Origin of the sequence: Ectothiorhodospira shaposhnikovii, assembly GCF_022227765.1 — a bacterium.
GTDB lineage: Bacteria > Pseudomonadota > Gammaproteobacteria > Ectothiorhodospirales > Ectothiorhodospiraceae > Ectothiorhodospira.
On record NZ_JAJMLZ010000004.1, the window covers coordinates 57,672 to 112,853 of the forward strand.

Here is a 55,182-nt window from a genome sequence, read left to right on the forward strand (position 1 = left end):
CTCGGTGTGATAGGCTCCGCTTGCTCATCCTTGCGGGTGGGCAAGCGGAGCAGGTCATGACTTGCTCCATCTCCGTTTGTGTGTGTTTGAGCCTCCGTTCGGAGGCTCTTTTTTTTGCTGAAAAATAAGTAATTGGTGAGTGACTTTCCTGCATCCGGCGCTTAACATTGCAGCGTGATCAAGAGAAAGAAGGAGGTACTTGTGAGACTGTTCAGCCTGCGCCATTTTGAAAACGCTTCCCTCAGAAGAAAACTCACCACTGACTTTCCTGCGCTTGCCGGAAGCCCGATTGGGCGTGGTCACTTTTCCGCCGTGTGGGACAACGGTGACACGGTGCTGAAGCTGACCTGCGACCCTGGCCAGTGGGACTTGTGGGAGAAGGTGACTGGCGAGTTCATGGAGCCAAAGCACATCCCCAACATTATCCGCGAGCCTCTGCGGGTTGGCATGTTGCAGACAAGGGTTCCCGGCCTCAAGGCGCCGGCCTATCTCATTGAGATGGAGAAGCTGCAAAAGCCCACCGGGACTGCTGCCAAGCATAAGAGAGTCATTTTGAAGGCGATAAACGAATTTGGCTTTCAAAGCGCAACCACGGCTTTGTCGAAAGCCTCGGAGAAACTGGAGGGTCTATTGCCAGACAGCATCATCCAAACCATGCAACTGATTGATGAAATTTTGGTAGATCAGAGCGTGAGGCATGATTTGCATGGTGAAAATTTCATGCAGCGGGGTGAGGACTTGGTGTTTTGCGATCCTTTTGTATCTTTGAAGGCTGATCACCTGAAACCTTACTCGCTTGCAAACCTTGCATGGCAACGTAATGTCGGGTTTATGAGATAGGAGTCTTTCTGTCGGAGGCCATAGCCATAGCTGCCTTCAACAATAGCAGTCCTTCATTTTCAGGCATGGGAGATAGTTATGAAGTATTACACCAAAGACAGAGCAAGAATCACAAAGGAAATCTGGCTGAAGTTGAGGTTTGATAAAAAATACTCAACCATTAAGGAATTTGAAAACGAAAAGATCAGGGTTGTTGCAGAGTGGTACGGCGCCATTGATGACAATCAATCTGTCACGATTGGGTTTGGGGCGCCTCTGTTTCGCGTCGTTGTGATGAATGCCACCGATATTGGCGCCGGGATTCAGTGGGTAGAGGATCATTCTCTGTCAAAGGGCTTTGAGATTGAAAAGGAAGCCATTGCCCACTACGAAAGCGTTGTGGCGAAGTGGACCGAAAGCTACCTGGAAGAAGTTGAGTTGGACAATGGCAATGTCGTCGAGGTGCTGGTCGAAATTGGGAACAAGGTAGCGCCCGAAGTGCCGCCGGACCCACGCTCGGTCAACGTCGAAGCCTACTCCGGTAACGACGCGGCCGGATCGTGGTGACGGCGTGACTCAAGGGGTCTGGCGGCAAATCTGCCTACGGATACAGACCTCTGGCTTTTGAGGTATGGCGGCAAATCTGCCTACGGGTACGGGCCTTCTGGCCCGTGCCTTTTCCCAGATATAGACCCATGGGGAAGGCGGTGGATTGCCATGGTTGCCCTGCGCTGCCCAACAGGAACGCCTCCAGTCCCAACAACCTCCAGTCCCAAGGAAAAATGCGCCAATCCCAACAGCCTCCAGTCCCAAGGAAAAATGCGCCAATCCCAACAGCCTCCAGTCCCAAGGTCTTCCCACCCTTTTTCCTGGTCGCTTCCTAAGCCACTTTGTTGCGAATCCTGCAGCTTTATTTTATCGCGTGTGCGCGCTCATTGAATAAAGCGAAAAGCGAGAGGATTGGAAGCATCACACCTCCAGTTCTAAGCCCTAAAGAATCGCGGGATTCTATATTCAAGCCGGGAAGCCCGGCGAGGGACGGAACGAAGATTGTTCCAGTTCTAACACCATAAAGTCGAACGTAGTATTCGACACATAACACACAAACGAGAGGTTCTGTCATGACCAAGAAAGCCGCTTCTACCAGCACCCGCAAGCCCAGCACCCGCAAGCCCAGCCGCAAGCCTAAGCTGGCCCAGAACATGACCACCGAAGTGCAGATGGATCTGCCCGAAGTTGATACCGGCGTGGTCGGTATCGAAGACCTGCTCGCGGCCGAGTTTGCCGATCTTGAAAAGGAGCTGGGCGTCGAGCCTGAAGCCGAGCAGATCACCATTGTCGATGACCTGCCGGAAGCCGCCATCGCTGAAGTCGAAATGGCCCCGGTTGAGGCTCAGGGCAGTCTGGATGACCTCGAACTGCTGAAGGATCTGGAGTCCGACCCGGCCCCGGAAGAGGTTGTCGCCATTGCCGAAGTCGAGATGGCCGCCGCCATCGCAGAAATCGAAATGGAGGAAGTGAAGGCGGAAGCCTACGCCGAACAGGAATCGGAGAGCGACATCATCTCCACGGAGCCTGTCGAGTCCACCGCCGGCGAGAAGGTTGTGGAGGCCCGCGAGCCGCGCAAGACCATGACCGGCCACCGGAAGTCCGAGGTGGTCAAGGACAAGCTCGGTGCCAAGCTCGGGGAGGTTGTGATCCTCGAAGTCACCGACGCCATGCTGCCGCCTGCAGTCCTGAAGGAAAGACAGGACGAACTGCTCGCCAACATCGACAAGATGGCGAAGAAAGTGGGCGAGAAGGCGGTGAACCTGCTTTCCCATATCAACGGCACGGCCAAGCTCTCTGCCTACACCGACATCGCCATCGCCTACCTGGCCAAGCACGGCAGCATGACCACGAACGACCTCATCAGTCACCTGACGAGCGGGGATCACTCCTACCGCAAGCCGTACTCCATCGGCACTGCCAGAAGCCAGACGCACCAGATGTTCGCCTTGCTGCCCCAGTTCAAGATCGGGGTGATGGAGGGCAAGACGATGAAGGTCAACCCCAACAGCGTGATTTTCGCTCACCTGGCCGAAAAGCCCGCTTCCTGATCCACAACAGACGGGGCCGGAAAAGTCCGGCCCCACCACCAAGCTCACTTGAAGGAGAAAACCAATGACCTCTCTCGCTATCGCCATCACCCGCGCCCCTGACGATGCCGTGATGATGAACTACCAGTTCCGGATTGATCATGGTCTGCTTGCCGTGACCCGGTGCTGGGATCTCGAAGTGGCAACCCGGCGGATGCAGCAGATGTGGCCCCGCTCCAAGATCGAGTTCGTCAAAGCAGTGTCCGACGAGGAAGCTGGTAGCCGGGTCTACGGCCTGACGCCGGCCAAGCCCAGACCCATCAGTGTTCTGCCCAGGGAAGAAGTGGCCGAAGACGATGCCATCGAAGAGATGGAGAGTTCGATTCTCGAAGCCTATCACGGGCGTCGGTAGGAAAAGCGGGGGCAGGGATGCCCCCTTTTCTGTCTCCCGGCGTATTCCATGGAACCCGGAGGTAGCTTACCAGTGACTGACCAACAGCGCCCCCAAAGCCCGAACGAGAGCCGTTTTGAGCGCAGGTAAGAGTCGGGCCGCTACGTCGGCATACCCCGTGTCTGGAGGCGGGCTTGTACGCGCTCACAGACGCTCACAGACCGCAGGGATAAGCCCGGAAGTACCGCATTTTAAGACTTTCCCGATGCGGATCTTTTTGCCATGGGCCGCTTGTTTTCCAGTTCCGATCCCATACAATTCGGCACAAGATTTCCCCGAGTGCGAAGACAAGCCGAGGCTTAGATTTTCGTGGTCCTGGTTGATCCAAAAAATCAGTAACCACATACTAAATCCAAGCCAAAAATTTAGCCTAGCATGGGGAAGTCCAATGAAGTCCAAACGATTCCTGAAAAGCGCGTTGGCTGCGGCCGTGCTTGCGATCACACCCACCCAGGCGCCGGCCATCGACCTTCAAACCCTCTGTCTCGCCACGAACATCTACCACGAGGCCCGTGGTGAATCCGGGTGGGGGCAGGCGGCGGTGGGCATGGTCACGCTGAACAGGGTGGACGATCCACGTTGGCCGGACACCGTTTGCGAGGTGGTGTTTCAGGACCGGCAGTTCAGTTGGGTGGGCGTCATGTACCGGATGGAAGAGCCGCTGGCTTGGGACCGGGCATTGATGATCGCCAATACGCTTATGGCGTACCCAGAAGCTCGTCAGTCGTTTCCGGCGACCCACTACGTCCACCGGCGTCTTGATCAGCGAGTCGTTTGGACCAGGGATCTTGAAAGGCTCTACACCATCGGGAACCACGTTTTCTACAGATAGGGGGATACATGAGTGACGCATCCACTGCGGCCATTGAATTTGCATTGAAACTTGGCGCTGGAGACTGCGGCCTGGAATTTCTTAGATGCTGGCGTGATGGGGAGTTTGGCAGCATCCGAGAAGAGTGGCCGGAGGCGCCGGAAGAGGTGTTTGTTGGGGCGGACCCACTTCACCCATCGACCAAAAAAAGGGAGTTGACCATGTTGGATCTGAATAAAGAAATCGAGCGAATCATGGAGCGTCTTGTGGACTCCGAGGAACACGCCACCGATAGCGCCATACCCCAGGTGGCTCTGGATGCCAATGACCTGCTCGCCAAAATCCAGAACGAACTGAACTGATCAAGAGGGAAGTGCCATGAAAAAGACCGCAATCGCAGCAGCAATCGCCCTGGCGCTGACCGCCTGCGGCTCGGACAACCCGCCCAAGGGCAAAGTCTGGTTTGACCCCTTCGACCCGGACCACGTTGAGATCGTGGAGGACTTTGCCTCCGAATCATGGATGAACCGCTGCCCGGTGGTAGAAACCGTCAAGCTGGTTATGGACAAACAGAAAAACATTCTGGTTCACCCCGACCAGACCAACGACTTCCTGAGCATCATCAGGAACGAACTGCAAAATTGGGACACCAGCTACATCATTGGCGATGGAACCGACTGCCCGCAAGCGTTCCCCTCATTTGAAGCGTGGCAAAAGGAAATTGACCGGCGGAATCAGGAATACCTGAACTCCCTTTGACCCATCAACAATCCAAGCGACACCCCTTCACGGGGGTGTCATTCTGTCTATGTCTTCAAAAACAAAGTAAGGGGTGACTTATGGAAAGCGCATTCAACGCCTGGCTCGACACGTTCCTGCAGGAGAAGGGAATCGACCTTGAGGAATATATCACGGTTCTTGGGCACTCCGGAGAGAACCACATGCCCCTTCTGGCCGTCGTCAACGCCATCAAGAAAGCACCAAAGCACGAGCAAAGCGCCATCAAGGATACGATGGTCAAGCTCGATTTCAACAACGCGCCCATCAAGCCGTATCTGGCTTGGCTGGCCAAAGCCATCGCTCAATAAGGAGGTCAAACATGGCTTACGCAACCAAAGAAGAGCGCGAGTTGGCCGAGTCCCTGGGTTTTGAGCGGGAAACCAACGTGCAGTTTGGGGATAGGTTCAAAAAGAACGAAAGGCACGTTTGGTTTGCCACTTACGCCTACGTTGGTTGGCAGACTGCCGATCTGATCGACGGCAGATTCTGCAACCATCAAAAGTTCCGGACCCTGACCGAAGCGTTGAACCGTCCTTTGAGGGGTGAACCGTGAGCGACACCGAAGCCTACGCCCTTTGGCCTGATGGATTCTACTGCCACATAGAAGAGCTTATGGAGCAGACCCACCGTTCCGACGACTACCGGATCATTCAGGTCAGCGACATCGACGACCAGGGCCGCATCCACGCGGTAGACCCTAAAACCGGACAGCTTTACATCGTCAACGAGGAATGACCATAAGCACCTACGAACAATTCTTAACACGGAGCAACGAAATGACCAAGACCGATGAGGCCGTTCATGCCGCAGTCCAGGCCATGATCAACGAGATAGGTGAGCTGAGAATGCTTGTTGCCATCGACAGTATGCCCGAGAAGCTCCAAAAGGCGCGCCAACTGCTTCGTGAGCTTGATGAGGAGCTGCATCAGCGCGCCAACCAGTCCCGGTTAATGCGGGAAGAAGACAGCTTGCGCCAATAACTAGCCACCACAACACACAGAGCGCCAGACATGAGCACCTACGAACAATTCTTGAGCGACGTAAAAGACCACGAAATCACAGTCTTTCAGAACGATGGACCGTACAGGACCGTGCGGTTCGCCATCCGCGACAAGTCCCAATACCATTTCTATCTGACCACCTGGCCGGGGCATCTGGTGATTTCCGGCGACATGGGGACTTATGCCTTCAGAAGACTTACGGATATGTTCCAGTTCTTCCGTGGGAAGCCCGGCAAAATCAACCCCGGCTATTGGCACGAAAAACTCATCAGCCAAGACGTAAGGACGCCGGCCGAAAGTTTTTCCCGCGAGCAGTTCAAGGCCGCAGTGGTCAAAGAGTGGCGCAAATACTGGAGAAATTCTTTCAGGGATAGATGGGCCAACCTCGATACATTCTTTGATGACAGACGTGATGATTGGAGAGAAATTCGACGCAGCATACTGGAGAATGAAGACCTCGAATCGGCTGATCTGGCCTTCAGGGAGACTCAGGAGTTTGATTCCCTGGCAAATCTGTATCTGCATGGATACGACCTGAACGAGTACACCTATCACTTCATTTGGTGCTTGCACGCAATCGTCTGGGGCATCGGCCAATACGACGCCCACATGGCAGCAAAAGAAGAGGAAAAGCGCAGTGCCAGTTAAAGCAACAGGAAAAGACTACAAGGACTTTGCCAATTCCCTCGCAGAAACCGACTTCATCCCCACCGAGATCCTTGTCGTCAATGGTGCAGAGTGGAGCACGGAACAAGAGGAAGACTTCGACCGCAACCAAATACCGGACGATGCCAAAGTCACCATCGTCGAAGGGACCATCTTCTGCTCCAAGACGGATGAGAGCAGGGATTTGCTCAAGGAATACAGAAGCTGGAGCAAAGCCCAAAGCACCGCCCGGATCATCGTGGAGTGCGACAAAACCATCAAGGAAGCCGTAGAAAAAGCCATCAAGGAAGCAGGCGGAAAAGTTCTCTAACCTTCAAGAAATGCACAAAGGAGGGCCAGCAGAATCTTCAAAAGGTTCAACGCTGGCCCTCCTTTTTTACGCGCAGAGTTCACGCCCGGCAGGCCCCAAAACTCCAAAAACCAACCAGGAAAACCAAACCGACCATGCACGCCGTCGAGGGAAAGACCACCGCCCAACGCCTCTTCTCCCCAGGAAAAACAAGCCTACTCACCCGAGGATCAACGCCAAGCCCACCCCGGCAACCCCGACGAAAGCACCACGCACACCGATGGCCCAAGAGAGATCGAGCATCACCACCGACACTGCACACCAAAAGGCAAAGTTAAAGCAACCATCCAGATGTCATCCAGATGGTTTAACAACAAAATCAAATAGATAGGATATTCAAGTACATGGAAGCGCCAGTTAAAGTTAGCTCTCAAGACCGTAAGAGACGACAGAAGCAACCCCAAGACCCGACCCGCTACCGGGACAAGACCCGACCCGCCCAAGACGCTCAGAAGCGGTCACAATAACGCACAGACACAAGCCCAAAGCCCCGACAAGACACGCACAGCCGGGGAGAAGGGAAGCAAGCAGGAGCAGAGCAGATGCAGAAGAGACACCAATTCCACTTCATCAGCGAACACGCCAACGGCTATCAAGTCCGGGTATGGGTCAGCGAAGAAGGGATACCAGAGTCCGGAAGAGAGAACGAATGGTCCGGGGAACCAAGAAGAATCGGGAAGGGAGAGCGAGCAGAGAGGGCGTTGAGGGTGGGAGAGCCAAGAAGAATCGGGAAGGTGGAAGAGCCAAGAAGAATCGGGAGGGTGGAAGAGCCAAGAAGAATCGGGAGAGTAGAGGGGGCGTTTCATGTGGGTAAGGGCCGCCACTCTCTCCAAGCCGCCTTACAGGAAAGGAACTCCATTCTCTACCTGGCTCCCCACTTCACTGTCCGGTCCATCAGTCTCAGGCAAGAAGGCTTCTTCGACCACCAGGCCAGGAGCAATACAGGCTACGACCGCATCACCATTGCCTCTTGTGGCAAATCCAACGGCAGGAAGTACCTGTGCGTCAGCCTGAAGGTGCGCTCCCTGCTGACCGGGAGATGGAGTCAGATTGCCTTTTCCTTCGGGGCGGAGAAGGGCGGTCGGACCTACGAAGAGGCGCTGGCCAGGGCACTTGAGTGCCGGCGCCTACATGCGGACATCCACAACGTCATCGTGGATCACTACAACGAGCTTGCCAAAGCCGCGATGTTGGCTCTGGCAGAAAGGGAGAAGGAGACGCTGGAGCCGGAAATCTGGAGGGCTTATGGCTTCTGCAGAGGGAGATGGGAAAAGGCGCTGGAGGGGCTGGACCGCAGTCTGTTGAAGGAGTTTGAGCGGACGAAGGAGAGCGAGCGGATGCTGGAGTGTTATGGGGAATTGCGGGAGCAGTTGGGTTTGGTGTCAGTGGCTTGTGAGAAGGGATAAGCCTTCCCGGCGCTTTCTGGGACCGTGGGCATGGGTGGCCATAGGGATCTGGCCCCCTTTCTGCCTACAGGTATGGCCATGGGTTTGCGTATGGGTGTGGGGAGCCATGGTTCCGGGGATGGTTTTCCATGGGGTTCCATGGGTGGAGCATGGGGTTCCATGGTTCCGGGTGTATGGGTTCCCTTGGGTCCGGAGCATGGGGTTCCATGGGTTCCCTTGGGGCGGCGTATGGGTTCCGGGGGTGGTTTTCCATGGTTCCGGAGCGCCTACGGGGGCAAACCCGCACTCTGTCCCCGCTTCCCAAGCGCCGGGGGCACTTTGAACGCGCTCCCTAAGCCCCGGAGAAGCCCGTAGGGAGACGATCTCACCCGGACCCTAGTCACCGTAGCGGGGTAAAGCGTTGGAGAGCTGATTCTGGGGCTTCTTGGGTCCGGGGATGTTCCTGGGGGGTTCCTGGTTCCGGAGGTGGTTTTCCACGGGGAACCATGGTTCCGGGGATGTTCTTTGGGTTCCCTTGGGTCCGGGGATGTTCTTTGGGTTCCCTTGGGTCCGGGGATCTGCATCTGGGTACCCATATGGGGCGTTTCGGGGGTTTGTAGTTTTTTGGTTTTTTGGTTTTTTGGTTTTTTGGTTTTTGTTTTTAAATTAAATAAATAAATTACCTTAATCGCCTGCGCGCACGCACACATGCACGCACGCATACGCGAATAAGTCATCGAAACAGGTCTGTCAAGCCCCACCAGACAAGAGCCAAAAAAATCGCCGCGCCGCGCCCCAAACAGCTTCCACTTCTGCTCCCTACGGGTGCCGGCGATAATGCGCAACATCAAACAACAACACGCAAGGAGATCAGCATGAAATTCGCTTTCATCAGCCGCCACAGCCCGACCCCGGAACAGCACGCCCTCGCCGCCGAGCAAGGTGTGGAGCTGGTTCACGTTGGGGACGCCGATGCGTTCTCGGTGGACTCCGGGTTCGTCCATGACCACGGGCCGTTCGAGGGCGTGGTGGTGCATCCGGCCGCAGCATTGCGGCTGGCAAACAACTTCCTGGTGGGAGTGTTCGAGAACGCCAACCGGGCGCCGGAAGGTGCCCGCCCCGAGTTCTACGCTCGGGCCTTCCACCTTTACGACTTGAGGGGCTAAAAATGGAACAAGCACTGAACTATCTGCACCACGTTCTCGACATGGAAAACACCAACGGGCTGCATGGAGGCCGCCCACCGACCCGCGAAGAGGCCCAGCAGTACCTGGAGCGCCTTCTCGCTCTTCTCCCCACCAACCAAACCCAGGAAGGGTGAGGGTTACGCCAAGGATGGCGTGCGGGCAAGGCCATGGATGACCATGGCCCGCCAGTAGAACCCTCCGGCTTGCCTCTCCAACGCTTTTCCTCAAGACTCCCCTGAAAAATCCGCCGACAATGAATCATCGACGGAAAACACCGGGCTGGGGACGCTCCCTAAGCCCCGGAGAAGCCCTGAGAGCCGCGATCTCGCCCTGACCCTAGTCACCGTAGCGGGTGGGTGCTTTGAGATGCCCAAAACGGCTTAGAATTGACTTACCACTGACTTACCTGCGGAGACAGAACATGACGGCCAAGCGCGAGTACCTGGTGATCGATCTGAGTGGGGAGAAGGAAGACAAGAGGATCAGAGCCACAGGCCCGGATGTGGCGGTGCTGACGGCCTGGGCCGAAGAGGTGCCGGGTGGCTCTGAAGTCATGCGGGCCACGTCCCTGCGGCATCCGCCCCTGACGTGGGGGAGGAAGTCGGTGGCGTGTGGGAATTGGGGGGTCGTGCTGGAAGAGGGCGACCTGGTGGATGCCGATGAACACTGGGACCAGGTGCGGCGCCGGAACTTGGCGAGTGCCTAAGCCATTTTGGTGAATGTTAGGCTGGTTTCCAGCCTAACATTAACTAAGTGGTGATTTCTATACCCTAACTTTTATGCTGCGAGGTTTTTTCCATGAAAATGATCGTTGATGGTTGCAATGGCATCTACATCCCCAAGCTCTTTGCCGAGAGAGTGGAAAGCACCTGCACGGGTTGGCGGCTTGGGGATCTGACCATCACCGGGTTGGATGATGAGCGCATGGAAGAGAACCTGGTGGCGCTCAGACAGGGGCCGAGAGCGCCGGACTACTGGGAAGCCTGGGATGAGATGGTCAACGCCCTGTCGTTCCACAACGTCGCCGGCTGCAGGATGACCCTGTACCCAGATGGCGACTTGTTCCTGATGTCTGAGGACGATGTGCTCATGGAGCTGGACGGGTGAGGTCTTTTCTGGCCAGGCCAAAGGTCTTTGTGGGTCAGGCCAGAACATTCCCTTCGTCTTTCCACTTCAGTAACCACTGACTTATCTGCAAAATAGAATCATCGAAACACACACAAGAGGGTAAGCAGATGAGCACCACGACTGTTAAGGGTTTCACCAGCGTCAGCGAGCAGATCGAGCGCGCCAGAAACGCCAAAGACCGCATCAGGGTGTCGGACTTTGTAGGCGCTATCCCCTTGCTGACCACCTCGGTGGCCAACGCCAAGATTATTCTCTACCGGCGACCGGCAGGGGGCTTTTTCACCCATGTCGAGCGCCGGGTTGATGGGATCTACCGGCACATGGACTTCAACCTGTCCCGGCGCTATGCCGAGTATCAGCAGGGGGAGAAGGCGTTTTACAAAGCCGTCAGGAAGTGTGCCAGTGACTCTCCCTACTACCCGAATCTGCATCATCCCAAGATGCCCGTGCCGGCATCCAACTGATTTTCTCCGTGGTGTGTTGTCTTGGGGGAGCTTCGGCTCCCTCCTTTTTGCACCTTCAAGGGCCATGGCTGTATGGCGGCATAGGTATATGGCGGCAATGTGGCATAGGTGTGGGAGGCGCCATGGAGAACCATGGGAAGGCGTGACCCCATGGAGAACCATGGGCTGCCAGAACCTGCTGCGGAAACCACAACATCTCCAGTTCGCTTACCTGTGTTTCGTCCGCATCATGAAGACTCACACAACAACCCGGAGCAGGACAATGAAAAAGACGCCTGAAACCAACGCAGAGTTTGCCGCCAATCTTTTTGAGGAACGCAGAAGTGGGAAAAACTGCTTCTTCCGCATCTTGGGCGGAAATTGGCACCGTATTCCCGATCTGGACGATGCGGAGCAGATGGAAAGGTTCCTGGCTGCACTAAAGAGGTCTGGTCCATTGAGGGTCAAGGTGGAGAACGGGCCTGAAGTGAAGATGTGGCGTTGGGTCTGGGAAGAGGGTTGGAAGGCTTACAACTGATCCACCGGGGCGCAGGGAAGCGCCCTGTTTTTTTCTCACAAGCAAACCATGGAGAACCATGGCTTTCGGCCTTTGCGGCCCATAAGAAGATCCCAAACAAACGCCACAACGCCTCCAGTTCGCTTCCCAACAACCCGGCGTCACAATCAAGACTCACACAACAACCCGGAGCAGTACAATGACCAACGAAGAACTTGTCAATTTCGCCAATAAAATCCGTGAGCGGAGCCATTATGCCACCTACAGAAATCCAGAAGCGGTGAAAGCAATTCTTGATGCCGCCAAGAAAACGACCACGGAAAACGGGAAACTCAAGACAGACATAAACGATGCCCTTTGGGTTTCTCCCTGGGAATTTGAAGCAGAAACCCCAGAAGAATTTGTCATGTACATGATCGGATTCGATCTGGAAACCGGGGATCGTGAAATCTTTTTCGATGACGACCGTTTTCCAAAAGAACTGATTGCCGACAACATCCAAGTCTACGTCCAAACGATGTTGAGCGTCGGCGTCACCAAAGAGCTGATCAACAAGCACTTGCATAACCTGATCGGCTGTGACCGGGAAGAAAATCCGGAAGTGTATGACCTGTTCGAGCAGGCACTGAACCAAGTATGATCCATCGGGGCACCTACGGGTGCCCTGTCTTAGCAGTCTTTCTTCCCATGGCAATCCATGGTCTTCCATTCCCAGGCAGGGCTTGTCCAATCCAAGGCCAACAGGTTATCCAGCTTCAGGCCAAGGTTTTCCAGATAAAGCCAAAACCAAGCTCAATCCAAAACCAAAACAAAGACCAGCTCAAATTTCCCTATACACAACCTGAACACTCCCATTAGTAACGCCTATCTCCGTTTCGGATAATTAAATCGTAGCAAGAACGCTACACACAAAAACGGAGATAAGACCATGAGCAACGAACTGAGCGCCCTCCTGAGCGACGGCAACGACGAAACCCAAGAGCTGCGGGCCAAGTACGGCAGCCGGGGCGCCCTGAGCCAAGCGTTCGCGGAATACGCGGACGGCCTCCAAGACCTCTTTGACGAGCTTGCCCAGGAGGAGCGGACCATCGCCGCCGACTTCAGGCAAGCCCGGTACGCTGATTGACGTACCACTAGCGGGGCACCTTCGGGTGCCCTGTCTCTCACCTGCAGCAAGCCATGACAAACCATGGCCTGTGAGCCAAGGAGAAGCCCTATGGGACGCCATGGATACCCGGCCCTATGGTGGCATAGGAATCTGGCGCCCCATGGCCGTGTGTGGTTGGGGAGCCTTGGGAAACCATGGGAAGGCATGACTGGAAAACCATGGTCCCGGTTGGCGCGGCCCACGCCGACCAAGCCCACAACACCTCCAATTCTCGCTCCAACATCCCGGCGTCACAATCAAAGCTCACACAACAACACAAGCGGAGCAAGCCAAGATGAGCGCATTCACGGTCAAGACCAACGAAGAGTTCGAAGTTCGTTTCGTTCTCAATGTAATGGGCGGCCGTCAATTCTTTATGCTTGACAGCAGCGGAGTTTGGCACGAGATACCCGATAGTATTAGTGCAAAAGAAATGAGGGGGTTTTTTCTCTCTCTCATAAAAGGAAACTACAACAAAGTTTTTGTCAAAGAGATGGTCGAGGAGTCGGTAGAGACTGTGTGGGAGTTCTGTTCGCCCGATATGTGGAGGTTGATTGCGTAAACTGCGGGGCACCTACGGGTGCCCTGTTTTTCCAGTCAATCAAAACCATGAGAAAAACCCAAAAGCTCCCAACTAAACTCGCAAAATTCCCTATTCTGTTTCCTGTACGATGTCGATACTATTAAGACTCACACAACACAACACGGAGTAAAACAAGATGAACACTATTGAACAAATCAAAAATTCACCCGTCTTTCGCTCCTTCATGAGTGAAGAAATGCCGGTCGCAGGGAGCGTCTTCCGGCACTGGGACAATCAGTGCCCCGCCGACCTTCTGGCGGCGATGTCCGCCGTTCTCGATCACGGGGCAAACCCGTGGTGCTTTGTGGCGGACCGGAGCCACTTCGAGCAATTCAGCGGGGCGGAAGATATCGCCGCCATGAACGCGCTCACGGACGAGCAGGCAAGCGCACTGCTCACATGGGACAGAGCTGATCTTTGGTGGTGAGTCCTCCCTTTACAAGCCCTTCCTCGCATCCGTGAGGAGGGGCTTGTATGCCCTTAAAAGAGAAATGTAGTGATGAAAAAGGTGAACATTTAGCAAGGCCCGAACCCATGGAAACACCAACAGCAAACCATGGTCCTCCATTCTCAGGCACCTTGGGCTTATTAGGGCTTAGGCCAACTCAGGCCATTGGGCTTATTAGGGCTTAGGCCAACTCAGGCCATCGTGGTCCATGGATTTCAGGCCACAAGAGAACCTGAAAACCTCCAATATCAAGCCCAACATCCCGGCGATAGTATGAAAGCTCATACAACAACACACGCTGGAGATCAAAAACATGACCACGCAAATCACCGACCAGGAAATCAACAAGCTGATGACCCTGCCTGTCATTTCCCACATTGACGACATCTCCAATGTGGAGGGGCGCACGTTCCTTGAGGAACGTGATGGATTTGAAAGGTGGTCAGTGGGTGAGGAAGAGTCCTACTGGTTCTGCCTGGAGTGCGGGGAAGAGGGACACCCTGATGACGGGTGTCTGAGCTGTGGAGACGGCTGGGAGCCGGAGGAAGATTGCTGCTGATAGGGCAGAGCAGGGCGCAGGGAAGCGCCCTTTTCTGTCATGGATACCCGCCCATGGAGAGCGTCATGGAGGACCATGGTGAGCCATAGGTATCTGGCTTGGGGGGAACCATAGGGCCTATAGGGATCTGGCCCTGGAGGACCATGGCGGGCCATAGGGATCTGGCGCCGTCCCACCATCGCCCCAACCCCAACCCCACCGGCGCCCAACGCCAACGCCGTCCCAACGGTCAAAATGACGGGCAAAACATACTATTATATCACGGAACTAGCATCGCCGTCAATAGACCCAGATCAAAAAAAAGTGAATTTTTTGAAAATATTTTTTTCGCTTTCAAATCAGATACTTACGACAAAAAAAGAAAATATTTTTTCAATTTCCGTAAGTGTCTGTTTTTCAATGAAAAATAATTCGTCACGGATGTTTACACTAAGTAACGAATGAGTTACTATTAACTCACGTCGGAAGTGAACGACGGAACAAAACAACATAAGCGGAGATTAAAAAATGAACACTGAAATCAACGTCAAGAATGCCGAAAACAACGCAATCGTTCTTCGCGCTATTGAGCGCGCTAAGTCTTCCGGCACTACCGAGAAAGCCGGCAAGATCTTGATGTCTTTTGCAGCACAAGCTGCAAACTATGAGCACAAGATAATGATTCCCGACTATGACGGCGACAATGTTTATAGTCTTGAGAAGTTTGTAAAGTTTACTCAAGCGGTCGGCATGAACAGCTTACATTTTCTTGATAATTACACTGTTTCTATTTTGTATAATCTTCTGAATCAGAAAGACAAGAAAATAAGTAATAAAGACACAAACGCTATTTGTTGTGTCGACTTAGAAACGGAAAAGACATATAAATTCCGTTTGATTTACGGGGCATCGACTGCAACAACGCAGTCAAGCAGCACTCGCAATCTACTTGCGGCAGTCGGCATCTTGAAAGACTATCAGCCGAAAAAGTCAACATTTATTCAATTGTCGGATGAACCGAGACATGCTGATTTTCTCAAATTATTTACACTCGCAAACGTCCGCGAACGATTCAAACATGAATCAAAATGCACTAAGTCATAACTGACTTAGTGACTCGGGAATCACGGAAGATTCCCGAGTAATTCATGCGGATATTAGACTGAGCGCGACAGTCGGGATAATTCCCGACTGTTTCGGGGGGTCTTAGAGCGCAGCGAAACCCCGGATGGTATAGCCCCCTACTTCTCCCACCCCCGCCCCGACTATCTCCATACCCAGGCCCGGTCCTTCTGGTTATCTCCATACCCAGGCCCGGTCCTTCTGGTTATCTCCATACCCCCGGCCGACCAGTCTCCTTATTATCTCCATACCCCGATCAGGGCAAAAGAAAGGCCCGCTTGCGCGGGCCTCTTGGTGCGTTGGGTGGAGGTCTATGCAGCCTCTTTCATGCGGCTCATTGTGGCTCTGATGCGGTTCTCGATGGCCGCTCTGGCCGCTTCCGGGGTGTTCGCTTGGGTCCAACCGAAGGTATTGATGGCCGGGCAACTCCAGGCCCACCCAAGGCGCCGATCCTTGCGCCTCATCTTCATGGAGTAGGGCGGCACTGGGGTCAGGGTGTCCACGATAAAGGATTTCACTTGGCCACCTCTTTCATGACCTTGCCGAGCGCATCAATGATGGAGTCGGCATCGAAAACCTCCGCTTTTTCCTTCAGGACTATTTCGGTCACGACTGTCACGCCATCCACGACCTTGGTCTTGAATGCCAGCCTGCCCAGGTTGTTCAGCAAGAACCAGAACATCTGTGCCTCGCGCTCAAGCTCCACCGTGCGCGAGACGATCCTTGCGGCGTTCGCCACTTTTGTCGCCGTTTGGACGCTGCAAACGAGATCCGCGATGTCCTCGGCCAAACGAATTTCACGCTCTTCCTCGACAATCTCGACGGTTGGAGACTTGAACAGATTAAGCATTTTCTCGAAAAAACCCATGTTATTCACCCGTTACTTATTTATGAAAAAATGAAGAGAGCCTTTTGAGGCTTGCTCATGACCGGAAGACCATCGACTTTTTCAAGGGCGATGCGCGGGTAAAGGTTGACCCGAACCAGTCTTACCGAGCCGGAATGAATGCTGTCCATCCTGCGCTCCTGCTTCTGAATTTCCAGCCCGTTTTCCCGGCAATACCGGCCAGCGCGATGACCCAGGGAGATTTTGTCGCCATGCGCCATGTACCGACCTGTCATGGCGACGTACTGATCAACGGTCATGTAGTCCAGTCTGCGCTTGTAGGGGACCAGCTTCTTGATGGCCTCGCCCTGTTTTTCGATCTTTGCGTCTTTCTTCTCGATGGCGGCCCTCATGTTCTCCACCTTCCGGTTGAGGATGGTCATGGCCTTGAGAATGAACTCGGCCTCTTCCAGCTCGCCGGAGGCGACCTCTTCCTCGCCCATCACATAGCCACCATCCTTGCGGATAGCCGGGAGGACTACGCCGTGAATCCAGCGGTTGAGGCGTTTGCCGGCCTCGGTGTTGGAGCGGGACACCAAGAAGGTGACGGCAGGCTCCGAAATGACGGTGACGTTTTGGGTTCCGCCTGCGGTCTGGAAGGGGGTAATCATCGTATACCCCCCTCCCAAGCCTTCTTCGATGGCGGTTTTGGCGATGGCGGGCCGGGTGCTGCTGCCCATCGCTGCAAGCACATCGCGCAGGACGAACCACGGCTGGCCGCTCTCGTTCGTAATCACGCGCACGTCATTGGATTCAAACTCAAAAGAAACGATGTTGCTCATGAAAGTCCCTCTGGAACTGATTGTGTTTCGGCGGTACTGCTTACGGGGTGAAGTATAGTCATGAATTACTTATTTTCGGGCGCCCAGATGAAAAAAAATTAGAGCAAGAAGGGGGCGCCGCACTGACCCCCTTCTCGTTGCCAAAGCATCAGCCGCCAAACACGCTCTGACCGTCGATCTCTTCCAGCACAGCCCTTGGGTACTCGTTGACCTGGATCTCACGAACCATCCCGTCACGCTGAATCTGGCGCCGCTGTACCTGGATCGGTATTTCTCTCTCCTTGCAGATCCTGGCCGCACGGCTGCCCAGCGAAGCCTTCTGGCTCTTGGTCATGTAGCGGTGGGTGAGGGCGCGGTATTCGTCCACGGTCAGGTAGTTCAGATGCTGTCCCATGGTTGAGATGGTCTTTTGCTGATGACGAACCATGACCTCGGCCCTTTCTGCGCGCTCGCATTGGTCGGCTGCCAGCCGAAGCGCCTCCGGCAGTGTCTTGGGGATGTCGAAGGCGTTTTCTGGTTGGGCACGGTATTCCCCGGTTCTGCGGATGGCCGGGAGAACTTCGCCGGCGATCCACTTCTGGAAGGGGAGCGATTTGGGCTTGTTACTGCGAGCCAAAAAGAAGTACAGTCCAGGCTCGGAAAGGCAAGTCAAGTCTTGAGTACCGGATGGGGTACGAATCGGATTCGTACCCCTCCATTCTTCAGGTACATGCTTGACCAGATTGCTGTCGAACTTGGTGTACCCCAGCGCCTCGGCAATGTCCTTGGCCACAAACCAAAGCTCCCCGCCAACCTCCGTCACCCTGACATCCATCCCCTCGAACATGAAGGGAACCTCTCTTGGCTGCGTCTGAGCCACCGGCTCGGGCACGCCAGCGATCTCCGGTTCCGTCTCCGGCGTCGGTTCGACTTCCGGCAGGTTTGAAAGCGCCGGAATGACCGTATCGTTCAGCCACTGACTGACCCGCACGCTGTTTGCCGTGCTGCTTCTGGACAGCATCATGACCGCCGCGCTGTGGGTGATGATCTTGACGGCGATGATGCCGCTGGACACGCGGATGCTCTGCTCGTCCACCATGCCCTTGCCAAGTTTCTTCTCGATCAGAGCCTCTGCTCTGGTCACTGGGATGGTGGTCCCCATGGCGTTGAGCAAGTCCTTGGCGACCATCCAAAGTTGACCATCACGAAGGACAAAGCGGATTTCGTGGTTTTGAAAGGCAAAGGTGATGATCTCGGTATTCATTTTTGCTCCTGGCAACGACCTCAATCGGCCTCACCATAGTTATAGAAGGAAGGCTCGGAAGGTTGCCGGTTCCAGTGGCCAAATCAATATAGTGTGCTTGATATAATTCCAAGCCCCCAAATATTGATTTCCACGGAAAGAATCGTCCATGCAGCAACCTCATTTTCCCTCCGCAGAATCCGGCCAGAAGCCCAAAGTTGACGTTGGTTCGTCCATCGAAGAGTACCTGGACCGTTCCGACTGGCGGGTGAATGCCAACGCCAACCAGGGTTACTCTCTGGGCGGCCTGATCCTCAACACCTCCGGCAAGGTGGTTGCAAATTACTGGCTGAGCCACGTCTATCCCGAAGCCGTGGGTCAGGCCCACCGCGACGGCGACTATCACATTCACGATCTCGACCTCCTGGCCGGTTACTGCGCTGGCTGGTCCCTGCGCACCCTGCTGGTGGAAGGTTTCAACGGCGTGCCGGGTAAGGTGGAGTCGGCGCCGCCCCGCCACTTCTCCTCCGCCGTGGGCCAGATCGTCAATTTCCTGGGCACGATGCAGAACGAGTGGGCCGGCGCTCAGGCGTTCTCCAGCTTTGATACCTACATGGCTCCGTTTGTCCGTATCGACAACCTGACCTACGAGCAGGTCAAGCAGCACATGCAGGAACTGATCTACAACCTGAACGTGCCGTCCCGGTGGGGCTGTCAGGCTCCGTTCGTCAATCTGACCTTCGATTGGGTCTGCCCGGAAGACCTGCGGGAGCAGGTGCCCGTCATCGGCGGCCGGGAGCAGGATTTCTGCTACGGCGACCTGCAGGCGGAGATGGACATGATCAACCGGGCCTACATCGAGGTCATGACCGAGGGCGATGACAAGGGTCGCGTGTTCACGTTCCCCATTCCCACCTACAACATCACCCAAGACTTTCCCTGGGAAAGCGAAAATGCCCAGCGCCTGTTTGAAATGACCGCCAAGTACGGCCTGCCGTATTTCCAGAATTTCGTCAATTCGGAGCTGTCGCCCAACATGGTGCGTTCCATGTGCTGCCGGCTGCAGCTTGACCTGCGGGAACTGCTCAAGCGTGGCAACGGCTTGTTTGGCTCGGCGGAACAGACCGGCTCCCTGGGCGTCGTGACCATCAACTGCGCCCGCCTTGGGTATCTTTTCCGTGGAGACGAAGCCGGCCTGATGCAGCGCCTGGATCATCTTCTGGATCTGGCCAAGGAAAGCCTGGAGATCAAGCGCAAGTTCATTACCGACCACATGCAAACCGGCCTGTTCCCCTACAGCAAGCGGTATCTGGGTACCCTGCGCAACCACTTCTCCACCATCGGCGTGAATGGCATCAATGAAATGATCCGCAACTTCACCCACGATGCCGAGGACATCACCACGGAGTTTGGTCATGCCATGGCCCTGCGTCTGCTGGATCATGTCCGCGCCAGGATGCTGGAGTTCCAAGAGGAAACGGGGAATATGTACAACCTGGAGGCAACGCCGGCCGAAGGAACCACCTACCGCTTTGCCCGCGAGGACAAGAAGCGGTATTCGGACATCATCCAGGCCGGCACCGACGAGGCGCCTTACTACACCAACAGCTCCCAGCTCCCGGTGGGCTTTACCGACGATCCCTTCGAGGCGCTGGCCCGCCAGGAGGCTCTGCAGACCCGTTACACCGGCGGGACCGTGCTGCACCTGTACATGAACGAACGGGTGTCCTCTGCGGAAGCCTGTAAGCGTCTGGTACGCCGGTCGCTGGAGAATTTCCGGCTGCCCTACATCACCGTGACGCCAGTGTTCTCGATTTGCCCCAAGCATGGGTACATCGCCGGTGAACACACCTTCTGCCCCAAATGCGACGAGGAAATCATCGCTCGCAAGAAGGCCAAACTCAAAGCTGCCTGAAACCATTACCTCTCAAGGAGACAATCATGCAAGATCAAATCGAACTGAAGGATGAAGAGCGTACCCGCTGCGAAGTCTGGACCCGAGTGATGGGCTACCATCGCCCCGTATCGGCCTTCAACAAGGGCAAGCAGTCCGAACACAAGGATCGGGTCTGCTTCAAAGAGCCGCAGTGAAGCCTGCCGGCCCAACCCAAGCCAGTGTCCTGCCGGTCCTGCCGGCAGGCGCTCGTCCTGACATTCGCGTGGGCGGTCTGACGCCCATGACATCCATCGACTATCCGGGCGAGCTTGCCGCCGTGGTATTTCTGCAAGGGTGCCCCTGGCGCTGTAGCTATTGTCAAAACGCCCATCTGCTTTCTGCCAGGCCGGACGGTGAAATGACCTGGCGCCAGACGCTCGACTTTTTGACCTCACGCAAGGGACTTCTGGATGCGGTGGTGTTCAGTGGCGGCGAGCCGACCCTGCAGGCCGGTCTGCCAGATGCGATAGGGGCTGTAAAAGCACTTGGACTCAAGGTGGGTCTGCACACGGCAGGTATCTACCCTAAGCGCCTTGCAGGTGTTCTCCCGCTGATCGACTGGCTGGGACTGGACATCAAGACGCTGCCGGAACACTACGAGGCTATCACTGGGATTCCCGGCTCCGGAGAGGCCGCCTGGGAAAGCCTTGAGCTGGCGATTGATTCCGGAGTGTGTCTTCAGGTCAGAACGACCGTTGCGCCGCCCGTAGAGCCTTACATTGAGGCCCTGACCCTCAAACTGAAACAGGCGGGAGTCAGTGACCACCGCCTGCAACAGTACAGACCGCCTGCAATGCCGATAAAGCCCTAAATCCTGGCCGGGGTGAAGTGATGCTCCGGCTTTTTCGCGCTCATGGGGGCGCGATTTTTCAGAAAGGTCAGCTCGTGCTTCTTGGGTACCCAAACGATGCCGTAATACTTGAGGACGGTATTCAGCTTATATCGACTGTCCAGCCCCAGCAGCTTCATCCCGTCCTCCTTGGTGTGATCGCGGGAGGCGGCCATGTCGCGTAGGCGCGTGAGAGTTGCTTCGCTCAGCCTGGGATCAATCGGGTTGGGTCCGGACTTCTTCGACACCCAATCAACCCCGTGGTCAATCAGAATGTCCTCCATGGCGCCTTGCTGGTAATAGCCCAGCTCATCCTTCAGATCCAGCCAGGATTTGTTTGGGTCTTTTGCATAGTTCAGAATCAGGTTGATCTCTTCCTGGGTGAACTGCTTTGGTTTACGTCCGCGCTTCTTCATGGTGATTCCTTTGGAACGAAATTGGTACAGGGAGAATGGTCAGGCATTGCGATGGTCCAGGCGTCATAGCGTTCGTTGAGCTTTCCTGGGCTGCGCCATACGATGTGTCGCAGACATTCATCGCGTCTGTCGCAGTGGACGGTCCCGTGCGCCCGGCTGCCGGTACATGCGGTGTTGTCCCTGAGCATCACGCCGTCATCCTGAAAACGGAGACTTCGATGTTTGCTTGCCTGAAAGTGTCAAGCGCCCACTCAATGTCTTGTCGCCAACGCTGAATGAAGTCTTCCGTAGGCTCCATGAAGCAAACACGGCTGATACCGACCTGCGCGATTTTGCTGGCACACGAAGAGCAGGGCGGGGCGGTGATGTAAATCGTGTGGCCGGCAAGGTCACGACGGGCAAAAAGAATGGCATTCTCTTCCGCATGAATGGTTCTTCGAATGCGCTCTTCGCGGGGCATGTTCACGTCCTTGACGCCCCTGGGAAGACCATTGAATCCGGAACTCACATGCTCACGACTTGGGCTGACGATGACCGCGCCAACCTTGGTTGAGGGATCTTTCGACTTTCTGGAGGCGACCATTGCCAGCGACAGAAAATAGTCGTCCCAACCGATTTCACTGACCAACTCCTGCTCTGCTGCGCTCATTCTGCGACCCCCATCCACTCGTCAGTCATGGGGCCATCCAGAGGCGTAACGCAAAGAGTGACCGCGCCTTTGTCCACCAGGTCACGCTCAACTTTGGCAAGCTCTTCCGGCGTCTCGACCTCGAACTCTTCCACAAACGATTCCTTGTCGATATTTTCCCACTTGACTTCAATTTTCATTAAGTAATCACTCACTTATTTACCAGTTTACGCCAAACCAAATCCCGATGCCGTGGATGATGCCCACGGGAAAAGCGATCACGCCGATAATCAAAAGCAGGTATTTTTCATTCAGAAGGCAGTTGATGATGTGCGTGACCAAAGATGCCGGTGGCACCACGAAGATCATCAGAAATGTCAAAGTCACCAGAGTGATCTTGACCAATTCGGTGGCTTTTTCGTTGATTTTCTTCATTGCTCTGTACCTTTGCAGTCTCATTTTTTGCTTCCTATAACATTAACGCCAAGGTGCTCAATGGCTGCGATCACCAATGGCACTTTATCAATGGGGCACTTGGCAGTAACCATTCGGAACTTTGACATTTCGTAGCGCCAAGTACGAATGGCTCTGGTCAGTTTCAGGTTTTTTGTTCCTGTCTTTTCGACAATCCGGCCGCGTCGAATTTGCACCTTGTCCAACGGCTTTACGATTGAAAGATTCAGCGGATCGCTGACCAGGCTTCCATTCACCAGAACATAAGGGTTTTCGAGGCGCATTTGAGGTTTCCAGTATTCGATGACGAATGCTCGCCACTCGTCCCCGTACATCCTGACCCACGATGCCGGAGGGTCGAGATCACCAAGTTCCGGCGAACTCTCCCTTGGTCTGACATGACTCGATCTTTTTCTCGTCACGACTGCATTTTCCCCCATTGTTGTAATCTTCGATCAGATCAAGGAGATAGGAAAGATCCCCAGCCGTACTGATCAACTTGCCAAGGGCAATAATTTGTTTCGTGGAGCCGTAAAAGGTGACATTCAGAGTGAGCTTGCCGGCATGGCCAGGCCCCTCAATTCTCCCGGCCGTGATGTTTTTCGCGGAGATCATGCGCTTCTCCTGTCGATGCGGGCCGAGGCGCAGATGAACCTCATGGCCTCGGTGGCCTCTTCCATCAGGGTAGGGCGGCGGCCGCAGACGATTTTGCAGCGTGCCAGGGCCAAAAAGCGCAAGGTCACCTTGCGCTGCTCTTCGGTCTGGCAACTGTCCCATACTCTCTGGCACTTCTCTTCGAGCGTCAGTGACTGGCGCTCCAGACGGTCATGTTCTTCTTGGGTGGTCAACACGGTCCTTCCTCCGATGCTCTTCCCGTGCCACGAGTATAGTCAGTGATGAATTAACTTTCTACTCGTCCTGCACAAATCCTATGGAGCGCATTCCACTCTGACCGTCGGCATCGGCCCCGGCGTGGTAGCCCTGCTCGGAGGGCTGCCTGAGCAGAATCAAGGCCATAAGGGCAAGCGGTTCTCGGAGGAAGAAGAGGGCGGAGAGGATGGAGGCGAGGATGATGAGGTTGAAGATGTTGACTTCGGTAAGGATCAGGTAGCGAAACATTGGCGGGCCTCATTTTTGGACCCGCCAATTATATCACCAGTTACTTATGCCGCCTTCCTTCCAAGCAACCCCATCCCGGCCAGATCAAAGTCGGCGCCAGGGGGCAAGATGTTCTCGACAAAGCCCTCGGTGGCCTCGACAATGGCGCGTCTCGTTGCGCCGTGCTCCTTCAGGTGCGCGTTGTGACTGTCGCTAAAGTCCACCACCAGAGCCACGTTGGGACCGCACTTCTTGCGTCTCAGACCACGGCCAATACGCTGTCTCAGGGCAACCTCAGCCTTGCCGCCGCCGGCCAGAACTACAAGGCCCACTGCCGGCACGTCCACGCCCACATCGAGAATGGTGGACCCGATCAGCACCTGCAGCGAGCCATCTCCAAGGGCGCCCAAAGCGGCCCGCCGCTGCTCCTGCTCGTGCTTGCCGTAGATGAATTGAGCGCGGATTCCGGCCCTCTCCATCATGTCCTGCAGGATTTCACCGTGGCGCTGATGCTGAACCAGGACCATGGATGGCATGTTCAGCTTCGAGGCTCTGAGGCATTCCTTGACGATAGCAAGGTTTCGCTCCTTGTTTTCCACGATGCCGATACGATAGGCGCGCTGCCACGGCGTTGTCCGATAGAGCTTGTCAGGTTTTGGCAGGTCCACATACTTGAAGAAGGGCTTTGCCAGGATGCCACGGTCAATCAGCATTTTTTCGCTGATCCTGATGCCGACCTGACCGGCCACCGCCATCAGGCGCATATTGGCTTCTTCGTCCTGGCGCATGAAGGGTGTCGCGGTCAGGGCGAGTCGGTAATGCGCGTTCTTGCAGGCGTTGAGGATGTCGTAATAGCCAGAGGCCGATGCTTCGTGGGCCTCTTCCAGAATCACAAACTCAAAGTAGGCCAAAATCCGCTTGACCAGTGCGCGTCTATCCTCGTGCGCCTTCATCTTGGCCTGAATCTGCCGCTTCATCGCCTCAACTGGCATCTCCTTGTACGCAACACCTTCCTTGAGTGCCTTGGCCTGAGCCTTGAGATTTTCACCCTTCATTCGTTCAAGCTCTGCCTTGGGGTCAAAGGGCAGGAGCCGGGCGATCAGCGTCTGAACCATAGCCACATTGAACCCCTTTCTCGGGGACCACTCGCTGTCGCCCATGACGCCGGCCTTGATTTTGAAAGCCTCTTCAAAGGCATCCTTCATTTGGTACATCAGCACCGAACGGGTGGTGAGAAACAGGGCAGGGCGCTTGATTCTTGCGTAAGCGAGGCGACAAATCCGACTCTTGCCCCCTCCGGTGGCGACCTGGGCAATTATCCGCCCGTGTCTCTCCAGACGCCTCACCGTTTCCATCTGATAGTCGTACTTGGGATCGTCGCCAAAGGTGTCGATGACCGGATTCTCCGGCCCCAGTGGCTCCGGCAGCGGCTTTCTGACGATCTGCACGACATAGCCGCGCCCTGACAGCTTCTCTTGCACATACCCAACGAAACCTGCTGGGAAAGTGCCCTGACGGAAGTCGAAGAAGGTGCTGCGACCATCCCAGTTGCCGCTTTTGAAGGCTCCAGAATGCTCGGCACCATTGACTCGATAGGAAAGCAGGGTTGACACCTCCAGCTTGATCTCCCTTGATGGGTTTACCAATTTGGCGGTGACTGCGTTATGCGCAATTTGAAGGACTTGACTCATCGCTGGTTTGCCTGTAGGAATCTTGTCGTATAAGATAAGTCACCAGTAGGTTATCTGTCACCCATTATGATGGAACGAAAATCCTTGCAGATCGCAAATATGCAACTGTCGCAAGCTGATCCCAAAACCTTGCTTCCAAACCCGTTCAACCCCAACGTGGTGACGCCGGAAAACGAAGAAAAACTCTCTGCCAGCGTTGACCGGCTGAGCATGTTCAAGCCGATTCTGGTTCGCACCCTTGAGAGCGGTCGCCTTGAAATTCTGGGCGGACACCATCGCAATGTGATTGCCATTCGCAAGGGCTTTGAAAGCGTGCCGATTCTGAACCTTGGCAAGATTTCTGACGACAAGGCCAAGGAAATCGCCCTGATTGACAACAGTCGATATGGCGCGGACGACTCCCAGAAGCTCTCCGAAATCCTTTCTGAACTTGGCAGTCCGGAAGAGTTGGCCACCTTTATGCCTTTCAGCCAGGTCGATTTTGAGTCGATCTTCTCAAGCACAAGTATAGAGCTGGAAGACTTAGGCATCGAAGACGACGAAGAGCCTACCCATATCGAATTTCCGACCCTGCCGAAGATTCAGACCCACCAAGTCATGCGCTTCAAGGTGCCATCCGAAGATGCCGCGAGGGTGTCCGAGGTGCTGGAGCGCATCATGAAAACTCAAGGCTTCACCGAACAGGACTCGCTGACCAATGCCGGCGATGCCCTGGTGTGGCTGATTACCAACGCCGTAGAGACTGAAGATGGACAAGTTTGACGAGTGCCACGACTGCGATAACCGACACACCGACCTTTGCGAAGAGTGTCACGCTGGCGAGTTTTTCGAGGAGCGCGAAGAAGAGAGTCCCTTTGACTGCTTGGAGGCCGCATGAGCCAGCAGCTTGAGTCGTGGGACATTGGCAGGCTGATCCCTTACGAGAAGAACGCCAAAAAGCACACGCCGGAGAAGATCAACAAGCTGGCCAATGCCATTCGTGAGTTTGGCTGGGACCAGCCCATCGTCGTTGATAAGGACGGCGTGATCATCAAGGGCCACGGCCGGCGCCTGGCCGCCCTGCAGCTTGGCATGACCAAGGTGCCGGTACTGGTTCGGCGCGATCTGACGCCGGAGCAGGTCAAAGCTGCCCGTCTGTCGGACAACCGGGTGGCTTACGGTGAAATCGACGCCGATCTGCTGCAGGAGGAATTGCGCAGCCTGCAGAGCGCCGCCTTTGATCTTGGCGTGATTGGCTTCGACGAAAAAGAGCTGTCCTTCCTGACCGAAGAATTGACCGAAATGGATCTGGATTCCCTGGTGGAAGACCTGAATGCCGAGGTCAATGAGCAGGCTCAGGCCGGTGATCGTCACGTCAAGGATGCCAAGGAGCGCACAGTCAAGCTGCAAGAGGCGTTCGGATTCTCCGGCTTCACCATCGAACAGGCCCGCGTCGTTACCCGCTTCATGAGCCAACTGGAGAGCGAGTCCGGAAAGAGCGGCGCCGAGGCGCTGGTTGAGTTTGTTCAGGGGCTGGTGGAGGCGTCATGGAACTGACCATCACCAAGAAGTTCAGCTCCACGGCGGAACGCTCGCCAAGAGTGCTTGAGGTGGCCGAAGCCTTTGGTCTGGGCCTGGCTGAAAAGGAATTTGTGATCTACGACGACCTGAAGCTGGAGATTCGCCAGGGCGACGTGGTGTATGTCACCGGCCAGTCAGGGTCCGGCAAGTCGATCATCCTGCGCGAGATCGAGCAGGAGATGGTCAAGCACGGTGCCAAGGTGGCCAACATCGACATGGTGCCCATGGAAAGCCGCGCCTTGATTGATCAGGTGGGCACCGACATGGCCGATGCCATCCGTCTGCTGTCTCTGGCCGGCCTCAATGACGCCTACCTGTTCATCCGCAAGCCAGAAGAACTCTCCGACGGCCAAAAGTACCGATTCCGGCTGGCCAAGCTGATCGAGTCTGGATCAACCGTGTGGGTGGCCGACGAGTTTACTGCCACTCTGGATCGGATCACCGCAGCCGTGGTCGCCTTCAATCTGCAGAAGATCGCCCGCAAGGTCGGGGCCACGGTCATCGTTGCCACCACCCACATGGACCTTCGGGAAAGTCTCCAGCCCTCCCTGTACATCGAGAAGTATTACCGGGACCGCCTGCATGTCGAGCGGCCCGTGGAGCAAAAGTGATGAACGACAACCAAATTGAGCAGGAAATCCAGGCCAAAGGGCTTAACGCCCCCCGCGTGACGCCCGAGGATATCGAGGCGAACATCGTGGCCGAGCACTTCTTCACTGCGCTCGACGGTCGGGCCGGCGCCATTCATGCAGAAACTTACGTTGGACGCGAAGCGCCTTGCGCTGACGACAGTGATCTGGCTTCGCTGGGCTTGCTGACCTTCTGCGTTTTGGTTTTGCGCAATGGATTCACCGTTACCGGAGAGTCGGCCTGCGCCTCGCCGGAGAACTTCGATGCCGACCTGGGCCGAAAGCGTGCCCGGATGAACGCTGTTCAGAAGGTGTGGCCTCTGATGGGGTATGCGCTGAAGGAGAAGTTGGCATGAAATTTCAGGCAGCCTACAGCTATTTGAAGCGCGGCCATGCGATTGCCCTGCCGGAGTGGGGTGGGTTTTGGAGGTGGAACAACGAAACCAAATCCATCGACATGCACAGGCGCAATGGTCAGGTGATGGACCTTCGTAGCACGGAGGATCTGGATTACACCCTGTCCTTTATGTTCCGAGACGACTGGGTGCTGGTGAAGTGCGCTGGCGAGACGGAGCACGTCAAAAACCGAGAGGCCGTGGATGCGGATACGGACAACTTCCCGGCAGGGTGGGAATCCGCATGATCAGCGTCGAAGACGTTGCCAAGGTCGCCCATGAGGTCAACCGGGCCTACTGTCTGGCTGCGACCAACGACGACACTCAAAAGCCATGGGAAGAGACGCCGCAGTGGCTGCGCGAGTCGGTCATTGCCGGAGTAAGGTTTCATCTGACCAACCCACAGGCCGGCCCCGAGGCCAGCCACGAAAACTGGCTTGAGTACAAAAGAGCCGAAGGCTGGCGGTACGGCCACCGCAAGGACGAGGCCAAGAAGCTGCATCCTTGCATGATTCCCTTTGTCGATCTGCCACGCTCCCAGCAGACCAAGGATCACCTGTTCCGGGCCGTTGTTCATGCCCTGATGGACAAGATCAACGAGAAGCCCGTAGAGGCGCGAAACTGACATGATCTTGACCGAGACAGCAGACATTCTTGTGGAGCGCCCCGAGACGTTCTCAGGGGCTTTCCCGTTGCTTTCCGGCATGTATGTTGAGCGCGGAACGAACGATGACTGGAAGGCGCTGCAGGAACTGCACTACAAGGGCGAAGGCCGGGTGCTGGGCCGGGTGTATCGCTGCATGTTGGATGGCCAACTGGTCGGCGTGGCCATGATGTCTTCCCCGCGCCTGCTGCTGTCTGGCCGCCATGATGTCTTCCCCAAGCTCAGAAATGGCCAGGACACCCACCTGGTCAACGTCCACCGGGCAAAGTTCGTCAACCGGCACTTTGTTCTCAACTCGCGGATCGTGGTGGACACCATGTTCCGGGCCGCCGGTGTGTCCTATCGGTTTCTCAACCTGGTAGCCAGAATGGAAGGCAAGTCCTTCGTTGAAATCCAGTCCTCAATGAGCCGGTTCAATCCCTTTGCCATTCGGGCCGGATTTCAATTCGCCAAGCCAAAGCACTCCAACGCCTACGAGAAGGGCCTGACCTTGATCACGCGGCACTTCGACAGCCACCCGGCGGATGCGCTGGGCATCCTGGCCGAGATCGAGGCGATGCCCGAGGCGTACCGGGAGCGTGTGCTTGATGAGCTGCGCCTGTTCTACCTGAAGAACTCGGCCCGAGAGCAAACCGGGACCAACCTGCATGGACCGAACCTTGAGCGCATCAAGACCTACAGCAACACCCGTCTAATCAAGAGTCTCGTTCAGCTTGTGTTCTCCACCCCCATGTACGGCGTCTATCGCAATCCGGACGCTGGCAAGGCACTGCCGGAGCGCCTGCCGCTGCTGGCATTTGACAACCAAAAACCCAGCGAGCCGCTGGATCTTCAGCGAATCAAAGCATGACCAAGAAACAGCGGGCCATTCTGATGGTGGTGAACCGTGGCAATCCGGACGGTTCGTTTGTGGACGTGGACCAGATCATCGAGCGGGTGCCTTATCCCGCGAGAAAGGATGCCATCAAGCTCTCTCTGCGGATTCTGGAGGGGCACGGCTGCATCCGGAGACTTCCTCTGGAAAAGCGCCGTGGTCAGAAGAGGCGGGTTATTGCCCCAACCCCGAAGGGTATGCAGGTGACGGCGCCGGCCCTCTCCGCGTCAGAGATCGGCGTGTCCCTGTAGCGCCGGCATCTGGGTGCCCCATATGGGGCGTTTGCGCTCGACGTAGTTTATTGTTTTCTTTGTTTTAAGAAGTAAGAAGATATTAAATAAAATACAAACCCCCGAAACGCCCCATATGGGTCGCCCCAGACGAAGAGGAAGGATGCGGACCCAAGTTATCGCCGGAAAGGTAAGTAATGAGTGACGATATTTTCAGAAAAAGCAGGTATAATCACCCCAGACGCGGCGCCTTCCCCCCTTCTTCGTCGCGTCTGACTCTTGACACATACCCTCTGCTTACTGGGCGGGCACATCTCCCCCCGCCCATTTTTTTCTTCCTTGAGGTTCCCAGTTAATGCGAGCGCCCGCGCCACGAAAGCCAGGCAGCTCTTCGCGTCGCCTTGGCGAAGCTGACTGGATTGAAGCTGCGACTCTATGGGAGTCCGGCAATTACACGCTGGAAGACCTCTCCAACCGCTTTGGTATCAGCAAGGAGGCTCTGTCAAAAGGCTTCAAGAAGCGCGGTTCGGAGAAGGGCGCAAAGTCCAAGGAGTATGCCGAGAAGGTGAAGGCGGCAATCGGCCGCGCAGCCGAGGAAGAGGCTCTGATTCACGCTCAGCGCGTCATGGAGACGCGGGAAAAGAGCTACGAGTGGATCATGGCCCTGACCAAGATGGCCATGAGTGAGGCTGTCAGCGCCGCCAAGGCCCGCGTTCCCATCGCCACCAAGCTCGACAACCTCAAGGCCATCGAGAAGGCCATGAACGTGGTTTCCACGGGTTCCAATGAGCTGTTTCGAGTCCTCAATATCAAGCCTGACGATATTGGCGACGATCAGCTTCCGGAGTTGACCATTTCCGAAATGACCGCAGACGAGATTGCGGCGGTCCAGCGTGCAGCGTCCGGCGACGATGAGGATCTGGATCTTTCGGATCTTGAGGACGATCTGGATGACTGTATCGAGGGGGATGAGGAAGAAGAGGAAGTCTCGCCGTGACTGGACTTCCGCCGGCAACTTCCGTGGCCCAGGCCGTCTCTCTCAGCCTGCATCCAAAGCAGTTCGAGGTATTGCAGGACTCTGCCAGGTTTAAGGTTGTCGTGGCCGGGCGCAGATTCGGCAAGACGTTCCTAGCCAGAGCCGCCATCATCAAGATGGCAAGAGTTCAGAAGCGTCGAATCTGGTACGTCGCACCATCCTATCGCATGGCAAAGCAGATCATGTGGTCTGATCTGCTCGACGCGCTACCGAAAAAATGGATTGTGCGCGTCAATGAAACGGCCATGCGAATCGAGCTGATCAACCGCACGGTGATTGAGCTTAAAGGCGCCGACAAGCCCGACAGTTTGCGTGGCGTGGGTCTGCATTTTCTGGTCATGGATGAGTTTCAGGACATGCGCGGCGACGTGTGGACCAAGGTGCTTCGTCCCACGCTGACCTCCACTGGCGGTCATGCGCTGTTCATTGGGACGCCAAAGAGCTTCAATCATCTGTACGAACTTTGGTCACTGGGCCAGAAGGCCGAAATGACCCGGATCGGCCGGTGGAGATCCTGGCAGTTCACCACGGCCATGTCCCCGTTCATCCCGGCGGAAGAGCTTGAGGCCGCCAGAAGGGATATGGATGAAAAGAGCTTCCAGCAGGAGTTCGAGGCGTCTTTTTTGTCCATGTCTGGATTGGTCTACTACCCATTTGATCGGTCGGTTCATGTGGGCGAGTATCCGTTCAATCCTGCGCTGCCGATTTGGGTGGGTCAGGACTTCAACATTGATCCCATGTCCTCCGTGATTTTGCAGCCTCAACCTTCCGGCGAAGTATGGGCGGTGGACGAGATTGTGCGCTTCAGCTCCAACACCCAGGACGTTTGTGACGAGTTGGAGCGAAGGTTTTGGCGTTATCAGAAGCAAATCACCATCTATCCGGACCCGGCTGGTGGCGCAAGACAGCACGCAAGAGGCGAGTCGGACCTGGACATTTTCCGCGAACGTGGTTTCAGACGTATCAAGTATCGCCGCAAGCATCCATTTGTGGCCGACCGAGTGAACGCCGTCAACCGCATGTTGAGATCAGGCGATGGCCAGGTGAGGCTCAGGATAAACCACTCCTGTCGCTCGCTTATTGAGTCGCTTGAGCAGACCATATACAAGCCCGGCAGTCGAGACATCGACAAGTCAGGTGGTCTTGAGCATTCGACCGATGCGCTGGGATACCCGGTTGAAATTGAATTTCCCTTGCGCAAGATCGAGATTGCCGGCGTGTCCTTGTAGGCTTGACATAATAAGTAAGTGGTTACTAAACTATAATCATTCTTCCAGAGAAAAACCGTGGCACTTTCAAGCAAAGAAATTGAAACCCTGGTTAAGCGGCGACACCCCGGCTTCGAGGCTGGCGTGTCGCACTGGGATTTTCTGGAAAGCTGCTACAACGGTGGCCGCGAGTGGTTTGATGATCACATTTTTCGCTACATCAAGGAAGGCGATGGCGAGTACAAGGATCGCGTGAAGCGCGCCTATCGCTTCAACCACACGCGGGAAATCGTCGATCTGGTCAACAAGTATCTGTTCAAGGCTGAAGTGCATCGCAATTACGAAGACGCGCCCAAAGTCGTGCAGGAATTTTGGATGCGGGCCACCAGGGCCGGTCAGCCCATCGAGCAGTACATGCGTCAACTCTCCCTCAAATCCAGCACCTTCGGTCGAATCTGGGTGGTGGTGGACAACACCAAGGCCGACGGCAGCCTGATCAGCCGCCGGGATGAGAAAAAGGCCGGTATCCGCACCTACTCCTACTTTGTCAGACCGCAAATGGTTCTGGATATGAGCTTTGACAAAGAGCAGAACCTCAACTGGATTCTGATCGAGGAAAGCGCCAGGGATGACGCGGACCCGTTCGACTCCAGTGGCAAGCTGATCCGGCGCTTCCGCCTGTGGACCAGAGAATACTGGCTGCTGTTTGAAGAGAAGGGCAGCGGCAATCGCAAAACCTATCACCAGATTGACGGTGCCGAGCACGGTCTTGGCGTGGTTCCAGTGTTCAACTTCGACAACATCGAGACGGACGACCTTTACAGCGCACCGGCCCTGATAGGCGACATTGCCTACCTTGACCGAGCAGTGGCCAATTATCTGTCCAACCTGGACGCCATCATTCAGGACCAATCCTTCAGTCAGCTCGCCATGCCGGCGCAAGGCTTGCTGCCGGGCGATGACGCCTACAACAAGCTGCTGGAAATGGGCACCAAGCGCGTATTTCTGTTTGACGGAGAAGGCGGCAGTCAGCCCTTTTATCTATCTCCAGATGTGAAGCAGGCCGAGCTGATTTTGCAAGTGGTCAAGCAAATCATCAATGAAATCTACCACTCAGTCGGTATGGCCGGCGAGCGCACCAAGCAGGATAACTCGGTCGGCATCGACAACAGCTCAGGCGTGGCCAAGGCATACGACTTTGAGCGGGTCAATTCTCTGTTGGCCAGCAAGGGCGACTCTCTGGACCGCTGCGAGGCCAATCTGGTTCGTCTGGTGTGTCTCTGGAATGGCGAGGAAGAGCCTGAAGACCTGGTGAAGTACCCGGATTCCTTTGACGTTCGCCGCCTGGTGGACGAGTTCGACATTTCCAGTCGCCTTGCGCTGCTGGAAGCCCCCAGTGCAGTTCGCCGCGAACAAATGCGGGCGCTGGTGGACAAGCTGTTCCCACGTCTCAAGGACGACCTCAGAAAGTCCATTGATGGCGAGTTGCAGACGTGGCCCCCGAAAGATCCCGTTGACAGCCTGTATGGATCGGCTGTCAACACAGATACCGGCCAAGATACCGGCCAACCAACCTGACCTAGAGACTGGTCGATAGAGGAAATCCAACCATGAATTTTGGACGTATTCGCAGAACCCTGATTGCCCGTGGTTACTGGGACGAGGCCGGCGCCGATGGTGGCGCGGGCGGTGCTTCCGGTGGCGCTGGTAATGAAGGTTCCAAGGGCGACAATCACCCCGAAAATGCCAAGCCCAAGGGCGAAGGCGACAACGAAGGTGACGGCAAAAAGGAGGAAGGTCGAAAGCCCTCCGATGCCGAAGCCAAGTTGCTCAAGGAGGTGATGCAGAAAAAGGAACGCATCCGTGACCTCGAAGAGCAGGTCAAAAAGTTCGACGGCATCAACGCGGACGAAGTTCGGGCGCTGCTGAAGGAGCGCCAGGAACAGGAGCAGCGCAAGCTGGAGGAGAAGGGCGAATGGGAGGCTCTGAAAAAGCAGATGGCCGACGCTCACCAAAATGAGCTGAAGGCTGTCCGTGAAGAGCTGAGCACCCTCAAGTCCTCGCTGACCGAGCGGGAGCAGGTGATTGAGCGCCTGACCGTCGGCCATCACTTCGACGCCTCCAAGTTCATTGCCGACGAACTGACGCTGACTCCGGCCAAGGCCAGAGTAGTGTATGGCCCTCACTTCGATGTGGTTGACGGCAACGTGGTGGCTTACGACAAGCCCAGAGGCGCAAAAGATCGCGCCCCGCTGGTGGACGCCAATGGCGATCATCTGAGCTTTGAACAGGCCATCAAGAAGCTGGTGGATGCCGACCCCGACCGGGACGATCTGTACCGTGCCAAAGCCAAGCCTGGCGCGAACAGTCAGACCCTTCCCGGCAAGACTCCGCAAGCGAAGCCGGAGCTGCGTGGGGCGACCAAAATCGCCGCTGCCCTGAATACCTCCAAGTGAAGTTGCGCCCGAAATAGTAAGTAAACAGTTACCTATCACTTGAGGATATTGCAATGCCTTTGCTGAAAGAAGAAGCTGCCAAGCTCTCCAATAACGATCTGGTCGCCGGTGTCATCGAAGAAGTGATCGACAAGGAAGACCTGCTGGCTGTCCTGCCCTTTACCGAAACCAAGGGCAAGGCTTACGTCTACAACCGGGAAAACTTCATTTCCGAGGCCGTGTTCCTTGACCCGAACGAAGTGGTGCCGGAAGAAGCCTCCACGTTCGAGGAAGTGGTGGCTCGCCTGCGCATCCTGATCGGTGACGTGGATGTGGACAAGTTCCTGAACACCACCATGGACGATACCAACAACCAGAAGGCAATCCAGATTGCACAGAAGGCCAAGGGTATCGCTCGCAAGTTCCGTCGCACCCTGGCCAACGGTAACGCCAGCGTCAACGCCAAGGAGTTCGATGGCGTGCATCGCCTGGTGACTGCCAATCAGACCATCTCTGCCGGCACCAATGGCAACGCTCTGACGCTCTCCATGCTGGACGAGCTGCTGGATGCAGTGCCCAATGGCGCCGACGTGCTGATGATGCGTTCCGGCACCATTCGCGCCTACCGTGCCCTGCTGCGGGCCTCCGGCGGCCTGGAGCCTGCACACGTCATGATGGAAAACTTCGGTCGCCCGATGCTGACCCATAACGGCGTGCCGATCATCGTCAACGACTTCCTGCCCTCCAATGAAGTCCAGGGTTCTTCCTCCGCTACCGCTTCCATCTACGCCATGCGTCTGAACGAAGTGGACGGTCTGCACGGCATCTTCGGCGGTGGTAATGCCGGTTTCGTGGTCGAGGACATCGGCACTGTGCAGAACAAGGACGCTACCCGGACCCGCGTGAAGTGGTACTGCGGTCTGGCGCTGAAGAGCACCCGTTCCCTGGCTCGTGTTCGCGGTGTCACCAACGTCTAAGGAATAGTAAGTAACGGATTACTATAATGCGGGTGAGGGGAAACCTTCACCCGCTTTTCATTGAACAGGAGAAACCATGAAGCTGCGAATTGTTGAACCAGGCTGGGAGTTTTACACCGGACCCTTCTCTGGCGTGATGTTTCTGAATGGCGTATCAACCCGAGACGTGACCAAGTTCGAGGAAGACCGCATCGCCGCCAGCGTGCGAGTGGTTTCCGAGGACGGCCAGGCCGTCGGTGCCGCCAACGACATCATCAGGGGAAAGGATCTGCGGGCCGAGGTAGTGCCCGAAAGTGCCAGAGCCGATGCCGAATCCGAGAAGGTCACTGTCGAGGCTGTCCAAGAGCCGCCGGTGGCCAAGAAAGTCTCTGACGACAAAGTGTGGACCCAGGAAGAGTTGGAGAGCGTTGCTGACAGCAGGGGTATCGCCGGCCTGCGCGAAATTGGCGAGCCTCTTGGCGTTCGATCCAAGTCCATCAAGGAGCTGATCGACGGCATCATCAAGGCCCAGGGCGGCCAAACCTCTGCGGAGTAATCAACCATGAACGTCTACCGCAATGGCTCCGTGGTGCATGTGACCATCGACTTTTTGAACGAGTCGGGCATTCCATTTGTGCCGACCGAGGCCGTCTACCGCGTGGTTGACGAGTCTCTGACTGAAATCGTCGGAGAAACGCCGATTGAATTGGCTCCCGGCAGCACGTCCATTGTGGTAGCGGTCGATGGTGAGCATAACGAACTTGGCGAGGACGCCATTCGATCCATCCGCAAGATCGAGGTGATTGCCAAGACCCAGGAGCAAAACCACGTTTTGCTGTCTGAAATGTATCTGATTGCCTCCGCCAATCTGCTCGTGCCCGGCAAAAACAGCTTTCAGACCTACGAGCAGGCGCTGATGACGGCCATGGACATGCCGGAAATGGTGGGTTGGGAGGCTTCTTCGAGGGATCAGCGTGTCGGCGCCATGGTCGAGGCACACCACCGCATCGGCGCTCTGAAGTTTTCGGTGGCATTTGATGACTGGCAATCCAGGTTGACCACCAGCGGCTATATCGCGGACGTGCGCGAGCTGACCGAGGCCGAGTTGGCAGCTTTGTCCGTTCGCTTCTTGCAGGCCATCCGCAAGGCACAGGTGGCCGAGGCCAACGTCATCCTGGGAGGTGATCCCGTGGCGGACAGACGAAGAGAGGGTCTGATGGTGGATACCGTGGGCGAGTCCAAGACCATGTTCAGACATGGAAAACCGATCCAACTGCCGGTATCCAGCCATGCCCTGCGGTATCTCTCCGGCTACATCAGCATGACCGTTGGGATCGGCCGCAGATGAATGTCGCCAACGAGCTTGAGAGACAGGCGAGCCAGTTTGCTCTCCGACACGAGCGGTTCCTGTTGGCTCTGCGCGGCGTCATGTCCGAGGCCATCGGTGGCAAAGACTGGATGACGCAGCGAGGCATTGGCCAGGTGCGAAGGCAAGGTAGAGAGCTTGGCAGACAGCACTTTCTGGATCAACGCGAGAGCATGAGAAAGCTGGCCGACGACCTCGTGAGCGGCCTCTGCAGCGGTGCCAAAACTTCTTCTGTCGAGGGACGGGCGAGGGCGAGCCAGCACGCCGCGTCACTACTGAAGGAAAGCTGGGCCTCTCTGCAGGCCCAAATAGAGAGGGATGTGTTGGCCGCAGAGCGCCAGGTTCGACACATGGCCATGCGGGTCAGAATGTTGGCTGACAATCAGGGGTGGTCCCTGTCGGCATCTGCAATCGCAGTTCGGGAGCAAACTCAGGGCGACCCAAGGTTTCGGTTTGTGGATCGCTCAGGGCGCGCCTGGGGTTCTCAGAGATATGTCCGGACGCTGCTCAGGGCGCTTCTGTTTGAGCTTCACAACGAATGCACGATGATCCTGCTGGCCGACATGGGCTTTGACAGTGCGGTGGTGAGATACCCGGAGCCGCATCGTTTTGACGGCATTATCATCAGCCTGATTGGGCACGATGGGCTACCCACCTATGATCAGCTCAGGGACGATGTTTTCCACCCAAATTCCCCTGCATTGATAAGTCATCGGTGACTTTTGTCAAGAGCGTTTTGGAGATATAATTGAGGCATGTTTACGCCGACCGCATTCTGCAAAGTGACGAGGATCTTGCCCGACTATGACGAGTTCGGGCAGAACCGTTTTGGCGTTACCAGAACCTCGCGCTGCGGCGTGGTCAAGTTGTCGGTTGGCCAAACCAAAACTTCGGTTCGGGCCGACAGCTCTGCCAGCCGTGGCGCGGCCAGAGAAGAGGTTGCCGACGCGGTGCTGCTGTTCCGTCACCAGGAGCAAATCAGCCTGGGCGACAAGATCGAGGTGGCCGGCGTCACGCTGAGAACAACCGGAATCGTCATTCGCCATGATGTCTATGGTCGCATAGATCATCTTGAGGTGAGCTGTCAGATATGGGCATGAGAATTTTCAACTCAGCCACTGCCGGCCTTTTCAGGATTGGCAATGCCGTCAGAGCAAAGGCAAGAAGTAGCATGAGCGGCAGTGCGGAAGAGTTGGCAGCCGTTGCTCGCAAGATGGCGCCGGTTGACGAGGGCAATCTTGAGGATGCCATTGTCGTGAGCGAGGCCGGACGTGGCCTGTTTGGCGGTATCAAATTCGAGGTCAAGATCGACGAGAACATGCCCCTGCCGGAGAAGCCAGGCAAAACGGTGGGCGACTACGCGACCATCATGCACGAGCAACTGACGCCATACGGGCCGCTTCAGCTTGGACCTGCGTCCATTGAGAAGCAAAAGACCACCGACGTGATCGTGGGCGGCGGATTTCTTGAAAGAGCGGCCGATCAGGTGTCCCCGAGTATCGTCCGCTCCATTCATGATGCCATTGCAAAGGTGCTCAGATGATTTCCTCCTTGTCCAAGTATCTTGAGGCGCAAGGCGTCGGCGTTGTTGGTCGGGACATCTTCGTCCGCAACATGCCCTATACGGTTCGACGTGGCATTTTGATCACAGAGCCGCTTACCGGGACCATGATTGATCCGGAGCTGCCTGATTATTACAAGACGCGCATCAACCTGATCGTGCGCAGCCAGACCTACGAGGATGGGCTTGCGCTGGCCGAAACCCTGGTGGATCGCTTGAAGCTGAACGAAACCAGAATGCAGGGCGTTCTGGTCAAGTACATGCACCCAAGGCACCTTCCTGTGCCATACCCAATCTCCGACGGTGAGAACCTGGAGATCAGCGTCAGTTTCGACGTTGTTTTTGTCAAAGACTAAGTAAACAATGACTTATTAGGAGTTTGAAAGGCATGTCCGATACCAAAAACGTGAAACTTGGCGTATGCACGGTCTATTTCGACGACAAGGACTTGGGATTCACCAAGGGCGGCGTTGAAGTGGAAGTGAGTACCGACACCCATAAGGTCACTGTTGACCAGTTTGGTGAGTCCGAGGTCAACGAGTACATCATGAAGCGTACCGTTGTCGCCCGCGTCCCCCTGGCCGAAACCACGCTGCAGAACCTGGTCAAGATCATGCCCGGCGCCGAGCTGGTTGGTAGCGGCGACAAGCTGCGCGTCGATGTGACCAATGGCGTGGGCATCAGCTTGCTCGATACCGCCAAAAAGCTGCGCCTGGTTCCCGTGGGCGCTGTCGATTCCAACGACGACTTTGTGATTCACCGGGCGGCCACTGCCGGCGCCATCAGCTTTGCCTACAAGGTCAACGAAGAGCGCATTTTCAACTGCGAATTTACCGGCTATCCCGACCCGAGCACCAAGCTGCTGTTCAGCGTTGGTGACGAAGAAGCCGCTTAATTCTCCACTCAGCAACCCAAGACAATGGCCTCTGTATCAAGAGGCCATGACCCAACGAAAGGAATAGAACATGGCAAAGCTGCTCAATCTCGATGACCTGGCTCCGAAGACCGATCTGGTGATCCGCTTTGGAGGTGAAGAGTATCCCATCGAACCCATGAGTGTTGAGGCGTTCATCGAGCTGAACAAGAAGGCTCAGAAGCTGGACGCGAAGGCCGAGAAGGACAAAAGCCCTGCGGAAGAGGTGGAGATGCTGGTTGAAACCATCCGCGCTTCCGTGCCGGCCTGTCCCGAGAAGGTACTGCGGTCCATGAAGCTGGTTCAGCTCTACGCCATTATGAATTTCATTCGTGAGCAGGCCGGCGAACAGGCCGTCGCCAATGATGCCGAGGAACCCGCCAAGGAGGGCGAGGAAAAAAAGTAAATGATGAGGTGGAAGCGGTTGATTTCGGCTATCTGTTCAGCCGCTTCTGCCACTTCTACCGCATGACCGACGATCAGGTTTTGGCAATGCCTGTTCGTCGGTTCTGGCTGATGAATGCAAACATCAATCGCATTCAGGCCGAGGGTGACTTGAGGCAACTGGTGCTTTTGACCACCGCACAGGCCGCCGATGGGGATGTAAGAGAGAAGCAGCGTCAGGCGCTGGTTGCAGAAATGGGCAATGTCATGGTGATGAACAGAAGGGAGGAACTTGACCGGAGCGGGCTTGAACTGCTCAGGGCCATGAGTAAAGGCTTAATGTAGGGAAGACCGTGAGCGCAAATACAGTAAGAGTCGAGCTAAATCTGGACGATAGGGATTTTTCCGTTCGTATCAGAAGAGCTGGTCAAGCCACTCAAAATTTTCAAAACACGCTGTCCGAGACTGACAGTACATTGCGGCGCATTGACAGGGGCATCAACGGAATGCTGCCCACTTTGCGCGACTACCTCATCACCATTTCCATTGTCAAAGGCGGCATTCGGAACCTCTGGAGCGTAACGGGTTCCTGGCAGGCCAGAATCATTCAGACCAATGCCGAGATCGAGCGCATGACCATGCTGCTCGAAGGCATGAGTACCCAGTTGACGCAGATCGGCAGGCAGATGGAGGCCAAGAGTGATCTTGATTTCCTGTTCGGCCTTTCTGAAGACACGCCGTTCGGCCTGACTGAGCTGACCAACTCCTTCGTCAAGTTCAAGACGGTGGGTATCGACCCCACCAACGGATCGCTGAAGGCGCTGACCGACGCGCTTGCATCCTTCGGGGGAGACAAGCACGCACTGCACCGGGCCACCATCGCCATTCAGCAGATGGCCGGTAAAGGCGTGATCTCGATGGAAGAGTTGCGTCAGCAGTTGGGTGAGCACGTTCCACGCGCCATCAACCTCATGGCTCGCTCCGCCTCCATGAGTTACGAAATGCTGGTTGACAAGGTATCCAAGGGGCAGATGGAGAGTACGACTGCCATTCAGCTTATGCTGGATGAGTTTGAGCGTACCTTTGGTGGCTCCGCCGAGCGCATGATGACCACATGGACCGGCCTCATCTCCATCCTTGAAACCAGATGGACAAAGTTCCAGCTCAAGATTGGAGAGGGTGGCTATTTCGAGACGGCCAAGGGAATGCTGCAGGATTTTCTGATGGCTTTCGACGAGACGGCCATTGATCTGTTTGGTCAAAAATTTGGTCAGATCATGGCTGACATGATCGGCATGATGGACCGGGCGGTTCGGACAATGTTCCACTACCGTAGCGAAATCGGCTCAACCCTCAAATTTATGGGGTATCTGATCGCGGTCTACATGGCCTGGAAGATCGCCATTGCCGCAAAGATGGTTGTCATGGGAGCCTCGTCTGCTGCCATATCCGCGTATCGCCTGCAGCTTGCCCAGGCTCAGGCTCAGGTGGGCACATTGACGGTTGCAACGCACCTTCAGACCGCAGCTTTCGTGGCAAAGACCAGAGCCGCAACAATGGCCACCGCAGCACTGGCGGCCATGGGTGGCCCTATCGGCGCCATCATTCTTGCGCTGGGCGTGGCCGGTGCCGCATTTCTGGCTTTCGGCAACAAGACCAAAAAGGCGGCCGCAGAACTCAAAGAGTTTGGGATCTTGTTGGATGAAAACTCGGTCAAGATGAACCAGAAGTATGCCGACGAGTTGGCCAGAAAGATTGCCAGAAATGAAACCAGAATCGAGGTTATGAATGAAAAGCTCCGCAGGGGGCAAATTTGGGCGCCAAATGCGAGGGAGCAGAGAGATAAGGTAGTCGCGGAAAACGCAAAGCTCATTGAAGAGCTTGAGGCGCACAACGTCAGGCTTGCGCAAGCTATGGACGCAAGAAACGAGGCGTTGGCCGGTCGCAGTGCCCAGCAGAAAATGCTGGAACTGAGTCGCACGATTGATGGTTTCAGGGTTCAGTATGAATCCGAAATGCAGTTCCTCGACGAAGCTCTCAAGGTTGGAGCTATCAACCGCGAAGAGTACAAAGCGCAGTACATGCACGCGGTCCAGTTGTTTTTTGAGCGAAGGATTGAGCTTTTTACCAGCGAAATCGAAACGCTGCGTAATGGTATTGAAACGCTCAACGAGCAGGAGCGACGCGAGCGCCTTCGGCAGCTTGAGGCCATTCAGGAGGCCAGAGACTCCCTGATCGCCGCCAAGGATGCCCAACTTTCCCGTATTCAGGAGGGCATCTTTGAGCTTCCTGGCATCACGGCCTCCAAAGGCGGCATGTCCAAACTCGACACTTGGCTCAATACGATGCGCGGCAACCTGGAGTCTGTCCGTGCTGATTTTGCCGGCCTCAATGGTGAGGTGGCCAAGTTCACCTACCTGCTGGGTTCCGGCGCCTTCGGTGAGCAGGGCTTTGCTCTACTGAAGGATCAGGAGCGCCTGAGCAGTATCAAGAAGGAAATCGAAGAACTGGCTCGCCTGCGTGATGCGCTCAAGCAGGCGCAGAAGGCCAGAGAAGAGGCGGCCGCCGCCCAGGAGCGTCTGGGCGATATGTTTGCCAGATCGGCAGAAGAGGCGAGCATCCTTCGGCGGGCGTTTGACTCTGGACAGGATACTGACAAGGTAAGCCGGATCGCCAGGCTGACCTCTGAGATTGAAAAGCTGCGTGCAAGGCTGCCAGAGGCCGCCAGAGAGGCGATTGAACTTCAGGAAGCCATCGACCAGCTCTTTTACAATGAAGCCTCCAGAGGCTCCCTGAGCTTTGCAGAGGACATGCGCGAGCAGACCCGAGAGATCCGCTTGTCCTTGATGCGTGAAAGGCAGGCCGCTCAGGCATCCTATGAGCATCAGGTCGAGATGGCCCACAAGAAGGCCAACCTTTCCGAGCTGAACGCGGAGGATCGGGCCAGGGTCGAGGTGGAGCTGATGGAGTACCTTGCCGCGCTGAACGAAAAGCACATGCGCGACATGGAAACCCCCATTCAGAAGTTGGCCCGAAGCTGGGAAGACGCCGCAGAGCGAATGCAGGACGCATCGGCCAAGTGGCTTGACGATCTGACCAACCGGCTGGCCGATTTCGTGATGACCGGCAAGTTCAATTTCAATGACTTTGCCAACAGCATCATCCGTGACCTGATCCGCATTCGGATTCAGGAGGGAATGAGCAAGATCATCAGTGGAATGTCGTTCTCCTTTGGTGCAGACGCCGGAAAGGCCGTTGAGCCGAAGAAGTTTGCCAACGGCGGCATTATGACCTCAGAAGGCCGGCTGCCACTCAAGGCGTACTCCAGGGGCGGCATCGCCAACACTCCACAGCTTGCGCTGTTTGGCGAAGGCCGAATGCCCGAAGCCTACGTTCCGTTGCCGGACGGCAAAACCATCCCCGTCACCATGAGGGGTGGGGCAGGGGCCAATGTCCAGGTCAACGTCATCAACCAGACCGGCATGGAGGTGGATGCTGAGCAGACCGCGCCACGTTTTGACGGCAGGCAGATGATCCTTGATGTGGTCCTGACCGCCGCCTCCAGCCCAGGCTCTTTCCGTGACGGCATGAGAGGTGCCATGCGATGAGTTTGAAACTGCCACTCAATCACAAGCTGGACTCTTCCGGGCTTGAAGAAACCCCGGAAGATTCGACCATTCGCAAGAACACTGAGGGCGGGTACACGGCCACCCGCCCAAGACACACCAGACGCCCGAGGATGACCTTCAAGCTCAAGTTGACCAACATCAGTCAGGCCGAAAAGGCGCAATTTGAGAGCTTCTGGATGCAGGTGAAGGGTTCTGTGGAGTTCGAGCTGACTCACCCAGTAACCAAGCAGGTCAAGCATGTCCGGTTCGAGGGTCCACCGCGTTTTGTCTATTCTGGGATCGGCTCAAGCCATCGCTGGGACGTGGTTGACATCTTGGTTCGTGAGGTTTAATAAGTCACCGCTTACTGTGGTATCATCGGCGCCATGGACAATCGAATCTCTATCGCAACTGCCATCGAAAAAAACAAGATCGCGTCTGATACGCCGTTCCTGTTTTTGCTCGTTATCGAGGTTGTCAATCCCGACACCGGAACCACCGTCGAAACGCTGAGGATTGCCAACAACAACGAGCCGGTATCGCACAAGGGAAATCATTATGACCCGGCCCACTTTGAGCTGAACACGCGCAATGCCTCCGGCGAAATTCAGCAGATTCAGCTCACCATCACGGATCTGACCAGGGCAATTCAGGCCAGGATGCAGGCTTATGGCGGCGGCGTCGGTTTTCGCGTCACCCTGATCGCCATCAACGCAGGTCAGCCCGACGAAGAGCCTTACCACTTCGAGCGTTTCGAGGTGACTGGCGCTTCGGCCAAGGATTATGTGGTGACGTGGACCCTGGGTGCGGAAAACCCGCTGACCATGAATTTTCCACGCAGGCGCCAGATGCGGGATTTTTGCCCCTGGCGATACAAAGGCGAGGACTGCGGTTATGTCGGACCCATGACCGAGTGTGACCTTAGCCTTGCTGGACCCAAGGGGTGCAGGGCGCACAACAACGAGCACCGCTTTGGCGGATGCCCGGCCATTCCCAACGCCGGAACCCGATATGTCTGAGTGGGACGGTCTGCTCGACAAGCGGTTTGAGTTGGGCGGTCGCGGGCCAGATACCTTCGATTGTTACGGTCTGGTTCAGGAAATCTACCGGCGCCAAGGCATTCAGGTGCCAGATTACGCAACCCCCGAATCAGGTCCACTGATTGCCGCACTTATCGCCATGGAGCTGCGCCTGTGGGAGAAGGTCGATCCCCAGGCCGGCGCCATGGCTGTTTTTCGCATTCCGGGCAGTCTCCATGTTGGTTACTGCCTGAGTTCGCACGAGTTCATTCATGTTTGGGAAGGCTCAAATTGCGTCATTCGTGAGCGTTTGAACCTTTGGAAACCACGTTTGATTGGTTGCTACCGTTATGTCGGCTGAGATCCTTCTGGCAAATCCCGTCTTCATCAACCGCATTCGCTTGATGAACCCCTTTGACCCCTCTGATCGGGTCATCGAGTCGCTTCCCTGGTCTTACGGGAAGACCATCCGCGATTATCTGCCGGAAGATAGCGGCAATGCCGTGGTCAGCGTCAGCGGTCGCATCGTGCCGGAAAGCGAGTTTGATGTCGCCATCGACGCGGATCAGACCATCGTAATCTGTCAGGTTCCGCACGGTGGCGGCGACGGCGGCAAAAACGTGCTTCGCATCGCGGCCCTGATTGCCATTGCCGTGTTTGCCCCTGCGGCTGGCGGTTGGGCCGCAGGTGCCATGGGCGCAAGCACAACCGGCTTGGTGGCCGGCGCCATGCAGGTGGGCTTCATCATTGGCGGCTCCATGCTGGTCAATGCGGTTCTGCCGCCTCCGGAAGATTCCCTGAAGGGCAGCGACAAGAGTAAGCCGACCTACGGCATGGATGGCCCCAAGAACTCATCCACGGAAGGCGTGGCGGTCCCTATCTGCTACGGCACAACCAGGATGGGTGGCAACCTCATCGCCCGGCATGTGGAGAACATTGGCAAAAATCAATACCTGTACATGCTGCTCAATGCCGGTGAGGGGCCGGTGGCCAGCTTGACGGACATTGAAATTAACGACCAGCCTCTGTATCTGCCCGGCACTTCGGAAAAAACCTTTGTCGATGTGGACGTGGTGATGAAGCCATGCGGCTCCGTTGACAGCATGGATGATGAGGAATACCAGAAGCTCTACACCTGGTTTGGCCAGGTCATCGACCCGGTAAATCGCGGGGTTCGCCTCAGCAATAGCTACACTCTGCACACGACCGGCGCCCCGGTGGATGCTCTGCGTCTGGACTTTGTGTTGCCCGGCGGCCTGTTCCATGTGAACAAAAAAGGGAAAACCAAGGAGCACTCCGTCACCATTGAGGCTGAATATCGCCTCAACGGCACGAGCACATGGGTCAAATTCCCCAACCACAGCATAGTCGATGGTCATAATAGAATTTTCAAGGTTTTCAAGTCGTCTCTTTTGGGCGACCGCATCAAAACTACCGTAGAAACCACGACTACACAGCCATCCAATACGACCATTCAAGGCACCAAGATCCTCAATAGCAAGGGCATGGTTATTGGCTTTGTTGAAAGGGTAAACAGGTACGGTACAAGCACCAAGGTGACGCTGAAGAAGACTTCGGCCTACCGCTTCTCCATTGCCAGTGACAAGCTGCCGCGTGGCGTTTACCACATTCGCGTCAGACGTTCTTCTGCCGAAAGCACCGATACCAAGACGGTTGATAGAGTTGATTTGGTGGATGTGAATGAGATCCAGCATTCCAAGGTTGGCTATCTCAATACCGCCCTGGTCGGAATCCGGATTCGCGCCAACGACCAGCTTTCATCGCTGCCGTCTGTCACCTACATCAACCACGGCAAGATCATCCGAGTCTACGACACCACTGCAGGCCAGTGGACGTTGGAGGCGAGCAACAATCCGGCCTGGATCACGCTGGACGCAATGACCAACGAGATTTATGGCGGCGGCCTGTCGGATGACCGCTTCAACCTGGACAACTGGATCGAATGGGCAGAGCACTGCCGGGCCAATGATCTGACCTTCGATGGTCTGATTGATGGTCAAAGCAACCTGTGGGACGCCCTGCAGCCGGTATTCCGCGCCGGCCACGCCCGTCTTCTGAGAACCGGAACCCGTTATTCGGTGGCTATCGAGCGTGCCGCCGATCCGGTTATGTCCTTCAACGTCGCCAATATCATCGAAGGTTCGTTCCAGGTTAGTTGGCTACCCATGTCCGACCGCGCCAACGAGATCGAGGCGACCTTTGCCGACAAGGAAAAGGGCTACCAGCCCACCACGATCAAGCTCTACGACAAGGCGGCTCTGCAGATGGGATTGCCGCCTCGCACCTCGAAAATCAACCTGCCCGGCATTGTGGAGACGGACAAGGCCGTGCGCGAGGCCCAGCTTCAGCTCAACATGAACCGATACATTCGCCAGTCGGTCACGTTCGATGCGCTGGTCGAGGCTATCGGTTGCCATATTGGCGACGTGATCCTGGTTCAGCACGACATGCCCCAGTGGGGCTACGGCGGCCGCCTGGAGGCCGGAAGCACGAACACCAGCCTGAAGCTGGACCGGCCGGTGAGAATGCTCTCTGGACGCTCCTACAAGGCGCTGGTGGCTTTTGACGCGCTGAAGGTGCATACGGGCACCGTTCACAGCGTATCGTCCACCCTGGTCCGCGTAAGCGGGTTTGACGGCACCAAGCGGGTTCGCCGTCTGAAGATCAACGGAAAGGAGCACGAGATCATCCGTGTGGTTTCCGGCAGTGTGGACGGCGTAGTGATTGCCAGCACCGCAGGCATCAATCCCGGTCAGACGTGTGAGCTTTGGGATACCGATGCTCTTGTTGAGCGCAATGTGATCTTTGCCGCCGGTGAAACAGACCAGATCAACCTGGTAACGCCGCTTCCGGAAGCCCCCGCAAGGTTGACCAAGTGGTTGTTTGGCGAAACTGAAAGGATCAGCAAGCCCTTCCGCGTAACCGCCATTGCCGGCAGTAGTGACTATGTGAGGACTATCGAGGCGACCGAGTACAGTGCCAGCGTCTACGATATGTCTGGCATCATTCACCCCATCATCAACTACTCCGACTTGGTTGCCGGCATTGGTCATGTGCAAAACCTGACGCTGGCCGAAGAGATTGAGTTTGCCGGGGATCAGCCTATTTCGACCATCTCCGTAGGCTGGATGGAGTCCGAGAGCGGCGCCTATGCAGGGGCCAACGTCTACGCCTCCATCAACGACTCCGCGATGGAGATGGTTGAGTCTGTCCGTGGCGCCAGAACCTCTTTCCGTCTTGGCGGGCTTGATATTGGTGACAAGGTGAGGGTGCGCGTGGTTGCGGTGGATACCGTTGGGGCCGCCGCCAATTTCGCCACTGCGCCGACCAGAGAGATCACCGTCACCGGCAAGACTCAGGCATCAGAGGACATGATGCTCAATGACTTTCAGGCGGAGGGTGGCGTTTTGGCCGCCACGCTGACCTGGGTTGAACCTGAAGGATTGGACTTTGCCAGGGTTGAGGTCTGGCGCAACACCACGAACAATCAAAGCACTGCCGTCATGGTCAGCTACGCAGTGGGCGGTCGCTTTCAGGATCTGCTCTACCAGCCCGGAACCTACTGGTACTGGGCAAGGCCAGTGGACACCTCGAAGAATTACGGTCCCTGGGTAGGTCCGGCATCCGCCACGGTAACGTCCATCGCTTCGAGCACCGAGGAAATTCTGGAAAAGCTCACCGGGGAGATTCGCAAGGATCACCTCTTTACCGAGCTTGCCAAGGAAATCGAGCTGATTTCCGGCAACGGCGAAGGCTCTGTCAACCAGCGCATCTTGGAAGAGGCTCAGGCCCGAATTGAAGAGGCCGAGCAGCTTGCCACCGAGATTGGCGCAGTGGCTTCTGCCATTGCAGCGGAGGCTACGGAAAGAGTTGGTCAAGTCTCTGCGCTTGCAGGGGAGATCGGCACCGTTGCTTCGGCCATCAACGCCGAGGCTCAAGCCCGGATTGCGCAAGGAAATGCGCTTGCAGGGGAGATCGGCACCGTTGCTTCGGCCATCAACGCCGAGGCTCAAGCCCGGATTGCGCAAGGAAATGCGCTGGTTGGAGAGCTTGAGAGTGTATCTTCCTCTCTCGCCTCTGAAGTGCAAGCCAGGGTCGAACAGGGCAACGCGCTGGCCGACAGTATCGTGGCCGAAAGCGAGGCCCGCATGGTGGCTATCGGCGCGGCAAAAGACGCGCTCCAGGCCGAGATCGACGGTCTGATGGCAACCGTGTCTGACCTGCAGGGCGTCAGTGAGTACGACCCTGACGGCGGATACGAAAAGGACGCTCTGGTGAAGTACCAGGGGGCGCTCTACAAGGCCCGGCAGAATCTGGCAGCCCCGGTGCCACTGCCGACGAACGGGACTTTCTGGGCGAAGGTGGGCGACTATGCCTCCTTGGGCGAGGCTGTAGCGGCCCACGCTGCTCAACTCAGCAGTCACGGTACGCGGATCACCACGGCGGAGGGCAATATCACGTCCCAAGGCCAATCCATCAGCACGCTGCAGTCCACAATTAACAATCCGACCACCGGACTTGCGTCTAAGGCGTCCATTACCGCGCTGAATAACGCCATCACCACAGAGCAGAACGCCAGAGCGTCGGCGGTCAACAGCATCAACACGAATCTGGCAAACAACTACGCCACCAAGACCGACTTGACCACGGCAGAGTCGAACATCAAAGGCGCTTCCGTCGACAGCTTCAGCCAGATCAAGACTCGTTTTGACGGGGTAGATACCGCCATCGGGCAGCGTGCAACCACAACGGCCATGAACACGGCCATAAGCACTGCCAAGAGCGACGTATTCGGGGCGGAAGTCACCAGCTTCAGTAAGATCAACACTCGCTTTCAGCAGACTGATACTGCCATCGGCCAGCGCGTCACCATTGAAAACTTCAACAGCGCCATATCTACCGAGCAAAGCGCCCGTGGCACGGCGATTCAACGCCTGGCCGCCATTCGAGACACGGATAATCTGATCCCCGATGGTAATTTCTCCATCAGTTCCAGGCTCAATGCGTTTTCTTCGTACTGGTCCACATCTTCTGCCTGGCTCACGCAAAGCGAAGGCGGCGCAAGCAATGGCCCGTGTCTGCGAATCAACTCTGGCAGTGCAAACCGTGACGTTTATGTGCGCGATGGAAATGCCGCAACGCTCCTGCTCCCGGTAAACTCCGGGGAAACCTTCACGGTATCGTTCAAGTACCTCTATTCCTCGGATTTCGCATCCATCGGGAATCGCCTGAGTCTGCTTTTGTTGGTGAGAAATGCAGATGACAGTGCCACTTTGCAGACCCTGACCGTAAGTACGACCGTTTCCACTTTGAACTCGTGGCTTGAACGAACCCATACGGTAGTTGCGAGTGCGTCGGGCGCGGCCTTCCTGCGCGTGTTTATCCGCCTCAATTCCAGCGCAACCGCAGGTCACGTCCTGGTCAGCGATGTGAAACTGACCAAGATGGCATCGAGAGCCGAACTTCAGTCGGTTCAGGATGCGCTGACGAGCGAAACCCAGGCTCGCGTAGACGCCATCAATACCATCAATGCGAATCTGAATGACAACTACGCCACCAAGACTGATCTGACCACGGCAGAGACGAACATCAAAGGCTCTGCGGTCAATACGTTCAGTCAAATCAATGCCCGGTTTACCTCCACTGACACGGCCATCAATAACCGGCCGACCACTTCAGCGATGAACACCGCTATCAGCGATGCAAAGGCTGACGTGTTCGGGGCGGAAGTCACCAATTTCAGTAAAATCAACGCCAAATTCAGCGCGACCGACACTGCGCTCAACGCCAGACCCACTACCACGGCGATGAACACCGCCATAGATAGTGCAAAGGCCGATGTGTTTGGCGCGGCTGTCAGTAGTTTTAGCCAGATCAACACCCGATTCACTTCCACTGACACGGCCATCAACAATCGTCCCACGACGACGGCCATGAACACCGCTATCAACACGGCCAAGAGTGACGTGTTTGGGGCCTCCGTTGACAGCTTCAGTCAGATCAAGACGCGCTTTGATGGGGTGGACGGTGCTATTGGAACTAGAGCCACCATTGACCAGCTCAATACGGCCATCTCCAACGAGCAAAGTGCCAGGGTAACGGCGATCCAGAATTTGGCCGCCGCGAGAGATGTGGAAAATCTCGTGCCCGATGGCAGTTTTGCCTTGAGCGCACGCGCCGGTGCCGTTGATAGCTACTGGGTGCCACACTCGACCCTACTTGTTCAGAGTGACGGTGGCTATGCCGGCGCTCCTTGTGCGCGGGTAAATTCGTCCACGACCAACAGAGACTATTGGGCCAGGGATGGCGCCGGTCGGCTCCTGCTGGTCCCGGCTGTCACCGGCGAGACGGTCACTGTGTCGTTTTGGTATCGGTACTCCGAGGATTTTGCTTCGGTGGGAAATCGGTTCCGGATTCGACTGTTGGCGCGGGATTTTGGTGACACTGTTACCCAGCAAACCATAGATTGTGTGACTCAGACGAGCACTGTCGGTCAGTGGCACTTCAGAACTGCCACCTTCACGATCACGGCCACTGCCGTGGCGTGGATTCGTGCTGCTCTGCGGATCGACTCTTCGGCCACTGCCGGTCACATCCTCATCAGCGACCTTCGCGTTTCGCGGATGGCGTCGAAGGCTGAGCTTCAGTCTGTCCAGAGTGCCTTGGCTGACGAGACAACGGCTCGCGTCAACGCCGTAAACACCATCAACACGAATCTGGCGAACAATTACGCCACCAAAACAGAGCTGACCAACGCTGAAACCAACATCAAGGGTTCAGCAGTCAACACCTTCAGCCAGATTCACGCTAAGTTTAACGCGACCGATACCGCCATCAACAATCGCCCCACCACTACGGCGATGAACACGGCCATCAGTGATGCGAAGGCTGACGTGTTCGGGGCGGCCGTTACCAACTTCAGCCAGATTGACGCTCGATTCACTTCGACCGATACGGCCATCAACAATCGCCCGACCACTACGGCGATGAATACGGCCATCAACACCGCTAAGGCCGACGTGCTTGGAGCTGCCGTCACCAGCTTCAGCCAAATCAATGCCCGGTTTACCTCTACTGATACCGCCATCAACAATCGCCCCACTACCACGGCGATGAACACGGCCATAAATGACGCCAAGGCCGATGTATTTGGCGCTGCCGTCACCAGCTTCAATCAGATCAACGCCAGATTTGCTTCCACTGACACGGCCATCGGTCAGCGCGTCACGGTTGACAGTTTTAACACGGCCATCTCCAACGAGCAGAGCGCCCGTGGCACCGCGATTCAACGTCTGGCCGCGATCCGCGACACGGATAACCTGGTCCCTGATGGCAATTTCGCCATCAGCTCTCGTTTGAATGCGTTTGCCTCCTATTGGACGACAAACGCGAATTGGGCCATGCAGGCCGATGGTGGATTTAACAATGGCCCCTGCTTGCGGATCAACTCAGGCAGCGTACATCTGCAGCCCCATGCCAGAGATGGAAATGGTGCGACACTTCTTCTCCCGGTCAACTCCGGGGAAACCTTCACGGTGTCTTTCCGGTATTTCTACTCGACCGATTTTGCCAGCGTAGGCAATCGCCTGAGTGTTCGTCTCGCCATCAGAAATGTAACAGATAGCACCACCCTACAGACCCTGACGGTAGCCACCACTGACTCCACTCGCGGGGTGTGGCTTGAGCGCACTGCGACTGTGACGGTGAATGTCTCTGGGGCTGCGGTGGCTCGGATCTATGCTCAGCTCGACTCGACAGCCACTGCCGGTCACATCCTCATCAGTGACATCCGTGTGACCAGAACCGCCTCAAGAGCGGAGCTTCAGTCGGTTCAGGATGCGCTCACGACTGAAACCCAGGCTCGTGTGAATGCTATCAATACCATCAACACGAACCTCAACAACAACTACGCCACCAAGACGGATCTGACCAATGCCGAAACCAGCATCAAGGGTTCGGCCGTCAACACCTTCAGCCAGATCAACGCCCGATTCACTTCCACTGACACGGCCATCAACGCCAGACCCACTACCACGGCGATGAACACCGCCATAGATAGTGCAAAGGCGGACGTGTTCGGAGCGGCCGTTACCAGTTTCACTCAAATCAACGCCCGATTCACTTCCACTGACACGGCCATCAACAACCGGCCGACCACTTCGGCCGTTCAGACGACCGTAAACAACGCCGTCGCAGCGGAGACGCAGGCCAGGAACGAGGCGCTGCGTAAGCTGGAAACCGGCATGTCGGACCTGATTCGGAGAGTGGTGTGGAACTTCGATACTGCAGTCGAGGGGTGGACGGCTGCTGGCGGCACCCATAGCATCGTCAATGGGGCCTTGAGGATCGCGTCCAGCGGGACAGACCCTCGCTCAGTGTCTCCGGTAGTTGCCATCAACGGCGCGGCAAACCGAGTCGTTCAGGCGAAGGTCATGCGTCTGGCCGGCAGTGGGTGGGATGGATCTCTCTACTATCACACCTCCGGACACGGTGAAACCAATAGCTTCCGCAAGGTGATCCCCAACACTACCGTGCTGAACGAGTGGTGCATCCTTGAGTGGCGCATGGATGAGCTGACTGCAGGTGGGGATGACTGGATCAACAGCACGATCACCAGAATCCGTATCGACCTCGGCAGCACTGCGAGCGACATCTTCCTCATCGACTGGGTTGCCATTTGCGGCAATGGCGTTGAGACGCTGGCCACTAAAACCGAACTGGCAACGACTGAATCCAACATCAAGGGTTCAGCCGTCAACACCTTCAGTCAAATTCATGCCAAGTTCAACGCAACGGACACGGCTCTCGACGCTCGCCCCACCACTACGGCGATGAACACGGCCATCAACACGGCCAAGAGTGACGTGTTTGGAGCGGCTGTCACCAGCTTCAGCCAGATCAACACGCGGTTTCAACAGACCGATACCGCCATCGGCCAGCGCGTTACCATCGACAACTTCAATACGGCTATCTCCAACGAGCAGAGCGCCCGTGGGACCGCCATTCAGCGTCTGGCCGCGATCCGCGATAGCGACAACCTGATTCCTGATGGTAATTTCGCTCTCAGTTCCAGGCTCAATGCGTTGGCCTCTTACTGGACGACTCACTCCACCTGGGCGGTGCAGGCTGATGGCGGGTTCAACAACGGTCCTTGCCTAAGAAGGACCTCTGATGGCGCCAACCGCGACATTTACGCCAGAGACGGAAATGGGGCGACCCTGTTGGTCCCGGTCAACTCCGGCGAAACCTACACGGTATCGTACAAGTATTTCTACTCGGCCGATTTCGCCACTGTGGGAAACCGCCTGAATGTGGTTCTGTTGGTCAGAAATCTTGCAGACAGCGCCACTGTTCAAACCATTACCGTCGCCACTGCCAACTCGACCCGTGGGACTTGGATCGAGCGCACTGCAACCGTGACGGTGAATGCGTCTGGCGCGGCCGTGATGCGCGTGTACAGCCGCCTCGACTCCAACGCTACCGCCGGACACGTCCTTGTCAGTGACATCCGCGTGACCCGCATGGCGTCGAGGGCGGAATTGCAGTCGGTTCAGGATGCTCTGGCTGACGAGACAACGGCCCGTGTCAATGCCATCAACACCATCAACACGAACCTCAACAACAACTACGCCACCAAGACTCAGGTCAGTACGCTTGAATCCACTATCAAGGGTGCAAACGCATCCTGGTTTACCGGGCTGACCTCCACGTTCAATGGGCTGCAGAACGACATCAACAGCCGGGCAACGCAGGCCAGCGTCAACACGCTGTCCACGACCATCAGCAATGAAACCACCGCACGGGCCACGGCTATCCAGCAGCTCGCGGCCATCCGCGACTCCGACAACCTCTGCACGGATGGTAATTTCGCCCTGACGGCAGCGAAGGGTTCCTTGGGGGATTACTGGGAATCTCAGTCTTGGGCCTCTGTGCTGGCGACTGGCGGCTACAACGGGAGTCCCGGCATCCAGATTAACGCCGCCAGCGCAAACCGCAGCCTGACGGCCAGAAACGGCGCTGGTGGCTGGCTGAAGGTGCCCGCAGCCCCAGGCGATCAGTTCGAGGTGACATTCTGGACGTTTTACTCGACCAACTTTGCTGCCGTTGGTAATCGTTTCCGGGTCATTCTCTACGGGCGAAACCTGGCCGATAGCGCGACCACGCAGACCCTCAGCCGGTACACCCTGACTTCCACGGTGGGCGTGTGGCAGAAGCACACTGGCATCCTGACGGTGACTGGAGCTAACACGGCATGGATTCGGATCGCCTTGTACCTCGACTCCACGGCCACCGCCGGGCACGTCATCGTCAGCGACCTGAAGGTGACGCGGGGCGTCACTCAGGAGTCTTTCCTTGAAACCAAGTCCATCGCTGACAGTATGTTCTCGCAGTGGGGCGTCAAGACCCAAGTGGGGCAACTGGTTGGCGGCGTGGGTCTTCTGAATGATGGTTCGAGCACAAAGTTTTACGTCCAGGCCGACAGGTTTGCTATCTACAGCTCCACCTTGCCGACCGACAAGAATCAGCTCGTTCCATTCTTGGTCGAAAATAACCGCGTCTACATCAAGCAGGCGACCATCAAGGATGGCGATATTACAACGGCGAAGATTCAAAACCTCTCCGTTGATACCATCAAAATCAAAGATGGAGCCATCAGCGTAAATAGAGCATGGTATGAGGTGTTCTCTACGCCTTATCCTTATCCGACCAATGAAATGCTACTTGTGACGGTCAATGTTCCGGCCGTTAGTGTTCCAACTGTATTGGTTGCACTTGGATCTGTTTATATTCAGGGATCTCATACATCCTCAACTGAGGTTCATTTGAGAATTACATTTCAAAGAGCCAACAGTTCAAATGAAACCAGTTATGGGTGGTACGTTAGAAATGGGCTTTTTTATGATTTCACTGCTTCTCAACAAGTAGTTT

At 56.0% G+C, this 55,182-nt stretch carries 68 protein-coding genes (1 of these 68 cut by a window edge); 56 read left to right on the top strand and 12 right to left on the bottom strand.

The genetic code is table 11. From position 1 onward, the window contains the following. The first annotated feature begins 201 nt into the window (after positions 1-201). The 26 genes from LQD11_RS06620 to LQD11_RS06745 all read left to right on the top strand — a co-directional run bounded on the left by LQD11_RS06620 (position 202) and on the right by LQD11_RS06745 (position 15,435). Complete coding sequence (locus LQD11_RS06620) at positions 202-840, top strand: hypothetical protein (protein ID WP_238616832.1); 639 nt, start codon at positions 202-204, stop codon at positions 838-840. Positions 841-918: 78 nt separating this feature from the next. Beyond that, positions 919-1,386, top strand: a complete 468-nt coding sequence (locus LQD11_RS06625) for a hypothetical protein (protein WP_238616833.1) — start codon at positions 919-921, stop codon at positions 1,384-1,386. A 554-nt stretch (positions 1,387-1,940) separates the two neighbouring features. Further along, positions 1,941-2,918, top strand: coding sequence for a hypothetical protein (locus LQD11_RS06630; protein ID WP_238616834.1), 978 nt, complete (start codon positions 1,941-1,943; stop codon positions 2,916-2,918). Positions 2,919-2,982: 64 nt separating this feature from the next. After that, a complete protein-coding gene (locus LQD11_RS06635; RefSeq protein WP_238616835.1) occupies positions 2,983-3,309 on the top strand; it encodes a hypothetical protein in 327 nt (108 codons plus the stop codon). Positions 3,310-3,736: 427 nt separating this feature from the next. Further along, positions 3,737-4,180 carry a cell wall hydrolase gene (locus LQD11_RS06640; RefSeq protein WP_238616836.1) on the top strand — a complete coding sequence of 148 codons (444 nt, stop codon included), beginning with the start codon at positions 3,737-3,739 and terminating at the stop codon, positions 4,178-4,180. Positions 4,181-4,188: 8 nt separating this feature from the next. Next, positions 4,189-4,521: a hypothetical protein gene (locus LQD11_RS06645; RefSeq protein ID WP_238616837.1), complete on the top strand. Its 333-nt coding sequence runs from the start codon at positions 4,189-4,191 to the stop codon at positions 4,519-4,521. 16 nt (positions 4,522-4,537) lie between these two features. Continuing rightward, positions 4,538-4,918, top strand: coding sequence for a hypothetical protein (locus tag LQD11_RS06650; protein ID WP_238616838.1), 381 nt, complete (start codon positions 4,538-4,540; stop codon positions 4,916-4,918). Between the two features lie 80 nt (positions 4,919-4,998). Continuing rightward, positions 4,999-5,247 carry a hypothetical protein gene (locus LQD11_RS06655; protein ID WP_238616839.1) on the top strand — a complete coding sequence of 83 codons (249 nt, stop codon included), beginning with the start codon at positions 4,999-5,001 and terminating at the stop codon, positions 5,245-5,247. An 11-nt stretch (positions 5,248-5,258) separates the two neighbouring features. Continuing rightward, positions 5,259-5,492, top strand: coding sequence for a hypothetical protein (locus tag LQD11_RS06660; protein WP_238616840.1), 234 nt, complete (start codon positions 5,259-5,261; stop codon positions 5,490-5,492). Next, positions 5,489-5,674 carry a hypothetical protein gene (locus LQD11_RS06665; protein WP_238616841.1) on the top strand — a complete coding sequence of 62 codons (186 nt, stop codon included), beginning with the start codon at positions 5,489-5,491 and terminating at the stop codon, positions 5,672-5,674. The genes LQD11_RS06660 and LQD11_RS06665 overlap by 4 nt, the downstream gene beginning before the upstream one ends. 41 nt (positions 5,675-5,715) lie before the next feature. Beyond that, positions 5,716-5,919 carry a hypothetical protein gene (locus LQD11_RS06670; protein WP_238616842.1) on the top strand — a complete coding sequence of 68 codons (204 nt, stop codon included), beginning with the start codon at positions 5,716-5,718 and terminating at the stop codon, positions 5,917-5,919. 30 nt (positions 5,920-5,949) lie between these two features. Then, positions 5,950-6,588 (top strand): hypothetical protein, encoded by a 639-nt coding sequence (locus LQD11_RS06675; RefSeq protein ID WP_238616843.1) that lies wholly within the window; start codon positions 5,950-5,952, stop codon positions 6,586-6,588. After that, the gene (locus LQD11_RS06680) at positions 6,578-6,916 is read left to right on the top strand and encodes a hypothetical protein (RefSeq protein WP_238616844.1); all 339 of its coding nucleotides are present in this window, start codon (positions 6,578-6,580) and stop codon (positions 6,914-6,916) included. The genes LQD11_RS06675 and LQD11_RS06680 overlap by 11 nt, the downstream gene beginning before the upstream one ends. 581 nt (positions 6,917-7,497) lie before the next feature. Continuing rightward, complete coding sequence (locus LQD11_RS06685; RefSeq protein WP_238616845.1) at positions 7,498-8,361, top strand: hypothetical protein; 864 nt, start codon at positions 7,498-7,500, stop codon at positions 8,359-8,361. Between the two features lie 854 nt (positions 8,362-9,215). Then, complete coding sequence (locus tag LQD11_RS06690) at positions 9,216-9,506, top strand: hypothetical protein (protein WP_238616846.1); 291 nt, start codon at positions 9,216-9,218, stop codon at positions 9,504-9,506. A gap of 2 nt (positions 9,507-9,508) precedes the next feature. Then, complete coding sequence (locus LQD11_RS06695) at positions 9,509-9,661, top strand: hypothetical protein (RefSeq protein ID WP_238616847.1); 153 nt, start codon at positions 9,509-9,511, stop codon at positions 9,659-9,661. A gap of 287 nt (positions 9,662-9,948) precedes the next feature. Continuing rightward, positions 9,949-10,233, top strand: coding sequence for a hypothetical protein (locus LQD11_RS06700; protein ID WP_238616848.1), 285 nt, complete (start codon positions 9,949-9,951; stop codon positions 10,231-10,233). Positions 10,234-10,325: 92 nt separating this feature from the next. Next, entirely contained in the window at positions 10,326-10,634 is a 309-nt protein-coding gene (locus LQD11_RS06705; RefSeq protein ID WP_238616849.1) for a hypothetical protein, read from the top strand. A gap of 128 nt (positions 10,635-10,762) precedes the next feature. Next, the gene (locus tag LQD11_RS06710) at positions 10,763-11,119 is read left to right on the top strand and encodes a hypothetical protein (RefSeq protein ID WP_238616850.1); all 357 of its coding nucleotides are present in this window, start codon (positions 10,763-10,765) and stop codon (positions 11,117-11,119) included. 262 nt (positions 11,120-11,381) lie between these two features. Next, entirely contained in the window at positions 11,382-11,636 is a 255-nt protein-coding gene (locus tag LQD11_RS06715; protein WP_238616851.1) for a hypothetical protein, read from the top strand. Between the two features lie 178 nt (positions 11,637-11,814). Further along, positions 11,815-12,255, top strand: a complete 441-nt coding sequence (locus tag LQD11_RS06720; RefSeq protein WP_238616852.1) for a hypothetical protein — start codon at positions 11,815-11,817, stop codon at positions 12,253-12,255. A gap of 288 nt (positions 12,256-12,543) precedes the next feature. Beyond that, positions 12,544-12,741: a hypothetical protein gene (locus tag LQD11_RS06725; RefSeq protein WP_238616853.1), complete on the top strand. Its 198-nt coding sequence runs from the start codon at positions 12,544-12,546 to the stop codon at positions 12,739-12,741. A gap of 316 nt (positions 12,742-13,057) precedes the next feature. Beyond that, a complete protein-coding gene (locus LQD11_RS06730) occupies positions 13,058-13,324 on the top strand; it encodes a hypothetical protein (RefSeq protein ID WP_238616854.1) in 267 nt (88 codons plus the stop codon). Positions 13,325-13,481: 157 nt separating this feature from the next. Further along, the gene (locus LQD11_RS06735; protein WP_238616855.1) at positions 13,482-13,772 is read left to right on the top strand and encodes a hypothetical protein; all 291 of its coding nucleotides are present in this window, start codon (positions 13,482-13,484) and stop codon (positions 13,770-13,772) included. A 334-nt stretch (positions 13,773-14,106) separates the two neighbouring features. Beyond that, the gene (locus LQD11_RS06740; RefSeq protein ID WP_238616856.1) at positions 14,107-14,352 is read left to right on the top strand and encodes a hypothetical protein; all 246 of its coding nucleotides are present in this window, start codon (positions 14,107-14,109) and stop codon (positions 14,350-14,352) included. Positions 14,353-14,859: 507 nt separating this feature from the next. Continuing rightward, positions 14,860-15,435 carry a hypothetical protein gene (locus tag LQD11_RS06745; RefSeq protein WP_238616857.1) on the top strand — a complete coding sequence of 192 codons (576 nt, stop codon included), beginning with the start codon at positions 14,860-14,862 and terminating at the stop codon, positions 15,433-15,435. A 532-nt stretch (positions 15,436-15,967) separates the two neighbouring features. Here LQD11_RS06745 and LQD11_RS06750 read toward each other — a convergent pair. The 3 genes from LQD11_RS06750 to LQD11_RS06760 form a co-directional block, all read right to left on the bottom strand. Next, a complete protein-coding gene (locus LQD11_RS06750) occupies positions 15,968-16,321 on the bottom strand; it encodes a hypothetical protein (protein WP_238616858.1) in 354 nt (117 codons plus the stop codon). 20 nt (positions 16,322-16,341) lie between these two features. Further along, entirely contained in the window at positions 16,342-17,121 is a 780-nt protein-coding gene (locus LQD11_RS06755) for a BRO-N domain-containing protein (protein WP_238616859.1), read from the bottom strand. Between the two features lie 148 nt (positions 17,122-17,269). After that, positions 17,270-18,364: a BRO family protein gene (locus LQD11_RS06760; RefSeq protein WP_238616860.1), complete on the bottom strand. Its 1,095-nt coding sequence runs from the start codon at positions 18,362-18,364 to the stop codon at positions 17,270-17,272. A gap of 148 nt (positions 18,365-18,512) precedes the next feature. Between LQD11_RS06760 and LQD11_RS06765 the strand changes: the two genes are divergently transcribed. The 3 genes from LQD11_RS06765 to LQD11_RS06770 all read left to right on the top strand — a co-directional run bounded on the left by LQD11_RS06765 (position 18,513) and on the right by LQD11_RS06770 (position 21,090). Then, positions 18,513-20,258 (top strand): ribonucleoside triphosphate reductase, encoded by a 1,746-nt coding sequence (locus tag LQD11_RS06765; protein WP_276315671.1) that lies wholly within the window; start codon positions 18,513-18,515, stop codon positions 20,256-20,258. Between the two features lie 26 nt (positions 20,259-20,284). Further along, positions 20,285-20,434 carry an anaerobic ribonucleoside-triphosphate reductase gene (nrdD, locus tag LQD11_RS15570; protein ID WP_276315672.1) on the top strand — a complete coding sequence of 50 codons (150 nt, stop codon included), beginning with the start codon at positions 20,285-20,287 and terminating at the stop codon, positions 20,432-20,434. Between the two features lie 68 nt (positions 20,435-20,502). Next, a complete protein-coding gene (locus LQD11_RS06770; RefSeq protein WP_338081477.1) occupies positions 20,503-21,090 on the top strand; it encodes an anaerobic ribonucleoside-triphosphate reductase activating protein in 588 nt (195 codons plus the stop codon). Here the strand turns inward: LQD11_RS06770 and LQD11_RS06775 are convergent. The 9 genes from LQD11_RS06775 to LQD11_RS06815 form a co-directional block, all read right to left on the bottom strand. After that, positions 21,087-21,524: a hypothetical protein gene (locus LQD11_RS06775; RefSeq protein WP_238616862.1), complete on the bottom strand. Its 438-nt coding sequence runs from the start codon at positions 21,522-21,524 to the stop codon at positions 21,087-21,089. The genes LQD11_RS06770 and LQD11_RS06775 overlap by 4 nt on opposite strands. Before the next feature lie 187 nt (positions 21,525-21,711). Beyond that, positions 21,712-22,173 carry a dCMP deaminase family protein gene (locus LQD11_RS06780; RefSeq protein ID WP_238616863.1) on the bottom strand — a complete coding sequence of 154 codons (462 nt, stop codon included), beginning with the start codon at positions 22,171-22,173 and terminating at the stop codon, positions 21,712-21,714. Beyond that, the gene (locus LQD11_RS06785; RefSeq protein ID WP_238616864.1) at positions 22,170-22,367 is read right to left on the bottom strand and encodes a hypothetical protein; all 198 of its coding nucleotides are present in this window, start codon (positions 22,365-22,367) and stop codon (positions 22,170-22,172) included. The genes LQD11_RS06780 and LQD11_RS06785 overlap by 4 nt, the downstream gene beginning before the upstream one ends. A 4-nt stretch (positions 22,368-22,371) precedes the next feature. Beyond that, positions 22,372-22,587 carry a hypothetical protein gene (locus LQD11_RS06790; protein ID WP_238616865.1) on the bottom strand — a complete coding sequence of 72 codons (216 nt, stop codon included), beginning with the start codon at positions 22,585-22,587 and terminating at the stop codon, positions 22,372-22,374. Positions 22,588-22,607: 20 nt separating this feature from the next. Next, positions 22,608-22,889 carry a hypothetical protein gene (locus LQD11_RS06795; RefSeq protein WP_238616866.1) on the bottom strand — a complete coding sequence of 94 codons (282 nt, stop codon included), beginning with the start codon at positions 22,887-22,889 and terminating at the stop codon, positions 22,608-22,610. Positions 22,890-22,968: 79 nt separating this feature from the next. Further along, on the bottom strand, positions 22,969-23,220 hold the full coding sequence (locus LQD11_RS06800) for a hypothetical protein (protein ID WP_238616867.1): 252 nt from the start codon (positions 23,218-23,220) through the stop codon (positions 22,969-22,971). Next, complete coding sequence (locus LQD11_RS06805; RefSeq protein WP_238616868.1) at positions 23,217-23,456, bottom strand: hypothetical protein; 240 nt, start codon at positions 23,454-23,456, stop codon at positions 23,217-23,219. Before LQD11_RS06805 ends, LQD11_RS06800 begins: the two co-directional genes overlap by 4 nt. Positions 23,457-23,514: 58 nt before the next feature. Beyond that, on the bottom strand, positions 23,515-23,724 hold the full coding sequence (locus LQD11_RS06810; RefSeq protein ID WP_238616869.1) for a hypothetical protein: 210 nt from the start codon (positions 23,722-23,724) through the stop codon (positions 23,515-23,517). 44 nt (positions 23,725-23,768) lie between these two features. Further along, the gene (locus tag LQD11_RS06815; protein WP_238616870.1) at positions 23,769-25,394 is read right to left on the bottom strand and encodes a DEAD/DEAH box helicase; all 1,626 of its coding nucleotides are present in this window, start codon (positions 25,392-25,394) and stop codon (positions 23,769-23,771) included. 66 nt (positions 25,395-25,460) lie between these two features. Here LQD11_RS06815 and LQD11_RS06820 point away from each other — a divergent pair, with 66 nt between their 5' ends. From LQD11_RS06820 to LQD11_RS06950, 27 genes are all read left to right on the top strand, one after another. Continuing rightward, positions 25,461-26,156, top strand: a complete 696-nt coding sequence (locus LQD11_RS06820; protein ID WP_238616871.1) for a ParB/RepB/Spo0J family partition protein — start codon at positions 25,461-25,463, stop codon at positions 26,154-26,156. A 111-nt stretch (positions 26,157-26,267) separates the two neighbouring features. Next, on the top strand, positions 26,268-26,930 hold the full coding sequence (locus tag LQD11_RS06825; protein ID WP_238616872.1) for a ParB/Srx family N-terminal domain-containing protein: 663 nt from the start codon (positions 26,268-26,270) through the stop codon (positions 26,928-26,930). Next, on the top strand, positions 26,921-27,565 hold the full coding sequence (locus LQD11_RS06830) for an ATP-binding cassette domain-containing protein (RefSeq protein ID WP_238616873.1): 645 nt from the start codon (positions 26,921-26,923) through the stop codon (positions 27,563-27,565). The genes LQD11_RS06825 and LQD11_RS06830 overlap by 10 nt, the downstream gene beginning before the upstream one ends. Then, positions 27,565-27,939 carry a Gp49 family protein gene (locus LQD11_RS06835; protein WP_238616874.1) on the top strand — a complete coding sequence of 125 codons (375 nt, stop codon included), beginning with the start codon at positions 27,565-27,567 and terminating at the stop codon, positions 27,937-27,939. The genes LQD11_RS06830 and LQD11_RS06835 overlap by 1 nt, the downstream gene beginning before the upstream one ends. Continuing rightward, positions 27,936-28,226 carry a hypothetical protein gene (locus tag LQD11_RS06840; protein WP_238616875.1) on the top strand — a complete coding sequence of 97 codons (291 nt, stop codon included), beginning with the start codon at positions 27,936-27,938 and terminating at the stop codon, positions 28,224-28,226. The genes LQD11_RS06835 and LQD11_RS06840 overlap by 4 nt, the downstream gene beginning before the upstream one ends. Next, positions 28,223-28,603 carry a RyR domain-containing protein gene (locus LQD11_RS06845; protein ID WP_238616876.1) on the top strand — a complete coding sequence of 127 codons (381 nt, stop codon included), beginning with the start codon at positions 28,223-28,225 and terminating at the stop codon, positions 28,601-28,603. Before LQD11_RS06840 ends, LQD11_RS06845 begins: the two co-directional genes overlap by 4 nt. A gap of 1 nt (position 28,604) precedes the next feature. Continuing rightward, complete coding sequence (locus LQD11_RS06850; protein ID WP_238616877.1) at positions 28,605-29,492, top strand: hypothetical protein; 888 nt, start codon at positions 28,605-28,607, stop codon at positions 29,490-29,492. Then, positions 29,489-29,767, top strand: coding sequence for a hypothetical protein (locus LQD11_RS06855; RefSeq protein ID WP_238616878.1), 279 nt, complete (start codon positions 29,489-29,491; stop codon positions 29,765-29,767). The genes LQD11_RS06850 and LQD11_RS06855 overlap by 4 nt, the downstream gene beginning before the upstream one ends. Before the next feature lie 334 nt (positions 29,768-30,101). After that, a complete protein-coding gene (locus LQD11_RS06860) occupies positions 30,102-30,743 on the top strand; it encodes a hypothetical protein (RefSeq protein ID WP_238616879.1) in 642 nt (213 codons plus the stop codon). Positions 30,744-30,766: 23 nt separating this feature from the next. Beyond that, on the top strand, positions 30,767-32,011 hold the full coding sequence (locus tag LQD11_RS06865; RefSeq protein ID WP_238616880.1) for a terminase large subunit domain-containing protein: 1,245 nt from the start codon (positions 30,767-30,769) through the stop codon (positions 32,009-32,011). Between the two features lie 57 nt (positions 32,012-32,068). Further along, positions 32,069-33,568, top strand: a complete 1,500-nt coding sequence (locus tag LQD11_RS06870; RefSeq protein ID WP_238616881.1) for a phage portal protein — start codon at positions 32,069-32,071, stop codon at positions 33,566-33,568. A gap of 32 nt (positions 33,569-33,600) precedes the next feature. Beyond that, complete coding sequence (locus tag LQD11_RS06875) at positions 33,601-34,446, top strand: DUF6651 domain-containing protein (protein WP_238616882.1); 846 nt, start codon at positions 33,601-33,603, stop codon at positions 34,444-34,446. Between the two features lie 53 nt (positions 34,447-34,499). Further along, positions 34,500-35,402 carry a major capsid protein gene (locus tag LQD11_RS06880; RefSeq protein WP_238616883.1) on the top strand — a complete coding sequence of 301 codons (903 nt, stop codon included), beginning with the start codon at positions 34,500-34,502 and terminating at the stop codon, positions 35,400-35,402. A 76-nt stretch (positions 35,403-35,478) separates the two neighbouring features. Beyond that, a complete protein-coding gene (locus LQD11_RS06885; protein WP_238616884.1) occupies positions 35,479-35,937 on the top strand; it encodes a hypothetical protein in 459 nt (152 codons plus the stop codon). Positions 35,938-35,943: 6 nt separating this feature from the next. Continuing rightward, complete coding sequence (locus LQD11_RS06890; RefSeq protein ID WP_238616885.1) at positions 35,944-36,729, top strand: hypothetical protein; 786 nt, start codon at positions 35,944-35,946, stop codon at positions 36,727-36,729. Beyond that, positions 36,726-37,466, top strand: coding sequence for a hypothetical protein (locus tag LQD11_RS06895; protein ID WP_238616886.1), 741 nt, complete (start codon positions 36,726-36,728; stop codon positions 37,464-37,466). The genes LQD11_RS06890 and LQD11_RS06895 overlap by 4 nt, the downstream gene beginning before the upstream one ends. Positions 37,467-37,502: 36 nt before the next feature. Continuing rightward, the gene (locus LQD11_RS06900; protein ID WP_238616887.1) at positions 37,503-37,847 is read left to right on the top strand and encodes a hypothetical protein; all 345 of its coding nucleotides are present in this window, start codon (positions 37,503-37,505) and stop codon (positions 37,845-37,847) included. Continuing rightward, on the top strand, positions 37,844-38,290 hold the full coding sequence (locus LQD11_RS06905) for an HK97 gp10 family phage protein (protein ID WP_338081478.1): 447 nt from the start codon (positions 37,844-37,846) through the stop codon (positions 38,288-38,290). Before LQD11_RS06900 ends, LQD11_RS06905 begins: the two co-directional genes overlap by 4 nt. A gap of 8 nt (positions 38,291-38,298) precedes the next feature. Then, positions 38,299-38,664 carry a minor capsid protein gene (locus LQD11_RS06910; RefSeq protein WP_238616889.1) on the top strand — a complete coding sequence of 122 codons (366 nt, stop codon included), beginning with the start codon at positions 38,299-38,301 and terminating at the stop codon, positions 38,662-38,664. A gap of 32 nt (positions 38,665-38,696) precedes the next feature. Beyond that, positions 38,697-39,203 (top strand): hypothetical protein, encoded by a 507-nt coding sequence (locus LQD11_RS06915; protein WP_238616890.1) that lies wholly within the window; start codon positions 38,697-38,699, stop codon positions 39,201-39,203. 70 nt (positions 39,204-39,273) lie between these two features. Continuing rightward, the gene (locus tag LQD11_RS06920; protein ID WP_238616891.1) at positions 39,274-39,627 is read left to right on the top strand and encodes a hypothetical protein; all 354 of its coding nucleotides are present in this window, start codon (positions 39,274-39,276) and stop codon (positions 39,625-39,627) included. Between the two features lie 8 nt (positions 39,628-39,635). Then, on the top strand, positions 39,636-39,950 hold the full coding sequence (locus LQD11_RS06925; protein WP_238616892.1) for a hypothetical protein: 315 nt from the start codon (positions 39,636-39,638) through the stop codon (positions 39,948-39,950). A gap of 8 nt (positions 39,951-39,958) precedes the next feature. Then, a complete protein-coding gene (locus LQD11_RS06930) occupies positions 39,959-43,213 on the top strand; it encodes a tape measure protein (protein WP_238616893.1) in 3,255 nt (1,084 codons plus the stop codon). Then, the gene (locus tag LQD11_RS06935) at positions 43,210-43,566 is read left to right on the top strand and encodes a hypothetical protein (protein ID WP_238616894.1); all 357 of its coding nucleotides are present in this window, start codon (positions 43,210-43,212) and stop codon (positions 43,564-43,566) included. The genes LQD11_RS06930 and LQD11_RS06935 overlap by 4 nt, the downstream gene beginning before the upstream one ends. 33 nt (positions 43,567-43,599) lie before the next feature. Then, positions 43,600-44,232: a phage minor tail protein L gene (locus LQD11_RS06940; protein ID WP_238616895.1), complete on the top strand. Its 633-nt coding sequence runs from the start codon at positions 43,600-43,602 to the stop codon at positions 44,230-44,232. Further along, positions 44,225-44,593 (top strand): C40 family peptidase, encoded by a 369-nt coding sequence (locus LQD11_RS06945; RefSeq protein WP_238616896.1) that lies wholly within the window; start codon positions 44,225-44,227, stop codon positions 44,591-44,593. The genes LQD11_RS06940 and LQD11_RS06945 overlap by 8 nt, the downstream gene beginning before the upstream one ends. Then, on the top strand, positions 44,583-55,182 hold the 5' portion of the coding sequence (locus LQD11_RS06950) for a host specificity factor TipJ family phage tail protein (protein WP_238616897.1). 113 nt of this gene lie beyond the right edge of the window; the window shows 10,600 of its 10,713 coding nt (coding positions 1-10,600); the start codon lies at positions 44,583-44,585; its stop codon lies beyond the right edge, outside the window. Before LQD11_RS06945 ends, LQD11_RS06950 begins: the two co-directional genes overlap by 11 nt.

Coding starts and splice junctions, on each gene's coding strand:
- LQD11_RS06625 (WP_238616833.1), top strand. CDS start 919: ATGAAGTATTACACCAAAGACAGAGCAAGAATCACAAAGGAAATCTGG.
- LQD11_RS06630 (WP_238616834.1), top strand. CDS start 1,941: ATGACCAAGAAAGCCGCTTCTACCAGCACCCGCAAGCCCAGCACCCGC.
- LQD11_RS06635 (WP_238616835.1), top strand. CDS start 2,983: ATGACCTCTCTCGCTATCGCCATCACCCGCGCCCCTGACGATGCCGTG.
- LQD11_RS06640 (WP_238616836.1), top strand. CDS start 3,737: ATGAAGTCCAAACGATTCCTGAAAAGCGCGTTGGCTGCGGCCGTGCTT.
- LQD11_RS06645 (WP_238616837.1), top strand. CDS start 4,189: ATGAGTGACGCATCCACTGCGGCCATTGAATTTGCATTGAAACTTGGC.
- LQD11_RS06650 (WP_238616838.1), top strand. CDS start 4,538: ATGAAAAAGACCGCAATCGCAGCAGCAATCGCCCTGGCGCTGACCGCC.
- LQD11_RS06655 (WP_238616839.1), top strand. CDS start 4,999: ATGGAAAGCGCATTCAACGCCTGGCTCGACACGTTCCTGCAGGAGAAG.
- LQD11_RS06660 (WP_238616840.1), top strand. CDS start 5,259: ATGGCTTACGCAACCAAAGAAGAGCGCGAGTTGGCCGAGTCCCTGGGT.
- LQD11_RS06670 (WP_238616842.1), top strand. CDS start 5,716: ATGACCAAGACCGATGAGGCCGTTCATGCCGCAGTCCAGGCCATGATC.
- LQD11_RS06675 (WP_238616843.1), top strand. CDS start 5,950: ATGAGCACCTACGAACAATTCTTGAGCGACGTAAAAGACCACGAAATC.
- LQD11_RS06685 (WP_238616845.1), top strand. CDS start 7,498: ATGCAGAAGAGACACCAATTCCACTTCATCAGCGAACACGCCAACGGC.
- LQD11_RS06690 (WP_238616846.1), top strand. CDS start 9,216: ATGAAATTCGCTTTCATCAGCCGCCACAGCCCGACCCCGGAACAGCAC.
- LQD11_RS06695 (WP_238616847.1), top strand. CDS start 9,509: ATGGAACAAGCACTGAACTATCTGCACCACGTTCTCGACATGGAAAAC.
- LQD11_RS06700 (WP_238616848.1), top strand. CDS start 9,949: ATGACGGCCAAGCGCGAGTACCTGGTGATCGATCTGAGTGGGGAGAAG.
- LQD11_RS06705 (WP_238616849.1), top strand. CDS start 10,326: ATGAAAATGATCGTTGATGGTTGCAATGGCATCTACATCCCCAAGCTC.
- LQD11_RS06710 (WP_238616850.1), top strand. CDS start 10,763: ATGAGCACCACGACTGTTAAGGGTTTCACCAGCGTCAGCGAGCAGATC.
- LQD11_RS06715 (WP_238616851.1), top strand. CDS start 11,382: ATGAAAAAGACGCCTGAAACCAACGCAGAGTTTGCCGCCAATCTTTTT.
- LQD11_RS06720 (WP_238616852.1), top strand. CDS start 11,815: ATGACCAACGAAGAACTTGTCAATTTCGCCAATAAAATCCGTGAGCGG.
- LQD11_RS06725 (WP_238616853.1), top strand. CDS start 12,544: ATGAGCAACGAACTGAGCGCCCTCCTGAGCGACGGCAACGACGAAACC.
- LQD11_RS06730 (WP_238616854.1), top strand. CDS start 13,058: ATGAGCGCATTCACGGTCAAGACCAACGAAGAGTTCGAAGTTCGTTTC.
- LQD11_RS06735 (WP_238616855.1), top strand. CDS start 13,482: ATGAACACTATTGAACAAATCAAAAATTCACCCGTCTTTCGCTCCTTC.
- LQD11_RS06740 (WP_238616856.1), top strand. CDS start 14,107: ATGACCACGCAAATCACCGACCAGGAAATCAACAAGCTGATGACCCTG.
- LQD11_RS06745 (WP_238616857.1), top strand. CDS start 14,860: ATGAACACTGAAATCAACGTCAAGAATGCCGAAAACAACGCAATCGTT.
- LQD11_RS06750 (WP_238616858.1), bottom strand. CDS start 16,321: ATGGGTTTTTTCGAGAAAATGCTTAATCTGTTCAAGTCTCCAACCGTC.
- LQD11_RS06755 (WP_238616859.1), bottom strand. CDS start 17,121: ATGAGCAACATCGTTTCTTTTGAGTTTGAATCCAATGACGTGCGCGTG.
- LQD11_RS06760 (WP_238616860.1), bottom strand. CDS start 18,364: ATGAATACCGAGATCATCACCTTTGCCTTTCAAAACCACGAAATCCGC.
- LQD11_RS06765 (WP_276315671.1), top strand. CDS start 18,513: ATGCAGCAACCTCATTTTCCCTCCGCAGAATCCGGCCAGAAGCCCAAA.
- nrdD (WP_276315672.1), top strand. CDS start 20,285: ATGCAAGATCAAATCGAACTGAAGGATGAAGAGCGTACCCGCTGCGAA.
- LQD11_RS06775 (WP_238616862.1), bottom strand. CDS start 21,524: ATGAAGAAGCGCGGACGTAAACCAAAGCAGTTCACCCAGGAAGAGATC.
- LQD11_RS06780 (WP_238616863.1), bottom strand. CDS start 22,173: ATGAGCGCAGCAGAGCAGGAGTTGGTCAGTGAAATCGGTTGGGACGAC.
- LQD11_RS06790 (WP_238616865.1), bottom strand. CDS start 22,587: ATGAAGAAAATCAACGAAAAAGCCACCGAATTGGTCAAGATCACTCTG.
- LQD11_RS06795 (WP_238616866.1), bottom strand. CDS start 22,889: ATGCGCCTCGAAAACCCTTATGTTCTGGTGAATGGAAGCCTGGTCAGC.
- LQD11_RS06800 (WP_238616867.1), bottom strand. CDS start 23,220: ATGATCTCCGCGAAAAACATCACGGCCGGGAGAATTGAGGGGCCTGGC.
- LQD11_RS06810 (WP_238616869.1), bottom strand. CDS start 23,724: ATGTTTCGCTACCTGATCCTTACCGAAGTCAACATCTTCAACCTCATC.
- LQD11_RS06815 (WP_238616870.1), bottom strand. CDS start 25,394: ATGAGTCAAGTCCTTCAAATTGCGCATAACGCAGTCACCGCCAAATTG.
- LQD11_RS06820 (WP_238616871.1), top strand. CDS start 25,461: ATGATGGAACGAAAATCCTTGCAGATCGCAAATATGCAACTGTCGCAA.
- LQD11_RS06825 (WP_238616872.1), top strand. CDS start 26,268: ATGAGCCAGCAGCTTGAGTCGTGGGACATTGGCAGGCTGATCCCTTAC.
- LQD11_RS06830 (WP_238616873.1), top strand. CDS start 26,921: ATGGAACTGACCATCACCAAGAAGTTCAGCTCCACGGCGGAACGCTCG.
- LQD11_RS06835 (WP_238616874.1), top strand. CDS start 27,565: ATGAACGACAACCAAATTGAGCAGGAAATCCAGGCCAAAGGGCTTAAC.
- LQD11_RS06840 (WP_238616875.1), top strand. CDS start 27,936: ATGAAATTTCAGGCAGCCTACAGCTATTTGAAGCGCGGCCATGCGATT.
- LQD11_RS06845 (WP_238616876.1), top strand. CDS start 28,223: ATGATCAGCGTCGAAGACGTTGCCAAGGTCGCCCATGAGGTCAACCGG.
- LQD11_RS06850 (WP_238616877.1), top strand. CDS start 28,605: ATGATCTTGACCGAGACAGCAGACATTCTTGTGGAGCGCCCCGAGACG.
- LQD11_RS06855 (WP_238616878.1), top strand. CDS start 29,489: ATGACCAAGAAACAGCGGGCCATTCTGATGGTGGTGAACCGTGGCAAT.
- LQD11_RS06860 (WP_238616879.1), top strand. CDS start 30,102: ATGCGAGCGCCCGCGCCACGAAAGCCAGGCAGCTCTTCGCGTCGCCTT.
- LQD11_RS06875 (WP_238616882.1), top strand. CDS start 33,601: ATGAATTTTGGACGTATTCGCAGAACCCTGATTGCCCGTGGTTACTGG.
- LQD11_RS06880 (WP_238616883.1), top strand. CDS start 34,500: ATGCCTTTGCTGAAAGAAGAAGCTGCCAAGCTCTCCAATAACGATCTG.
- LQD11_RS06885 (WP_238616884.1), top strand. CDS start 35,479: ATGAAGCTGCGAATTGTTGAACCAGGCTGGGAGTTTTACACCGGACCC.
- LQD11_RS06890 (WP_238616885.1), top strand. CDS start 35,944: ATGAACGTCTACCGCAATGGCTCCGTGGTGCATGTGACCATCGACTTT.
- LQD11_RS06895 (WP_238616886.1), top strand. CDS start 36,726: ATGAATGTCGCCAACGAGCTTGAGAGACAGGCGAGCCAGTTTGCTCTC.
- LQD11_RS06900 (WP_238616887.1), top strand. CDS start 37,503: ATGTTTACGCCGACCGCATTCTGCAAAGTGACGAGGATCTTGCCCGAC.
- LQD11_RS06905 (WP_338081478.1), top strand. CDS start 37,844: ATGAGAATTTTCAACTCAGCCACTGCCGGCCTTTTCAGGATTGGCAAT.
- LQD11_RS06915 (WP_238616890.1), top strand. CDS start 38,697: ATGTCCGATACCAAAAACGTGAAACTTGGCGTATGCACGGTCTATTTC.
- LQD11_RS06920 (WP_238616891.1), top strand. CDS start 39,274: ATGGCAAAGCTGCTCAATCTCGATGACCTGGCTCCGAAGACCGATCTG.
- LQD11_RS06935 (WP_238616894.1), top strand. CDS start 43,210: ATGAGTTTGAAACTGCCACTCAATCACAAGCTGGACTCTTCCGGGCTT.
- LQD11_RS06940 (WP_238616895.1), top strand. CDS start 43,600: ATGGACAATCGAATCTCTATCGCAACTGCCATCGAAAAAAACAAGATC.
- LQD11_RS06945 (WP_238616896.1), top strand. CDS start 44,225: ATGTCTGAGTGGGACGGTCTGCTCGACAAGCGGTTTGAGTTGGGCGGT.